50 protein-coding genes and 3 tRNA genes (2 of these 53 running past the window's edge) are annotated in these 57,671 nt (G+C 38.9%); 34 read left to right on the forward strand and 19 right to left on the reverse strand.

The genetic code is table 11. The features are described 5' to 3' along the window. Together recB and recD are read left to right on the forward strand one after the other, a co-directional pair. Positions 1–1,691, forward strand: the final stretch of a protein-coding gene (gene recB / locus ABN099_RS15835; RefSeq protein WP_349465089.1) for an exodeoxyribonuclease V subunit beta. It extends 1,933 nt beyond the left edge of the window; only the last 1,691 of its 3,624 coding nucleotides appear in the window; its start codon lies off the left edge, out of view; the stop codon is at positions 1,689–1,691. Beyond that, positions 1,688–3,601 carry an exodeoxyribonuclease V subunit alpha gene (gene recD, locus ABN099_RS15840; RefSeq protein WP_349465090.1) on the forward strand — a complete coding sequence of 638 codons (1,914 nt, stop codon included), beginning with the start codon at positions 1,688–1,690 and terminating at the stop codon, positions 3,599–3,601. Before recB ends, recD begins: the two co-directional genes overlap by 4 nt. Before the next feature lie 85 nt (positions 3,602–3,686). Here recD and argA read toward each other — a convergent pair whose 3' ends face one another. Further along, entirely contained in the window at positions 3,687–5,021 is a 1,335-nt protein-coding gene (gene argA, locus ABN099_RS15845; RefSeq protein WP_349465092.1) for an amino-acid N-acetyltransferase, read from the reverse strand. Positions 5,022–5,264: 243 nt separating this feature from the next. Here argA and amiC point away from each other — a divergent pair, with 243 nt between their 5' ends. Then, the gene (gene amiC / locus ABN099_RS15850) at positions 5,265–6,527 is read left to right on the forward strand and encodes an N-acetylmuramoyl-L-alanine amidase AmiC (RefSeq protein WP_349465094.1); all 1,263 of its coding nucleotides are present in this window, start codon (positions 5,265–5,267) and stop codon (positions 6,525–6,527) included. 224 nt (positions 6,528–6,751) lie between these two features. Here the strand turns inward: amiC and ABN099_RS15855 are convergent. From ABN099_RS15855 to ABN099_RS15865, 3 genes are all read right to left on the reverse strand, one after another. Next, positions 6,752–6,828 (reverse strand) — tRNA-Met (locus ABN099_RS15855). Between the two features lie 22 nt (positions 6,829–6,850). Beyond that, positions 6,851–6,927 (reverse strand) — tRNA-Met (locus ABN099_RS15860). A gap of 43 nt (positions 6,928–6,970) precedes the next feature. After that, positions 6,971–7,047, reverse strand: a tRNA-Met gene (locus ABN099_RS15865). Positions 7,048–7,305: 258 nt separating this feature from the next. Here ABN099_RS15865 and mltA point away from each other — a divergent pair. Then, positions 7,306–8,400 (forward strand): murein transglycosylase A, encoded by a 1,095-nt coding sequence (gene mltA / locus ABN099_RS15870; RefSeq protein ID WP_349465096.1) that lies wholly within the window; start codon positions 7,306–7,308, stop codon positions 8,398–8,400. A gap of 109 nt (positions 8,401–8,509) precedes the next feature. Beyond that, positions 8,510–9,358 carry a tRNA cyclic N6-threonylcarbamoyladenosine(37) synthase TcdA gene (gene tcdA, locus ABN099_RS15875; RefSeq protein ID WP_349465193.1) on the forward strand — a complete coding sequence of 283 codons (849 nt, stop codon included), beginning with the start codon at positions 8,510–8,512 and terminating at the stop codon, positions 9,356–9,358. Positions 9,359–9,651: 293 nt separating this feature from the next. Here the strand turns inward: tcdA and csdE are convergent, their stop codons facing one another. Then, a complete protein-coding gene (csdE, locus tag ABN099_RS15880) occupies positions 9,652–10,104 on the reverse strand; it encodes a cysteine desulfurase sulfur acceptor subunit CsdE (RefSeq protein WP_349465098.1) in 453 nt (150 codons plus the stop codon). A 7-nt stretch (positions 10,105–10,111) separates the two neighbouring features. After that, positions 10,112–11,320: a cysteine desulfurase CsdA gene (gene csdA / locus ABN099_RS15885; protein WP_349465100.1), complete on the reverse strand. Its 1,209-nt coding sequence runs from the start codon at positions 11,318–11,320 to the stop codon at positions 10,112–10,114. A 659-nt stretch (positions 11,321–11,979) separates the two neighbouring features. Here csdA and ABN099_RS15890 point away from each other — a divergent pair. The 4 genes from ABN099_RS15890 to ABN099_RS15905 all read left to right on the forward strand — a co-directional run bounded on the left by ABN099_RS15890 (position 11,980) and on the right by ABN099_RS15905 (position 15,527). Further along, entirely contained in the window at positions 11,980–12,900 is a 921-nt protein-coding gene (locus tag ABN099_RS15890; protein WP_349465102.1) for a transcriptional regulator GcvA, read from the forward strand. 44 nt (positions 12,901–12,944) lie between these two features. After that, positions 12,945–13,340, forward strand: coding sequence for a DUF423 domain-containing protein (locus tag ABN099_RS15895; protein ID WP_349465104.1), 396 nt, complete (start codon positions 12,945–12,947; stop codon positions 13,338–13,340). Beyond that, positions 13,333–14,430, forward strand: a complete 1,098-nt coding sequence (gene rlmM / locus ABN099_RS15900; RefSeq protein WP_349465106.1) for a 23S rRNA (cytidine(2498)-2'-O)-methyltransferase RlmM — start codon at positions 13,333–13,335, stop codon at positions 14,428–14,430. Before ABN099_RS15895 ends, rlmM begins: the two co-directional genes overlap by 8 nt. Positions 14,431–14,639: 209 nt before the next feature. After that, positions 14,640–15,527 carry a PhzF family phenazine biosynthesis protein gene (locus ABN099_RS15905; protein WP_349465108.1) on the forward strand — a complete coding sequence of 296 codons (888 nt, stop codon included), beginning with the start codon at positions 14,640–14,642 and terminating at the stop codon, positions 15,525–15,527. Positions 15,528–15,658: 131 nt separating this feature from the next. Here the strand turns inward: ABN099_RS15905 and xni are convergent, their stop codons facing one another. The 3 genes from xni to queF form a co-directional block, all read right to left on the reverse strand. Then, the gene (gene xni, locus ABN099_RS15910; RefSeq protein ID WP_349465110.1) at positions 15,659–16,408 is read right to left on the reverse strand and encodes a flap endonuclease Xni; all 750 of its coding nucleotides are present in this window, start codon (positions 16,406–16,408) and stop codon (positions 15,659–15,661) included. Positions 16,409–16,414: 6 nt separating this feature from the next. After that, positions 16,415–17,782, reverse strand: coding sequence for a nucleotide 5'-monophosphate nucleosidase PpnN (gene ppnN, locus ABN099_RS15915; RefSeq protein ID WP_349465112.1), 1,368 nt, complete (start codon positions 17,780–17,782; stop codon positions 16,415–16,417). Positions 17,783–17,874: 92 nt separating this feature from the next. Continuing rightward, positions 17,875–18,720, reverse strand: a complete 846-nt coding sequence (gene queF / locus ABN099_RS15920; protein ID WP_349465114.1) for an NADPH-dependent 7-cyano-7-deazaguanine reductase QueF — start codon at positions 18,718–18,720, stop codon at positions 17,875–17,877. 157 nt (positions 18,721–18,877) lie between these two features. Between queF and syd the strand changes: the two genes are divergently transcribed. The 6 genes from syd (at position 18,878) to ABN099_RS15950 (ending at position 24,907) form a co-directional block, all read left to right on the forward strand. Continuing rightward, positions 18,878–19,429 carry a SecY-interacting protein gene (gene syd, locus ABN099_RS15925; RefSeq protein WP_349465116.1) on the forward strand — a complete coding sequence of 184 codons (552 nt, stop codon included), beginning with the start codon at positions 18,878–18,880 and terminating at the stop codon, positions 19,427–19,429. A 465-nt stretch (positions 19,430–19,894) separates the two neighbouring features. After that, positions 19,895–20,215: a YqcC family protein gene (locus tag ABN099_RS15930; RefSeq protein ID WP_349465118.1), complete on the forward strand. Its 321-nt coding sequence runs from the start codon at positions 19,895–19,897 to the stop codon at positions 20,213–20,215. Positions 20,216–20,226: 11 nt separating this feature from the next. Next, entirely contained in the window at positions 20,227–20,991 is a 765-nt protein-coding gene (gene truC / locus ABN099_RS15935; protein WP_349465195.1) for a tRNA pseudouridine(65) synthase TruC, read from the forward strand. A gap of 300 nt (positions 20,992–21,291) precedes the next feature. Continuing rightward, on the forward strand, positions 21,292–22,737 hold the full coding sequence (ptsG, locus tag ABN099_RS15940) for a PTS glucose transporter subunit IIBC (RefSeq protein WP_349465120.1): 1,446 nt from the start codon (positions 21,292–21,294) through the stop codon (positions 22,735–22,737). Between the two features lie 156 nt (positions 22,738–22,893). Continuing rightward, complete coding sequence (locus ABN099_RS15945) at positions 22,894–24,375, forward strand: hypothetical protein (protein ID WP_349465122.1); 1,482 nt, start codon at positions 22,894–22,896, stop codon at positions 24,373–24,375. Positions 24,376–24,463: 88 nt separating this feature from the next. Further along, entirely contained in the window at positions 24,464–24,907 is a 444-nt protein-coding gene (locus tag ABN099_RS15950; RefSeq protein WP_100158758.1) for a flavodoxin, read from the forward strand. 142 nt (positions 24,908–25,049) lie between these two features. Here the strand turns inward: ABN099_RS15950 and ABN099_RS15955 are convergent, their stop codons facing one another. From ABN099_RS15955 to map, 4 genes are all read right to left on the reverse strand, one after another. Beyond that, positions 25,050–25,436 carry a DUF3461 family protein gene (locus ABN099_RS15955; RefSeq protein ID WP_349465124.1) on the reverse strand — a complete coding sequence of 129 codons (387 nt, stop codon included), beginning with the start codon at positions 25,434–25,436 and terminating at the stop codon, positions 25,050–25,052. Positions 25,437–25,506: 70 nt separating this feature from the next. Then, positions 25,507–26,331, reverse strand: coding sequence for a 2,3,4,5-tetrahydropyridine-2,6-dicarboxylate N-succinyltransferase (gene dapD, locus ABN099_RS15960; protein WP_349465126.1), 825 nt, complete (start codon positions 26,329–26,331; stop codon positions 25,507–25,509). Between the two features lie 34 nt (positions 26,332–26,365). After that, positions 26,366–29,011 (reverse strand): bifunctional uridylyltransferase/uridylyl-removing protein GlnD, encoded by a 2,646-nt coding sequence (gene glnD, locus ABN099_RS15965; protein ID WP_349465197.1) that lies wholly within the window; start codon positions 29,009–29,011, stop codon positions 26,366–26,368. 154 nt (positions 29,012–29,165) lie between these two features. Further along, on the reverse strand, positions 29,166–29,963 hold the full coding sequence (map, locus tag ABN099_RS15970) for a type I methionyl aminopeptidase (RefSeq protein WP_349465128.1): 798 nt from the start codon (positions 29,961–29,963) through the stop codon (positions 29,166–29,168). Between the two features lie 684 nt (positions 29,964–30,647). Between map and rpsB the strand changes: the two genes are divergently transcribed. From rpsB to tilS, 18 genes are all read left to right on the forward strand, one after another. Then, positions 30,648–31,373: a 30S ribosomal protein S2 gene (gene rpsB, locus ABN099_RS15975; RefSeq protein ID WP_349465130.1), complete on the forward strand. Its 726-nt coding sequence runs from the start codon at positions 30,648–30,650 to the stop codon at positions 31,371–31,373. A gap of 135 nt (positions 31,374–31,508) precedes the next feature. Further along, a complete protein-coding gene (gene tsf, locus ABN099_RS15980) occupies positions 31,509–32,360 on the forward strand; it encodes a translation elongation factor Ts (protein WP_349465132.1) in 852 nt (283 codons plus the stop codon). A gap of 136 nt (positions 32,361–32,496) precedes the next feature. Next, on the forward strand, positions 32,497–33,225 hold the full coding sequence (pyrH, locus tag ABN099_RS15985; protein ID WP_349465134.1) for a UMP kinase: 729 nt from the start codon (positions 32,497–32,499) through the stop codon (positions 33,223–33,225). 111 nt (positions 33,226–33,336) lie between these two features. Continuing rightward, positions 33,337–33,894 carry a ribosome recycling factor gene (gene frr, locus ABN099_RS15990; protein WP_349465136.1) on the forward strand — a complete coding sequence of 186 codons (558 nt, stop codon included), beginning with the start codon at positions 33,337–33,339 and terminating at the stop codon, positions 33,892–33,894. A 193-nt stretch (positions 33,895–34,087) separates the two neighbouring features. Continuing rightward, a complete protein-coding gene (gene ispC / locus ABN099_RS15995; RefSeq protein WP_349465138.1) occupies positions 34,088–35,281 on the forward strand; it encodes a 1-deoxy-D-xylulose-5-phosphate reductoisomerase in 1,194 nt (397 codons plus the stop codon). Between the two features lie 282 nt (positions 35,282–35,563). Further along, positions 35,564–36,265 (forward strand): polyprenyl diphosphate synthase, encoded by a 702-nt coding sequence (uppS, locus tag ABN099_RS16000; protein WP_432807518.1) that lies wholly within the window; start codon positions 35,564–35,566, stop codon positions 36,263–36,265. A gap of 1 nt (position 36,266) precedes the next feature. After that, complete coding sequence (gene cdsA / locus ABN099_RS16005) at positions 36,267–37,130, forward strand: phosphatidate cytidylyltransferase (RefSeq protein WP_349465142.1); 864 nt, start codon at positions 36,267–36,269, stop codon at positions 37,128–37,130. A 10-nt stretch (positions 37,131–37,140) separates the two neighbouring features. Further along, the gene (gene rseP, locus ABN099_RS16010) at positions 37,141–38,493 is read left to right on the forward strand and encodes a sigma E protease regulator RseP (protein ID WP_349465144.1); all 1,353 of its coding nucleotides are present in this window, start codon (positions 37,141–37,143) and stop codon (positions 38,491–38,493) included. A gap of 39 nt (positions 38,494–38,532) precedes the next feature. Continuing rightward, positions 38,533–40,938, forward strand: a complete 2,406-nt coding sequence (bamA, locus tag ABN099_RS16015) for an outer membrane protein assembly factor BamA (RefSeq protein ID WP_349465146.1) — start codon at positions 38,533–38,535, stop codon at positions 40,936–40,938. Between the two features lie 86 nt (positions 40,939–41,024). Then, positions 41,025–41,522 carry an OmpH family outer membrane protein gene (locus ABN099_RS16020; protein ID WP_349465148.1) on the forward strand — a complete coding sequence of 166 codons (498 nt, stop codon included), beginning with the start codon at positions 41,025–41,027 and terminating at the stop codon, positions 41,520–41,522. 3 nt (positions 41,523–41,525) lie between these two features. Continuing rightward, entirely contained in the window at positions 41,526–42,554 is a 1,029-nt protein-coding gene (lpxD, locus tag ABN099_RS16025; protein ID WP_349465150.1) for a UDP-3-O-(3-hydroxymyristoyl)glucosamine N-acyltransferase, read from the forward strand. A gap of 124 nt (positions 42,555–42,678) precedes the next feature. Then, positions 42,679–43,131: a 3-hydroxyacyl-ACP dehydratase FabZ gene (gene fabZ / locus ABN099_RS16030; RefSeq protein WP_349465152.1), complete on the forward strand. Its 453-nt coding sequence runs from the start codon at positions 42,679–42,681 to the stop codon at positions 43,129–43,131. 3 nt (positions 43,132–43,134) lie between these two features. After that, positions 43,135–43,938, forward strand: coding sequence for an acyl-ACP--UDP-N-acetylglucosamine O-acyltransferase (gene lpxA / locus ABN099_RS16035; RefSeq protein WP_349465154.1), 804 nt, complete (start codon positions 43,135–43,137; stop codon positions 43,936–43,938). A gap of 7 nt (positions 43,939–43,945) precedes the next feature. Next, the gene (gene lpxB, locus ABN099_RS16040) at positions 43,946–45,118 is read left to right on the forward strand and encodes a lipid-A-disaccharide synthase (RefSeq protein WP_349465156.1); all 1,173 of its coding nucleotides are present in this window, start codon (positions 43,946–43,948) and stop codon (positions 45,116–45,118) included. After that, positions 45,118–45,708 carry a ribonuclease HII gene (gene rnhB / locus ABN099_RS16045; protein WP_349465158.1) on the forward strand — a complete coding sequence of 197 codons (591 nt, stop codon included), beginning with the start codon at positions 45,118–45,120 and terminating at the stop codon, positions 45,706–45,708. The genes lpxB and rnhB overlap by 1 nt, the downstream gene beginning before the upstream one ends. Before the next feature lie 22 nt (positions 45,709–45,730). After that, on the forward strand, positions 45,731–49,213 hold the full coding sequence (gene dnaE / locus ABN099_RS16050; RefSeq protein WP_349465160.1) for a DNA polymerase III subunit alpha: 3,483 nt from the start codon (positions 45,731–45,733) through the stop codon (positions 49,211–49,213). A gap of 12 nt (positions 49,214–49,225) precedes the next feature. After that, on the forward strand, positions 49,226–50,185 hold the full coding sequence (gene accA / locus ABN099_RS16055; RefSeq protein WP_349465162.1) for an acetyl-CoA carboxylase carboxyl transferase subunit alpha: 960 nt from the start codon (positions 49,226–49,228) through the stop codon (positions 50,183–50,185). A 168-nt stretch (positions 50,186–50,353) separates the two neighbouring features. Next, positions 50,354–51,694 (forward strand): tRNA lysidine(34) synthetase TilS, encoded by a 1,341-nt coding sequence (gene tilS, locus ABN099_RS16060; RefSeq protein ID WP_349465163.1) that lies wholly within the window; start codon positions 50,354–50,356, stop codon positions 51,692–51,694. Positions 51,695–51,726: 32 nt separating this feature from the next. Here tilS and rof read toward each other — a convergent pair whose 3' ends face one another. Beyond that, positions 51,727–51,987: a Rho-binding antiterminator gene (gene rof / locus ABN099_RS16065; protein WP_349465165.1), complete on the reverse strand. Its 261-nt coding sequence runs from the start codon at positions 51,985–51,987 to the stop codon at positions 51,727–51,729. Between the two features lie 261 nt (positions 51,988–52,248). Here rof and nlpE point away from each other — a divergent pair, with 261 nt between their 5' ends. After that, positions 52,249–52,923 (forward strand): envelope stress response activation lipoprotein NlpE, encoded by a 675-nt coding sequence (gene nlpE, locus ABN099_RS16070; protein WP_349465167.1) that lies wholly within the window; start codon positions 52,249–52,251, stop codon positions 52,921–52,923. A gap of 85 nt (positions 52,924–53,008) precedes the next feature. Here the strand turns inward: nlpE and proS are convergent, their stop codons facing one another. The 5 genes from proS to ABN099_RS16095 all read right to left on the reverse strand — a co-directional run. Further along, complete coding sequence (gene proS / locus ABN099_RS16075) at positions 53,009–54,724, reverse strand: proline--tRNA ligase (RefSeq protein ID WP_349465169.1); 1,716 nt, start codon at positions 54,722–54,724, stop codon at positions 53,009–53,011. A gap of 224 nt (positions 54,725–54,948) precedes the next feature. Then, positions 54,949–55,656 (reverse strand): tRNA (N6-threonylcarbamoyladenosine(37)-N6)-methyltransferase TrmO, encoded by a 708-nt coding sequence (tsaA, locus tag ABN099_RS16080; RefSeq protein WP_349465171.1) that lies wholly within the window; start codon positions 55,654–55,656, stop codon positions 54,949–54,951. After that, a complete protein-coding gene (rcsF, locus tag ABN099_RS16085) occupies positions 55,653–56,063 on the reverse strand; it encodes an Rcs stress response system protein RcsF (protein ID WP_349465173.1) in 411 nt (136 codons plus the stop codon). The genes tsaA and rcsF overlap by 4 nt, the downstream gene beginning before the upstream one ends. A gap of 130 nt (positions 56,064–56,193) precedes the next feature. Further along, positions 56,194–57,009: a MetQ/NlpA family lipoprotein gene (locus ABN099_RS16090; protein ID WP_349465175.1), complete on the reverse strand. Its 816-nt coding sequence runs from the start codon at positions 57,007–57,009 to the stop codon at positions 56,194–56,196. 66 nt (positions 57,010–57,075) lie between these two features. Beyond that, positions 57,076–57,671, reverse strand: the 3' portion of a protein-coding gene (locus ABN099_RS16095; protein WP_349465177.1) for a methionine ABC transporter permease MetI. 58 nt of this gene lie beyond the right edge of the window; the window shows 596 of its 654 coding nt (coding positions 59–654); its start codon lies beyond the right edge, outside the window — the gene reads right to left on this strand; it ends in the stop codon at positions 57,076–57,078.

Raw genomic sequence — 57,671 nt, forward strand, 5'->3', positions numbered from 1 at the left:
ACCGTTATGTAGAGCAATTTGCAGACTATTTTTTATTATGGCAAAAACGGGGCGTTCTTCCTATGTTGCGTAAAGTCATGATAGATAATCATATTGCAGAGAACTTACTGGCAAGTGTTGATGGTGAGCGGCGTTTAACTGATATCATGCATATTGGTGAGTTATTACAAGAAACGGCATTGTTGCTTGATAGCGAACATGGGCTTATTCGCTGGTTGGCACAACAAATATCTCATCCCGATGCTCAATCAGAAAGCCAACAGATGAGATTGGAAAGCGACCGCAATCTTGTTCGAATTTGTACTATTCATAAATCTAAAGGGCTTGAATATCCTATTGTTTGCCTTCCTTTCGCTTGTAATTATCAGGAACAAAAGGGTGCGCTTTACCACGATAGAGAAAAGTTTCACGCTAAATTAGATATTTTTAATCGACCAGAAAGCTTACGTTTGGCAGATGAAGAGCGGCTTGCTGAAGATTTACGACTACTCTATGTTGCATTAACTCGTTCTGAATTCTGCTGTTATGTTGGTATTGCACCTTTAGTAAAAGGTAATCGGCGTAAATCAGGGCTGACAGATCTGCATAAAAATGCGCTGGGCTATCTGCTACAACATGGCAAAGAGGGCGATAGCGAATTATTGCATCAATCTATTAATGAACTACTCGATGACAATATTAGTGTGATAACACTTGAAGATGTTCCTATGCATCGCTACCAGCCACTACTCACACCTGAAATAAAATTAGAAGCCGCTCTATTTAACCGAAAAATACAAGATAACTGGCGTATAACCAGTTATTCAGGTTTAACCTATCAACACTCAAGCCGTGGTTTTCAGTATGAAAATGGTGATATTGAGGCGCTAGTTCAATCTATAGCACCAGGATTAGATACCGATGCTAAAGGCGAAAAAGCGGTGGTGGAGACACAAACCACATCCATTCACCATTTTCCAAGAGGTGCGGTTGCAGGTACGTTTTTGCATGAGTTACTTGAAGTGCTCGATTTCTCTCAGCCTATCGATGAAATATGGATGCAAGCGCAATTAACCACTCAAGGGTTTGATGAAAAATGGGCTGTGCTCTTAGTCGAGTGGATGGAAACGCTATTCCATACACCATTAAATTCACAAGGGCTATGTCTTGCTAATATCCCTCAAAATCAGCAGCTTGATGAGTTACAATTTTATATTCCGATAGAAAAAGAGATGTCATCGGCAACATTAACGACCTTAATTAACCAATACGATCCGTTATCAGTTCAGTGTTCAGCACTTCAGTTTCAACAAGTGCAAGGCATGTTAAAAGGATTTATCGATTTGGTCTTTTTATGGGAAGGTAAATATTATGTGGTTGACTATAAATCGAATTGGTTAGGTGAATCGAGTGAAGATTACACTCAAGAAGCAATGGCAAATGCGATGATGGACCACCGCTATGACTTACAATATCAGCTTTACACCTTAGCGTTGCACCGTTTCTTGCAGCAACGTATTCCTGACTACGACTATAAGCAACATTTTGGTGGTATTTACTATCTCTTTTTACGTGGTATTGATGCACAACATCCCGGAAATGGGGTCTATGCTTTCTTACCAGAAGAAGACTTTGTATTGGCGCTTGATGCTTTATTTAAAGGTGAAGATATTACAAGTAGTAGTGAAATAACGAGTGAGAAAGACGCATGATTAAATTATTAGAACAAGCCATCACTCAAAATCTATTACGTCCGTTAGATGTGCGTTTTGCTCAAATGTTGGTGGACGATAACAACCCTATTTTACTGTTTGTTTTTGCCTACTTAAGTGGACAAACTGGTGCTGGACATGTCTGTTTACCTTTAAATATTTTACAGCAAGAAAAATTATTCGATGGTAGACAACCCGAATTATCACAGGCTATTTGGCACAAGATGGCGTTATCTTCGCCACAACAGTTAGTTGATGAGTTAACAAATAGTAGCTGTGTTAGTGATGGCAAAAATAGCTCAGCGCCTATTATTCTAGATAATGGGCTGCTTTATCTACAAAGAATGTGGAGTTATGAAGAACGCGTTGCTAATTTTTTTAGCGCTGATAACCCCAAAGTTGATATTGATAACCAAGCGTTAATTGATGTTTTAAATAAATTATTTCCAGCATCTGATACAACTACAGAGACGGATTGGCAAAAAATAGCCGCAGCGGTTGCCATTACTAGCCCAATCTCGGTGATATCAGGTGGTCCAGGAACAGGTAAAACAACGACGGTTGCAAAAATTCTAGCCGCTTTTGTCATGTTAACAGCGCAAGAAAAACCGATTATTCAACTGGCAGCACCAACAGGGAAAGCCGCAGCTCGACTGACGGAGTCATTAGGTAAAGCACTGGCACAAATCTCTTTAAGCGATGAAGAGAAAAAATGGATGCCAGAGCAAGCTCAGACTATTCATCGTTTACTTGGTGCACAGCCTGAAAGTCAGCAAGTGCGTTATCATCATGATAATCCCTTACAGTTAGATATTTTAGTGGTCGATGAAGCCTCTATGGTGGATTTGCCGATGATGGCAAAGTTAATTGATGCACTGCCAGCTCGGTGCCATGTGATTTTTTTAGGTGATAAAGATCAGCTCGCATCTGTAGAAGCTGGAGCAGTGCTTGGTGATATCTGCCGTTTTGCAGATGACGGTTTTAGTCAGCATCGATTTAATCAAATAAATGCGTTAACGCAAGGTGAGCTAAATAAATCAATACCTTCCATTCCCGTTTCACAAACACCCGTTGCAGTAGTGAGTGATTCTCTTTGTTTATTACGTAAAAGTTATCGCTTCGGCGCTAATTCGGGTATTGGTCAGTTAGCTTTTGCCGTAAACAAAGGGCAAACCAAGGTTGCTATAAATCTACTTAATGATGCAAAAGTAGCAGCAGTACAAAATGAATCACATATAGCCATTGAGCCTAAAGATGTTGATTTTATCCCCTTAGATTCTGACGATAATTATGGAAAAATGCTGCAAGATGCCGCCACTGCTTATCATCACTATTTATCATTAGTATCAAAAGGTGCATCACCAGATATTATCCTTAATGCCTTTAACCAATTTCGCCTATTGTGTGCATTAAGAGAAGGGCCTTTTGGTGTGACTGGATTAAATGAACGTATTGAAATGTTATTGCATCGTCAGCGTTTTATCCGTCGCCCTGCAAGTAGTTATCAACGAGAATATATTGGTCGACCTGTTATGATCCAGCGAAATGACAGTACGTTAGGACTATTTAATGGTGATATTGGAATTATGCTTAATAACGATGAAGGCGAGATGAAAGCATTTTTTCAGTTACCTGATGGAAAACTAAAAGCCATTCAACCAAGTCGATTACCGCAACATGAAACGGCTTATGTAATGACCGTGCATAAATCACAGGGGTCTGAATTTACGCATACAGCATTAGTATTACCCAATCAGTTCTCACCGGTTGTGAGTCGTGAACTACTCTATACCGCATTGACTCGTGCAAAACAAAAACTCTCTCTTTATGCCTCTGAATATATGGTAAAAATGGCAATTCAAACGCGGATCCAACGTCGAAGTGGTTTAGTAGAAAAATTACGATATTAGGCACAATAAAATAATGGATACAAAAAAGACAGGTACTGAGAGGAATACCTGTCTTTTTTTGTTTTATTCTAGCTAAAAAGCATCGTTACTCTTTATGCAGATCTAAGATCAAAATTTTAGAGCGTCGTTGATAGTTGTATAACGCCTGTTTTTCTATAGGTAGCTTATCTATTTCAGCGGGTTCAAATCCTTTTTCTTGAAACCAATGAATGCTACGTGTGGTTAAAACAAAGAGTTTCTCTAAACCTATCTGTTTAGCGTGTGCTGAAATACGTTGTAGCAATACCTCGCCACGACAAGAGCTACGATAGTCAGGATGAACCGCAACACATGCCATTTCACCAATTTTTTCGGATTGATAAGGATAGAGTGCAGCGCAAGCTATCGTAAGGTTATCGCGCTCAATAATGGTAAATTGGTCAATCTCCATTTCAAGTTGTTCTCTTGAACGACGAACCAGAATGCCTTGTTGCTCTAAAGGTCGAATAAGTTCGAGAATACCGCCAATGTCATTAATATTGGCTCTACGCACTTTCTCAGCGCTTTCCATTACAATTTGGGTACCAATACCATCACGAGAGAATAGCTCTTGAATTAATGCACCGTTAGATTGATAACTTAAAAGGTGACTACGTTCTACACCTCGACGACAGGCTTTTACTGCACCGCGTAAAAACCTAACTGTACCAGAGTGATAATCGCCTTCTGTTTGTAACTCTCGAATTTTATCTTCGGCTTGATTAGGTAAAAGCTCAGAAAGAATATAACCATTTTCATCAACAACACCTTGAAAAGAACAAAAACCAATAAGCTTTTGTGCTTTCAGTTTTATGGCTAATTGAGTGGCAACCTCTTCTGAGGTTAAATTAAAGCTTTCACCTGTGACAGAAACGGCGACAGGACCAATTAACACGATGGCATTACTATCTAATTGACGATGAATGGCCTCTTCATCGATACGACGGATCTTACCGCTATGACAATAATCAACGCCATCATCAACCCCTAAAGGTTGCGCGATGACAAAATTACCACTAACAACATTAATATGCGCACCTTGTAATGGTGTATTGCTTAAACTCATTGATAAGCGTGCCGTGATATCAAGTTGTAATGTTCCTGCTGCTTGTTTTACGATTTCGAGTGTTTTGCTATCCGTTATTCGAGTGTATTTATGGTAAAGCGGCGTATATTTGTGCACTTCAAGTGCTGAGTCAATTTGTGGTCTTGCACCGTAAACAACCACAAGGCGGATACCTAAACTATGTAATAACCCAATATCATTGATGATAGATGGAAAATTTTCGTGAGCGATTGCTTCGCCACCCAACATAATGACAAAGGTTTTGCCTCTATGTGCATTAATATACGGAACCGAGTGGCGGAATCCATCGACCAATTCGGTGCTGCGCTCTTTCATAAAACCCTCTCAACTGAATTTTTATTCGCATTTATTGTATTTTTATTCTTTTTGGAGAGGAATGGCAAGTAAAATCCTATCTTATTGTTTTAGCTAAAGGCAGAATATTTGTGTAAATGTGTGTATTTGTGCTGTTTTTAAGTGACAGTGATGAGTGGATTGGGTAAAGTTTTTCGTTCGCAGTCTGTTTTATATCTCTTTTATAGTATTTATTGGCGTTAATTGTTTTCTTGGAATATTTTCATGAGTCATTCAGAGCATAATCAAACACGTCGTCGCCTTGTTAAAGGGATTGGCGCGTTACTGTTATTAAGTGTCAGTCCTGTTGGTTTAGCCGCATCTGCATCTGTTGTTGCAGTAAGGGTTTGGCCTGCCTCGACTTATACTCGTGTGACAATAGAATCGGGTACTCCATTAAAATATCGCCAGTTTGCACTGTCAAATCCTGAGCGAGTTGTCGTGGATTTAGAAGGCATTCAGCTTAATAGTGTTTTAAAAGGAGTGGCTAACCAAGTTCAAACTAGCGACCCTTATTTAAAACTTATTCGTGTTGGTCAAAATACGCCAAAAACGGTTCGGCTTGTATTTGAAGTAAAAACACCAGTTCAACCTCAAATGTTTACGCTAAAGCCCGTCGCTGAATTTAAAAACCGCTTGGTATTAGATTTCTACCCAAGCAATGGGGCTTCAGATATAGAAGACGATCCGTTATTAGCACTGTTACGTGAATATAACGATGGCGATTTGCAACAAGCAGTTCCTGCACAAACGGATACTCGTAAACCCGGTAGAGCAGGGCGAGATAGACCTATTATTATCATGATCGATCCAGGGCATGGTGGTGAAGATCCAGGTGCTATCGGTAAATATAAAACTCGCGAAAAAGATGTTGTTTTACAAATTGCTCGCCGGTTAAGAACACTTATCGATAAAGATGCGAAAATGAAAGCGTATATGACTCGTAATGAAGATGTGTTTATTCCATTAACAGTTCGAGTTGCTAAAGCGAGAAAAATGCAGGCCGATCTTTTTGTTTCTATTCATGCGGATGCTTTCACTGATCGTTCAGCAAGAGGCTCATCCGTTTTTGCATTATCAAAAAATGGTGCAACAAGTAATACGGCGCGTTATCTTGCACAAACACAGAATGAGTCTGACTTAATCGGTGGGGTTAGTAAAAGTGGCGACCGTTATGTTGATCATGCGATGCTTGATTTGGTACAAACAGCGACTATTAATGACAGTTTGAAATTTGGCAGCGAAGTACTCAAATTATTAGGTGGAATTAATAAACTCCATAAAAATAAAGTAGATCAAGCCGGATTTGCTGTACTAAAAGCGCCAGAGATCCCCTCTATTCTCGTTGAAACCGCATTTATTAGTAATATTGAAGAAGAGAAAAAGCTAAAAACAGCTAAATTCCAACAGCAAATGGCTGAATCTATCTTTAAAGGGATCAAAGCTTATTTTGCTAATGGTGGTGAGTTAACTTTAGCTGAGCGTTAATTCATATTTCTATTACCAATACAAATCTAACAGTAGGGAGTATAACCAATGCTTTCTACTGGCTATTATATTGATAATCTTAAATATTATTTATTCTGGCTTTAAATGGAATTGGCAGATTAGAAAACTTGAAGGTTAAAATCTTTCTTTAATTTAATGAAGATATTTGATGGTAATAAAAGAGATTGGCTATTGAGAAATGAGTGAGGATTTATAAAAAAAATTGGTTGCGGGAGCTGGATTTGAACCAACGACCTTCGGGTTATGAGCCCGACGAGCTACCATACTGCTCCATCCCGCGACTGAATTGTTATCTATAGAATTGGTTGCGGGAGCTGGATTTGAACCAACGACCTTCGGGTTATGAGCCCGACGAGCTACCATGCTGCTCCATCCCGCGACTGATTACTATAAACTTTTACTGCCTTTACTGCTTTGTGAATTGGTTGCGGGGGCCAGATTTGAACTGACGACCTTCGGGTTATGAGCCCGACGAGCTACCATGCTGCTCCACCCCGCGTCTCCACAGAGGGGCACTATACTCAGGATCTGCTGAGTTGCAAGTTTTTTATGAAATTTTTATGTTTTTCTTTTAAAAACGGTCAGAAATAATACATCAAGATGTAATTTTAGTCAGTTGTACTTGTAGGTTGAATTTTAATTTCATTAATAATAAGAAAAATATCTCAAGTGTTTGTCTATCCATATCTTTATTGATTTGGCTTTGGTATCTTTCTAGCTTCAAATACAATATTTAGTAATAAGCAGGCAATATAAAATGTTTACTTGGCGAAAATCATTAATCTTAGGCATGTTGATGTTTGCCCTGACAGGATGTCATCGTCCAACAGATTTAGGGCAACAATATAAAGATGGAAAACTTAAACAAGATCTTATTGAAGTAAATACGCCAAATACGCAAGGTACGCCTATCAATGGACCTGATTATCTTCAGCAAGTGAATCAGATAAATCAAACCTCATCTCGTTTATACAACAGTAATAAAGAAACTTTCCAAGCAATAGAAAATTGGTTACGTGCTGGGGCAGATACTCGTCAATTACGTCAATTTAATTTGTCTGCTTTTCAAATGGAAGGGGTTGATAACTACGGTAACGTCCAATTCACTGGCTATTACACTCCTGTACTTGAAGCTCGTTTAACTCAGCAAGGTGATTTCCAATATCCACTTTATCGAATGCCTACAAATAGCCGCTCAAAATTACCGTCTCGTGCTGCTATCTATAATGGCGCACTAAACCAATCACTTATCGCGGCTTATAGTAATTCCATTATGGATAACTTTATGATGGAAGTTCAAGGAAGCGGTTATGTTGATTTTGGTGATGGTAAACCATTAACGTTCTTTGGTTATGCAGGCAAAAATGGGCATCCTTATCGCAGTATTGGTAAAGTATTAATCGATAACGGTGAAGTCGATAGAAAAGATATGTCGATGTTAGCTATTCGCGAATGGGCAGATAAACACAATGATGTTGAAGTAAGAAAACTGCTAGAAGAAAACCCCTCTTTTGTTTTTTTCAAACCAGAACCTTTTACGCCAGTACGTGGTGCAAGTGCAATTCCTTTAATTGCAAAAGCCTCTGTGGCATCAGATAGAAGCATTATTCCACCAGGAACAGTATTACTTGCAGAAATTCCGGTGTTAGATAATACAGGGAAATTTACAGGCGAATACCAAATGCGTTTAATGGTGGCATTAGATGTGGGTGGTGCGATAAAAGGGCATCACTTTGATATTTACCACGGAATTGGTAAAGAAGCCGGACAAATGGCTGGTTTCTATAATCATTATGGTCGTGTATGGGTGTTAAAAAAGTCACAACTTAACTTACTGAATCCTGCGCAATAAAACGATTTACTATCCAACTCACCACGATTAACGGTAAAATTACTGAAACGACATGGCTATTGATAACAATAGCCATGATTACTTCTGTTATTTAGGTTGTTATACCATTATGCAAAATTTATTATCAGACTCTTATTTACAACGTTTTTCTGGCATAGGGCGCCTTTATGGACAACAAGCGCTCTCTTACTTTGCTCAAGCGCATATCTGTGTTGTCGGTATTGGCGGGGTAGGTAGTTGGGCAGCAGAAGCGTTAGCGCGTAGTGGTATTGGCGCAATTACATTGATTGATATGGATGATGTATGTGTGACGAACACCAATAGGCAGATCCACGCTTTAAAAGAGAGTGTAGGGCAGCCTAAATGTGAAGTAATGAAACAGCGTATTCTTGAGATCAATCCAGAATGTAAAGTCACAAGTGTCGATGATTTTGTTTCAGTTGATAATGTATCTGAAATGATGAGTAAAGAGTTTGATTATGTGATTGATGCTATTGACAGTGTTCGTCCTAAAGCAGCGCTATTAGCCTATTGCCGCCGTTATAAAATCCCAGTAATTACGACAGGTGGTGCCGGTGGACAAATCGATCCTACACAAATTCAAGTGGTTGATTTAGCAAAAACAATCCAAGATCCATTAGCCGCAAAATTACGTGAACGCCTGAAATCAGATTTTAATGTAGTTAAAAATAGCAAAGGTAAGCTGGGAATAGATTGTGTATTTTCAACGGAACAACTTGTTTATCCACAAGCAGATGGCACAGTGTGTGCGGCTAAAAGTACTGCAGATGGTGTAAAACGAATGGATTGTTCGGCAGGATTTGGTGCGGTAACAATGGTAACCGCATCGTTTGGTTTTATTGCGGTGTCTCATGCATTGAAGAAGATGTTAGCAAAGGCTCAACGTACTCGCCATACTTCAAGTTGTAGCGTTGTTGACGGCGTTCATTCACACTAGTCACATACTATTGTATGCTCCTAGCGACTCATTCACTTGTCGCCTAGCTACATCTTGAATTATTTAGAGTATTTACTCGTCATACTTCAAGTTGTAGCGTTGTTGACGGCGCTCATTCGCACAAGTCACATACTATTGTATGCTCCTAGTGACTCATTCACTTGTCGCCTAGCTACACCTTGAATTATTTAGAGTATTTACTCGTCATCCTTCAAATTGTAGCGTTATTGGCTGCGCTCATTCTAGCTACATCTTGAATTATTTAGAGTATATATTTGGAGTGTGAATTAAGGTTAGGATTGAGAGGTGAGTAATTTCAATCGTGTGATAATCGCATTCACTCCGTCAGTACGAGATTGGCTAATTTGATTTGCTAATCCAAGTTGCTCAAAAATAGCTAACATATCAATGTCAGCTATTTCTTGTGCGGTTTTATTTTCTACAGCGGTCAGAATAACGGCAAGTAAGCCTTTCACAATGCGTCCATCACTATCACCATAAATGTGATAATTACCTTCTTGGTTTAATTCAACACCTAACCAAACACGGTTTTCACAACCTTTAATTTCTCTTTCTGCTGTTTTTAATGAATCAGGTAGCGCGGGTAGTTTACGAGCAAGTTGAATTAACTGGCGATATTTATCTTCCCATGCGCGAGATTTTTGAAACTCAATCAGAAGTGAATCTAAGGTAATTTCATCGCCAAAAGGGTGAGTTGTTATTGGGTTTTGTGTGTTGTCACTCATTTTATCATTATTCATCTTTTAATAGTGTTAGTGCAAAATCGACAGCATTAATAAATGCATCAATATCTGCTGGCTGATTATAAGGCATAAAAGAGATGCGTAAACAGCCCGTGATATTTAAGGCATCGATAAGCGGTTGTGCGCAGTGTTGACCTGTTCGTAGGGCAATACCTTTTTCAGCAATTAACATAGCTAAATCGCTATGGTGAACATCTTTAAAATTAAAAGACACAACGGGTGAATCAGGCGCTCGATAACTCATAAATCCATTAAATTCGTTAAGCCGTTTTTCAGCTTTAATAGCAAGCTCAAGAGCATATTGGTTGGCTTGATACATATTTTGTGTTTTTAGCCATGCTAAGGTTGCTGAAAAAGCGAGTACACCGGCAACATTCGGTGTTCCTGCTTCAAAACGATGCGGAATAGGTGCTGGTGTAAAGCCATCGAACGTTGCATTAGTCAGCATTTTACCGCCACCGTGCCAAGGCGACATGGCTTCTAAGTATTCACGCTTTCCATAGCAAACACCTAAACCATTAGGACCATAAAGTTTATGTGCGGAGAAAGCATAAAAATCAATATCCAATGCAGTGACATCTGTAGCATGGTGTGCAATACCTTGTGCACCATCAACAACCAATAAACAGTTGTATTGATGCACACATTGAGAAACTTTATCTAATGCAATTTGAGCCCCTGTTACGTTCGACATTTGGCTGATAGCAACAACGCGAGTGCGCTCATTAAGTAAGTTTGACAATGTTTCAATCGAAGGTAAGAAATTATCTTCAATCTGCCAGCGAATAATATTAGCTCCCGTTTGTTGGGCTAATATTAACCAAGGAATAAGGTTAGCGTGATGCTCTTGCTCACTCACGATGATTTCATCACCAGCTTTTAAACGAGGGCGAAAATAACCCTGAGCAATCAGATTCAAGGATTCGGTTGTTCCTTTTGTCCAGATTATTGTGTCGCTATCAGGGGCATTGATTAATTCACTAACCCGTTGACGTGCAGACTCAAATCGTTGAGTTGTCTCTTGGGCTTGTTGATATTGGCTGCGATGAACAGTTGCGGGGCTATGGCGATAAAAAATATCTGAAGCTTCGGTCATAGCTAAAGGTTTTAAAGCGGTGGCTGCGCTATCAAGATAAATTGTATTTTTCTCAATCGCCGGAAATTGTTGTCGAAATAAATCAGCAGAAAATGTGTTCATAATTATGTTGTGTTAGTTATCAGATAATTTTTATTGATCTGTAGTAAAAGTCTAGTGTGATAGTTCTATAGTTAATTATATTTTTTTATAACGGAAAGCGGTATTTTTTTGCGTGTGGTGCCTGATTGCACAAATGGTAACATGATATAGAAGATGAAAGATCAGGCAATTTGAAATTATGGTGAGCAGTTTTATATCACGTTTTGGTGATTTTTTTATTTATTCAAATTGTTTCAATACTTTTTTTAGCACAATGATAAGAGAATCAGGCTAGATTTTGGATGAAAACGTTGAAATGAAGAGAGTCAAAGGAAAGAAACAGGTAAGAAATAGTGAATAAAAAAAGCACCGCCTTGGCGGTGCACTATAAAATCACTATGGACAGACAGGGTAAATGTACAGGAAGTGAAAAAAAACAGTAGCATCAGCTACCAAGTCTGGAATTTCCAGACAACTTGCAAACACAACATCACAACCACAAAGCCAAAAGTTTTGAAGTATTACTACTCATAACTTTTCGTTCCGGCTTAGGAAGTGCGCTTACTATAGGTATTTACTGGCTAATCATCAAGGGACAATTTATAATGCTTCGCATAAAAAAAACTAATGATGAATGTTAGGATCTACCAACAACCAAAATAAGGGTTTAAGAGCCGAATATGTCTAAACGTTTACCTCCGCTAAATGCGCTTAGGGTTTTTGATTCAGCGGCGCGTCATTTAAGTTTTACTAAAGCAGCAGAAGAATTATTTGTTACTCAGGCTGCGGTTAGCCATCAAATTAAAACGCTAGAAGAATTTCTTGGATTGAAATTATTTAGAAGACGTAATCGCTCCTTATTATTAACAGAAGAAGGGCAGAGTTATTACCTCGATATAAAAGAAATTTTTTCATCAATTAACGAAGCAACTCGCAAATTACTTGCCCGAAGTGCGAAAGGTGCATTAACGGTTAGCCTTTCACCCAGTTTTGCTATTCAATGGTTAGTACCAAGATTATCTGGATTTAATCAGGCATATCCCGGCATTGATGTGCGTATACAAGCAGTTGATAGAGAAGAAGACAAACTTGCTGATGATGTTGATGTTGCCATTTTTTATGGTCGAGGAAATTGGACAGGCTTGCGTACAGACCGACTTTATGCCGAATATTTGATCCCAGTTTGTGCGCCTACTTTGCTAACAGGTGAAAAACCACTAAAAACCCCATCCGATCTGATTTATCATACACTCTTGCATGATACATCTCGCCGAGATTGGCAAGCCTATGTTCGTCAATTAGAGATACAAAATCAGATAAACGTGCAGCAAGGACCTATTTTTAGCCATAGTTCAATGGTTATTCAGGCAGCTGTACATGGACAAGGCGTTGCATTAGTTAATAATGTAATGGCGCGTAGTGAAATTGAATCAGGTCGTTTAGTAAGACCTTTTCAGGATGTGTTAGTCAGCAAAAATGCATTTTATTTAGTTTGCCAAGATAGCCAAGCTGAACTAGGTAAAATTGCTGCTTTTCGCCAATGGATTTTATCACAAGCTGCTAATGAGCAAGAAAAGCTGGGCTTATTGACAACATCTTAATATTTGCTTTGGCAAACACGCTTCTATATAGGAAGGAATGAACTGTGAATAGTCGTACATTGCTTATGTTCTCTGCTATTAGTGGCTTCTTCTATGTCGCCTTTGGTGCATTTGCGACACATAAATTAGCACCACATTTATCACCCCAGCACTGGGATTATATTCAGCTGGCAATGCGTTACCAAATTGTTCACACGCTATTGCTTGTGGGTATTGCTGCCATGTTGATGCGTAAAACCATTTTATGGTTCTATTGGGCTGGTATTTTCTTTAGTGTGGGTATTTTACTTTTCAGCGGTAGCCTTTATTGTATGGCGCTGACACAAGTTAGATTATTATCTTATTTTACGCCAATTGGTGGATTTAGTTTTCTTATCGGTTGGGCATTAATTTTTATTGGCGCTTTGCGTCTAAGGGCACCGGCGTCTCGCCATGAATAAAGTTGCATTATATTGTCGCCAAGGTTTTGAAAAAGAGTGCGCGGCTGAGATAACCGACAAAGCAGGTCAAATTGGCGTTTATGGCTTTCCTCGTGTCAAAGAGGGAAGTGGTTATGTTATTTTTGAATGTTACCAAGAAGGTGATGCAGATAAAATTGCACGCCAAGTCAGTTTTCGCGAACTTATTTTTGCTCGCCAAATGTTTGTAACAGGTGAATTATTAAAAAATTTACCACCAGAAGATAGAATTACACCTATTGTTAGCATGTTACATGGTGGTGCTGAAAAAGCGGGTGAATTACGAGTTGAAGTTGCGGACACCAATGAAAGCAAAGAGCTATTAAAATTCTGCCGTAAATTTACGGTTCCATTACGTAATCGACTACGTAATGAGAAGCTTTTATTAAAAGTAGAGAATTTCAGTAGACCTGTTATTCATGTGTTTTTTATTGCATCAGGTTGTTGCTACGTAGGTTACTCCTATAGTTTTAATAACTCTCCGTTTTATATGGGGATCCCTCGCTTAAAATTCCCATCTGATGCGCCTAGTCGTTCTACGTTAAAACTTGAAGAAGCTTTTCATATCTTTATTCCTTATGAAGAGTGGGAAGAGCGTTTAGCGAGTGGAATGAGAGCGGTTGATTTAGGTGCTTGCCCTGGTGGTTGGACTTATCAGTTAGTAAAAAGAAGCATGATGGTTCACGCTGTTGATAATGGTCCTATGGCTCAGTCTTTAATGGATACAGGGCAAGTTCGTCATCATCAAACTGATGGTTTTAAATTTGAGCCAACTTCAAAGAATAACACATGGCTTGTTTGTGATATGGTTGAAAAACCAGCCAAAGTAGCGGCACTGATGACAACATGGGTAGCAAATGAATGGTGTCGTGAAGCTATTTTTAACTTAAAACTGCCAATGAAAAAACGTTATGAAGAGGTTTCTCATATTCTTGAGAAAATCAAAACAGAGCTGGCTGAAAAAGGCATTAATGCTAAAGTTCAGGCAAAGCACCTTTATCATGATCGCGAAGAGATAACTGTCCATATTCAAAATATTTGGGCTGCATATCGTCCTGAACGTGAGTTTTAGTAGGCAATTACTAATTCTATCTCAATAAGTGAATTAAGTGCTGCCTTTCTATGTAATGTATTTATATAGCACAAGGCAGCATAAAAGAGCGACCTAAGCCTATTGGTCGCTCTTTTATATAAGAAAAATACCCATACCAATCAACTATTAATGTGCGTTAAGCCTAATGCGCAGGATTTAGATCTCATTTGATCATTCAGAGAGAACAGATGCAAAACGAGGAAGCACACTTGATTGAACAAGACATCAAAGTATGCCTTGTCAATTCATTCACCCAGAATAATTCTGGTGGTAACCCTGCTGGCGTGGTTCTTAATCCACCCAATCTGAGTGTGGTACAAAAAATAGCTATTGCGAAGCAAGTGGGATTTTCGGAGACCGCATTTGTCTATGCAGGTGAAGAGACTGATTTTAAGGTGGAATTTTTTACACCTGAAGGCGAAGTCGATTTTTGCGGTCATGCCACATTAGCGGTGTTTTTTACGCTATCTTCACTCGATCTGCTTGCTGATGGTCATTACACACAAAAAACGAAAGCAGGCATCCTAAATGTCGCAATCACGCCCGATGGCGTTGTTATGGATCAAGCCTTACCTATTATGCGTCAAGGACCCGATATCGCAGATGTTGCGCTTGCGCTTGGGATAGGTAGCGAGGTTATTACAGAAACAGATTTGCCAATAGCGATAGTTTCAACAGGATTATCGGATATTCTTGTCCCAGTGCAATCGGGTTATTTAGATGCTCTTCAACCCGATTATAAGGCGATAACAGAACTGAGCCGTAAATTCGACACTATTGGCTTCCACGTTTTTGAACTAAGTAATAGTGGATCTATTACCGCTCACTGTAGAAACTTCGCACCGCTTTATGGCATAGAGGAAGAGTCTGCAACGGGTAGTTCTAGCGGTGCTTTGGGATGTTATTTGGTGGATCATCTTTTATCTAAAAAAAATGACTTTCTGTTAGAACAAGGGCGGGCTATGGGGTGCTCTTCTCTGATTAAAGTGACAATAGATACACAGGCACAGAAGATTAGTCGGGTTAGAGTCGGTGGACAAGCAACCATGATTGGTACAAAAATAATTAGACTTTAAAAAGATAAATTAAATATTCTGCATTCTACCTAACTAAGTCTGTAAGTCAGGAAAAAGGCTTTAAGAAGTAAGCTGGGTGTTTAACTATTTACATACCCAGCTTTTTTTATCTTTACGATTTCAATTTTTTACTATTTTAAGCGCAATTGCTGAAGATTACCGTTTAGATGAATATCTGTGCGTAATGTGGTTATTTCTCGGCTGATAAAAGCGGCTTCTTTATGAGTAATTAACTTGTTTTGCCATTTTTTAGGCACGCTATCAATATGTTGATAAAGCGACTCTAAATCAGGATAAGTTTGTAAAAGCTCTGTCGCACTTTTAGGACCAATACCTGCAACACCCGAAACTTTACTGCTACTAACTCCGGTTAGTCCCCAATAATTTGTTAGTTGAGATGGTTCAACACCAAATTCGGCACGAATAAAATCAAGATCTAGCCAGCGGCGTTGAAAATAGTCACGAATACGAATAGAAGGGGAGAGTAACTGGCAATAGCCTTTGTCAGTAGAAATAATAGTGACGCGATAGCCTGCTTTAGCCACCTTACTTGCAAGGGTCGCGGCAACATCATCGGCTTCATCTCCACCAGAATGCCAACTCTGTATACCAATATTTAGCAACATCGTCTTGATATCAGGTAACAGCTGACGTAAATCATCAGGCATTGGCGTGCGACCAGCTTTATATTCAGGAAGTAACTGATGCCGCCAACTACCATCTCTATCATCTTCATCAAATACAGCAACGGCATGAGTGGGTTGTGTGTGACCAATAAGTTGATTAACACTTTGCTCACACACCGTAAGGCAGGAAGGACCTGATGCCGCATGAATGCGGCGGATCAGGTTTAAAGCATCAATAATCAGCAAATGTATCATAATAAATTAGCTAATTATCTCATAACAAGGTTGGTAAGCTGTGCCACCCGGTAATTTCATACGGTGTTGCTCAACAAAGCCTGCTAATAAAATATCCATACGGCGCATAATATCGCTATCACCATGGATTTTATAAGGACCATGCGCTTCTATCGCTTTCATGCCAACTTCTTTAACGTTACCAGCAACAATACCTGAGAAAGCACGACGTAAATCAGCGGCCAATTTTTCAGGTGATTGATCAGTGCTTAAATTCAGTGATGCCATATTTTCATGCGTTGGTTCAAAAGGATGCTGTAAATCAGCATTAATCTTCATTGACCAGTTAAAACTATAAGCATCACCTGTACTACGGCGATTATCTTTTACCAATGGCATATATTTTTTCATGATGCGAGCAACTTCAGGAGCATCATCAATAATAATTTGATAATGACGTCTTGCTTCATCACCTAATGTATTGGCAATAAAATCATCGAGTACATGGAAGTAATCAGCACTCTCTTTAGGTCCTGTTAAAATCAGAGGTAATACTTGATCCTGATTTTCTGGAGACATCAAAATACCAAGAAGATATAACAACTCTTCAGCGGTACCAACACCACCAGGGAAAATAATAATACCATGTCCAATACGAACGAATGATTCCAGACGTTTTTCAATATCTGGCATAATAATCAGTTCGTTAACTAATGGATTTGGTGGCTCCGCTGCAATAATGGAAGGTTCTGTCATACCAATAAAACGACTATTTCTGTAACGTTGCTGTGCATGACCTACCGCGGCACCCTTCATTGGTGCTTCCATAGCACCTGGTCCGCAGCCAGTACAAATATTTAGCTCACGTAAACCTAATTCATTACCTACTTTTCTGCCATAAAGGTACTCTGTTTCATTAATAGAGTGACCACCCCAGCAAACAATCATATTGGGATCTTCATCAATATGGAGTGCTCTTGCGTTACGCAAAATAGAGAAAATGGTATTAGTGATATGGGTGCTATTTTCTAAGTTCAAGTGAAGATCACGTTTTGCGGTGGTGATTTGCCCGTGAACAAATAAAATATCGCGTAGCACTGCAAATAGGTTTGCTTGCAGTGAACGAATAATTTTTCCGTCAACAAAAGCGTCTTCAGGAGGGTTGACTAACTCTAGTTTAACGCCACGCTCGCGGCGCAATACGTTAATATCAAAATCTTGGTATTTAGATAACAGTTCTTTACTACTATCAGTAAGGCTACCAGAGTTGAGTACGGCAAGAGAACAGTTACGAAATAGCTGATAAAGATCGCTACTCGCTGTTCTTTTTAGCATATCAACTTCTAGCTGTGAAAGCAGATCCATGGAACCTAATGGGCTGACATGAGTTATCACGTAGGACTCCTTTTTCTCCCAAAATAACAAACTGAAGTGCAAACTGATCTTTGTATAACACAGATCATATCAACATACAGGCATTATTCCTGTTATTGTCTGGCTAATCGATGATTTTCTGGAACAAACTCACAATTACTACGCCAAGGATTGATATCTAATCCACCGCGGCGTGTATATCTTGCATATACAGTTAATGTTTTTGGTGAACATAACTGCATAATATCATTAAAAATTCTTTCAACACACTGTTCATGAAATTCGTTATGTTGTCTAAAAGAAACTAAGTAACGAAGTAGTTTTTCACGGTCAATTTTTTTGCCTTTATATTGGATCATAACGGATCCCCAATCAGGTTGATTGGTAATAAGACAATTTGATTTTAGCAGATGGCTGACTAACGTTTCTTCAACAAGAATATCTGTTGTTGATTGATTTAACCATTGGCTATCGAATTGATAATTATCGACTTCGATATTTTGGTTATCAATACACTCTCCCGCAAAATCAGCAATAGGTTGTGATGTAAAATGCGAAAGAGGATAAAGCGTCAGATTAACCTTACCTTTAGCACAGGTTGTTAAATCTTGAAGTAATGTTTTTTCAACCGTTTCCCAGCTATCAAATCGAGTTTGGTTAAAACTGTTGAGATAAAGTTTAAAACTTTTTGACTCAATAAGATTCTCGCTTGTTGCGGCTAACTCAACATACCCGATAGCAACTTGAGGCAACCCTTTGTTATTTAGCCAAGAGAGTTCGTAAAGCGTCCAAATATCACCACCATGAAAAGGTAAATTTTCTGCATTAAGCGATAAAGCATCACGATTAAGGCGACGAGGAACGCCCTGTAATAACTCTGCATTATACTGTTCGTGATATTGTGTCTCTTTGCCTAATGATAATGATGCGAGAGTTTTATCTCCCTGATATAAAGACATAATTGGCTTCCTAACTGGTCAAAATATGAAAGAGGGCTAATTATACTATTGAAAGCTCAATAGTATACGAATGCTTTTTTTTGATACTCTGAATTACCATCATTATCAGGTAACATAAGATCATTAATTTTATTTTATCAATATAAAGCAGATAACAATGACAGAAAATATCGCTTCTAAACTAAAAATACTGACTCAAGAATACGTCAATTTATGGCAACAAAAATCGGGTTTACCACCGGCAAGTCAGGATCTTTATGGTGTTCCATCCACTTGTATTACAAGAACAGGGGATGAAGTTATTTATTGGTTACCTCAGCCTTTTGTGGGGACTCATAAGTTAGAAAAAGTTGAAAAGGCAATGGGGATAACTATTCGCCCAGAGCTACATGACTATTTTAGTACTCAATATGCTGGTGATATGCAGGTTTGTTTTAGAAATATCAATTTTAGTTTGATTCAAATTTGGAGCGAAGAAGACTTTATTCGTTTGCAAGAGAACATGATAGGTCACCTTGTTACACAAAAGCGATTAAAGCTAACACCAACACTATTTATTGGCACAACAGATTCTGAGAAAGATATTATTTCTGTATGTAATGTTTCTGGTGAAGTTATTCTTGAAACCTTTGGTCAAAAGAAAAAAGAGACACTGGCAGAGGATCTCTTAGCGTTTCTATCAGAATTGACGCCAATTTTTGATGAATAATGTAATCTTTAACCTGTTTTTTATGTGAGATATATCTTACAAAATGAGTGTTATTTTTTGATTTAAGTATAACAATTTAAAAATAACATCTTATTTTTTCAGTAACAGCAATAAGTTAGTAATTAATTGCCGTTATTTATGAATTACAAAATTATATTGCTTTTGTGCTGTGGGTTGTTTGACTAACCAATTATTGGCATTCTACGTCTACCAACACAGGAACTGTTTGGTGACCGATATAACGTAAAGTAATCAAGGATGCAGGAAATAAGGATATTTCCATTAATGCAAGATAAGGACGAAGTATTAAGGATAGAATAAAACGGTCTTGCTAGGATGCATGTGTTGTACAGACAATCATATCTTCTTGTCTAAAAGGGGTTTCGACCCCTTTTATTTTTTTTGTTTTCTGCCAATCACTCACAATGTTATCCTTATTAATGTATTTTATATAAGGAATAACTGATGACACCTGAAGAACGCATTTTAGCCAAACTTTTACTCATCGAAGAAGAGATGAAAAAGATAACATTATGGCAATCAGAACCACCTTGTGATGGCGCTTTTGAAAGCAAAGAGCCTTTCTGTATTGATACCATGGCTGCTCATGAATGGTTGCAATGGATGTTAATCCCTCGTTTAGTCACCATGATTGAAAGTGAAATGCCATTACCTAATGCCTTCTCAATTTCACCTTATTATGAAGAAGCTTTTAAAGACGACAACACTCGTGATTACACTAATTTGTTAGTTCATTTACGTGAACTTGATACTCTTTTTGAATAATAAGGTAGATGATGCTGGATATTATTTATCAGGATGAATACCTTGTTGCGGTGAATAAACCCGCAGGATGGCTTGTTCACCGTAGTTGGCTTGATAGACATGAAACCGTATTTGTAATGCAAACATTGAGAGATCAAATAGGACAACATGTCTTCCCTGTACACCGGCTTGATAGACCAACTTCGGGCGTTTTACTTATGGCTCTCTCTTCTGATGTTGCAAGACAGCTTTCTCAATATTTTGAACAGCATAAAACAGAGAAGATTTATCATGCTGTAGTGAGAGGATATGTCGAAGAGCCATTATTGATAGATAGCCCATTGGTTGAAGAACTTGATAAAATTGCTGATAAATTTGCCACCCAGCCACCTCAAATTCAAGAGTGTGTAACACATTGCCAGCCTTTGGCCATCGTTGAAAAAGATGTCGCTATTGGTCGTTATCCGACATCACGTTTTAGTTTGCTTGAACTTCGCCCAGAAACAGGGCGTAAGCATCAGCTACGTCGACATATGACCCATATTCGTCACCCTATTATTGGTGATACTGCACATGGTGACTTACGACAAAATCGTGGTGTAGTAAATAATTTTCAATCTCATCGCTTGATGTTACACGCAAGCCATCTAAACTTAATTCATCCAATTACTGAGCAACCACTTAATTTAACAGCCAAATGGGATCTGCCATGGCAGCATCTGATCAACCAATTTGGCTGGCGTGGATTGAAACCAGAACTGGAACAATATGGCGATGATTTAGCCTGCCATTTTTAATTTGTTACGAACTGTAATTACTCCTTTCATACTGTGAGCATCAAGGTTTATTTATATAAACCTTGATATCTTGCGCAATTTATTTTCCTTCTTAATTATTTGTTAAATATATAGTTATTCGAATTGATAGAACTGCATGTTTTGAAACGTGACAGCTATCAACTATTCATACAATGATTTATTTTATCATGTGAAATAAATAGCGCTTATCATAAGATAAGTTAATGATATTTACCCACACTAGTACATCTAATTAAAAAATCAATAACACATACAAGCCACATTCCGGGAGTCTGCTCGATGTTCAAAAACCTATTTGTTGTTTTACAAAAAATCGGAAAATCCTTGATGTTACCGGTATCTGTACTGCCTATTGCCGGTATTTTATTAGGGGTTGGTTCTGCGGATCTTTCGTGGATCCCTACATCTGTTTCTCAAGTAATGGCTGAAGCTGGTGGCTCAGTGTTCTCTAATATGCCACTTATTTTTGCTATTGGTGTTGCGTTAGGTTTTACCAATAATGATGGTGTATCAGCACTTGCCTCGGTTGTTGCCTACGGGATTATGTCCAAAACCATGATTGTAGTTGCTCCATGGGTTCTTGGGCTTTCTGCTGCGGATATTGAAGCTCAACATTTAACTGATACTGGTGTTTTAGGTGGCATTATTGCGGGTGTTATTGCCGCGTCAATGTTTAACCGTTTTTACCGTATTAAATTACCTGAATATTTAGGATTCTTTGCAGGTAAGCGGTTTGTACCTATTATTTCAGGTTTAATTGCAATTTTTGTTGGTATTATTCTGGCTTTTATTTGGCCACCTATCGGCACCGCTATCCAACGTTTTTCTGAGTGGGCGGCGTATCAAAATCCTGCGGTAGCATTTGGTATCTATGGTGTTGTAGAACGTGCGTTAGTTCCATTTGGCTTACACCATATCTGGAATGTGCCGTTCCAAATGCAAGTGGGTGAATATGTGAATAGTGCAGGACAAGTCTTCCATGGTGATATTCCTCGCTATATGGCGGGTGACCCAACAGCAGGCATGTTATCAGGCGGTTTCTTATTTAAGATGTTTGGTTTACCTGCTGCAGCAATTGCTATTTGGCACTCAGCACGTCCTGAAAATCGTGTGAAAGTGGGGGGTATCATGATTTCGGCGGCATTAACTGCCTTTTTAACCGGTATCACTGAACCTATCGAATTCTCATTTATGTTTGTTGCACCAATTCTTTATGTGATCCACGCGATCCTTGCCGGACTTGCTTTTGTTATTTGTATCTTGCTTGGTATGCGTGATGGTACTAGCTTCTCTCATGGTTTAATTGATTTTATCGTTTTAAGTGGTAACAGTAGCAAACTTTATCTTTTCCCTATTATTGGTCTGCTTTATGCCGCAACTTATTACACTATTTTCCGTTTTCTTATTGTGAAGTTGAATCTGAAAACACCAGGACGTGAAGTTGAAGATAAAAATGAGAAACAAGCTGATAAAAGTGCAATGGGACAATCTTTAGTCGCTGCATTTGGTGGTAAAGATAATATCACTAACTTAGATGCTTGTATTACACGTTTACGTATCGGTGTAAAAGAGATTGATAAAGTTGATCGTGATGAACTGAAAAAACTCGGTGCCGCAGGGGTTGTGGTAGTGGGTTCTGGTATTCAAGCAATTTTTGGTCCTAAATCTGATAATTTAAAAACAGATATGGATGAATATATAAGGTCTTTGGATACTACTGAATAATAAATAGCACTCTTTTACTAAAAAAAACACGCTTAAATTTACTATTGAGCGTGTTTTTTTATATCATAATGCATGTGAATTAAACTCTTTTTTGAAATTATTAATCATTATTTTTATATATTCTTATCACAAATTATAATGATGAGGGTAAAAAAGATGAGAGTATTATTTGATGAATTAAAAAAAGTATCATCAATGAATGATAAAAAAGAAAATGTAAAATTTTTATTGTCGGATAGAATAATAAGTTCTTCTAATAAATTAGTTGAACATGATTTTTACATTCTAAAAGATAAGTATAACCGTATCTATATTGATAAAAATATTATTACTAATATAAAAAATGAACTAAAAATTGTTGTTGATTCTTACACTAAAAATAACCCTGAACATTTGAAAAAAATAGATAAAGCTAAAAGTAAGGAAAAAAAATCAAATAGTGATGGCTCGCCATTGGATAAAATAAAAGACACTATCAATTGTATGATTGATAAAACAAATTCTACGCCATTTAAAAATAAAATTTTTAATGCGGAAAATAGAAGTATTAATATTTTACTTGAGAAAAATAGATTTTCAGGAGTTAAGGTTAAATCTGCTAATAAACTGGTTGAAAAATTAAAAGATAAAACAATAGAATTAAATAAAGAATGTAATTTTCCTTTTGAATTAAATGATAATAATATGGTGTTAGTTAAGCTTGGTAATATGAAAATTGCTAGTAATAACGTTGAAGTTAAAAAGGAAATTGGAGATGAAAACATAATAAATAATAATTTTGGTATTAATAAAGAAAATAAATCAAATTGTTGTAAAGTGAATCTTCTGGAATTTGAAATGTTATTTAACTTCCTTGATGATAATATTAAGAAATTATATAAAACAGCAGTTAAATATAATAAATTTCTAGACCTTGAAAAAAATAATCATTTTTTAAATTTTGAAAGTGATAATAAAGAGTTATCCAAAAATATTAGAGAATTACTTCAAATAAAAAATGGTATTCTTTTTTCTGCTGAAAAGTCATGTGAAAAATATTCTTATTTTCATAATAATTACTCAAATTTGAATTTGTTTCATCAAAATTATGTTGATACTTCTAAGTCTGGTATTCTTGAGGGCGAAAATCAGCATGAATTGCTAGAAAATATAAAGAAAATAGAATCAAATAAAGAGTCTTTAGATTGGGAATTAAAACAAGTAAAACCTTTTTCTGATCTTTATGATGAATATGAAATTAAAATAAAAAAGGGACTTTCTAATTTAGTACCAAGCGACAAAAAAGTTAGTTGTGATTCAATCGGTGATGTTAGAGCTAAATTAAAAGAATGTGAAAATTTAATTGATACTTGTCTGAAAATAAAGAAAAAAAGTTTTTTATTTAAGGCGTATAGCTTCCTTTTTTTTTGGAAAAAGGATAACTCAACTAATCTTAAAGAAGGAATTATTAAATTATCATCTTATCTTGATTCATATGAGAAAATAAAACATAAATATTTTTCTATTAATGAAGTTTGTCTTATTGCAACTTCAAGGCTATCAAAAATGAATAATCCTAAAGGTTTTATTAGTTATTTATATGGTGAACGTAATATGTGGAAAAATTTCAAAGAGTCTCTTTTTAAAAAGGATGAGTAAATTTATTTTCTTGAGAATAAATTAAAAATCTTATATGTTTAAAGTTTAGTTTATTGGTTATCAAACAATATTAAGTGGACTAAATATTATGGCTAAAATCGGCATTTTTGTAGGTACTGTTTATGGCAATGCATTGGCGGTAGCTGAAGAAGCGCAGCGTATTTTGCTTGAGCATAAACATCAAGCCAATATTTATGAAGAAGGCACACTTGCTGATTGGCAAAAATATACCACCGTATTAATTATTACATCAACGACAGGGCAAGGGGATTTACCTGACACTATTGCGCCGTTATATCATGAGTTACGCGATAATGTTGGATATCAGCCCGCTTTAAATTATGGCTTAATTGCGTTGGGCGATAGTAGTTACGATAATTTTTGTGGTGGTGGTATGCAATTTGAAGCACTACTGCAAGAACATCAAGCTAAACGTATCGGTGAGATATTGAAAATTGATGGTATGGAAATCGCAGAACCTGAGATGTTTGCCATAGAGTGGTTAGAACACTGGGCTAAGCTATTAAATTAATATTTATTTTTTATCACTATGTTCAAAATAATATCTTATTAAAAATAACGCCGGATAATGATGCTCATTAGCGGCGTTATTTTTTGTATTAATCTAAAAAACTATTTTAGCTAAATTTTCAAAATGGCTTTTATCTCATCTATTAACGGCGAGTTAATTTTTCTAAATCTGATTCGATTTCAGCAATTTTATTGGCAACAACATGTTCTAGATGGCGAAGATCATCAAGAATTTTATGTTTCAAATCGACTTCAACTTGGTCGCGCTGGCAAATTTTATCTAATTCTTCAATTACATAACGTAAGTTAGTATTGATTTCATTAACTTCTTTAAAACCTTGACCTGATTGTCCATCAGAAATCGTTTTACGCTGACGTGGATATTTAAATTTTACGCTTTTAGCAAAAAACTCGCCTTTATCTTTGCGAAAATAGATTTTCAGAATATCGTTATTAGCTTCTTGGCGCAGAGAGTAGCGGTCAATATCTTCAGGATACGGGATCCCTAAATTTTTTAAATTATCGTACATATATTGGCACCTGACAGAGAGATGAATGAAAGAATAGCGAACAGAAATGATTCTATCCGCTGTTCTTATATTAGTCGATAGTTCTTAACAATTCATTAATGCCTACTTTTCCACGGGTTTTTGCATCTACTTTTTTTACAATAACCGCGCAGTAAAGGCTGTAGCTACCATCTTTAGACGGTAAATTGCCAGAAACAACAACAGAGCCAGCAGGAACACGACCATAATGCACTTCACCTGTCTCTCTGTCATAGATTTTGGTACTTTGACCGATATAAACACCCATCGAAATAACGGCACCTTCTTCGACTATCACCCCTTCAACAATTTCTGAACGAGCACCAATAAAGCAGTTATCTTCGATAATAGTTGGGTTTGCTTGTAGTGGCTCTAATACGCCACCAATACCTACACCACCGGATAAATGAACATTTTTACCTATTTGAGCACAAGAACCTACCGTTGCCCAAGTATCAACCATGCTTCCTTCATCAACATAAGCACCGATATTGACATAAGAAGGCATTAATACAGTATTTCGTGCGATATAAGCACCTTGTCTGACAGCCGCAGGAGGAACGACACGAAAACCCTCTTTTTCAAAGCGAGCTTGGTCATAATCTGCAAATTTCATTGGTACTTTATCGAAATAACGGCTTTCACTGCCATCAATCACTTGATTATGATTAATACGAAAAGAGAGCAGAACGGCTTTTTTTAACCATTGATGAGTCACCCACTGACCATTAATTTTTTCTGCAACGCGTAGTTTTCCGCTGTCTAAATGTGAAATAACAGTATTGATAGCTTCACGGATATGAGGCTCTACGTTATTTGGGGTGATATCAGCTCTGTGTTCAAATGCGTTATCGATAATAGATTGTAATGCTTGCATCAATAGTGTTTCCTATATGTATTGTCGTGGGTTCCTATATTTTATCCTTTGAAACTAGGGCTTTTGTCAACCTTTCTGCGACTTCATTCTTCATTTTTTGGTTTAATGCTTTATTTTCGCTATCAGTGAGAACAAATAAATCTTCAACGCGCTCACCAATGGTTGTTATTCTAGCGCCATGTAATGAAAGAGAAAGATCAGCAAAAACTTTACCTATAATGGCTAAAAGACCAGGGCGATCACGGGCAAAAAGTTCCATATAGGTGCGTTTATTATGATGTGAGGCAACAAAGTTAATTTTTGTTGGTACATCAAAATGACGTAATTTAGCGGGTAAAGTACGTGTTTTTGCATTGGAATTATAAGGTGCAGAGACAACTTGAATAAGGGCATTACGGATGGTGTTATATCGGTCAACAGCAAGTGGCTTGCCATTAGGTTCTAGCACCACAAAAGTATCCATTGCCATATTATCTCGGTTGGTAAATATTTGTGCATTATGAATATTTAGGTTTCGACGATCTAATTCACCTGCAACAGAGGCGAAAAGAGAAGGTCTATCAGCACACCAGATAAAGATCTCTGTACCACCATGAATCGTTTTTTGGCTAATAAGCACCATAGGGTCAGCACTATTATGTTCAACTAATGCCTGAGCATGCCAAGCTAGTTGTTCTGGTGTGTGACGTAAAAAATAGTCAGCGTGGCAACGACTCCATACTGTTTGAAGTTTTTCTTCATCAATCTGGTTTTCTTGCAAGATAGTTAGTGCTTGCAAACGGTGATGACGGATGCGTTCACGTAAATCAGGAATAGATTTCATCCCTTGGCGTAATTGATTTTCAGTGGAGAGAAAAAGCTCGCGTAATAAACTCTGTTTCCAACTATTCCATAAGCTGCTGTTAGTGGCACAGATATCTGCAACAGTTAAGCAAAGTAGATAGCGTAATCTACTCTCATTTTTAACTTCAGAGGCAAATTGAAAAATAACATCAGGATCTTGAATATCGCGTCGTTGAGCAGTTACAGACATAAGTAAGTGATGACTAACAAGCCATTCTACCAATGCAATTTCACGTTGATTAAAACCATGCTGTTGCGCAAAATCACCAATATCCTTCGCACCTAAAAGTGAGTGATCGCCTTGGCGACCTTTTGCTATATCATGAAACAGTGCTGCTAAGCGTAAAAGCTCAAGCTGCGGTAATTTAGGATAAATATCGACACAAAGTGGGTGTTTTGCACGATTTTCTGGGTTAGCAAAACTTTCTAGTTTTTGTAAAACTCGAATCGTATGTTCATCAACGGTATAAGCGTGAAAAAGGTCAAATTGCATCTGCCCAACGATATTATTCCATTGTGGAAAATAAGCACCTAATACACTATGTTTATGCATGGGAACAAAAGCGCCGGATACAGCACGAGGATGGCGTAGTATCTGCATAAACACTTGTCTTGCTAGTGGGTACTCACATAAGGGTTGTACAAGGTGTCTACGGGCATAACGTAAGTGACGTAACGTTGTAGAATAAATCCCCGTTATCTCTTCATGTTCAGCCATGCGTAAGAATAGCCGCATAATAACAATAGGGTCGTCAAGAAAGCAGCTTTCATCAATAACATCAATTAAAGAGCCTCTGAGTTGAAATTCACAATCTAGCGGGCGTGGTTTTACATTAGGTTGTAATGCTAAAATTGCTTCATCAAATAGCTGAAGTAGCATATCGTTTAATTCGCTGACTCGGCGAGTAACGCGATAATAATCCTTCATCATTTTTTCAACAGGTTGGTTGCCATCTCCAGTATAATCTAACAGTTGAGCAACACTTAATTGGCGGTCAAATAATAGGCGATTATCATAACGAGAAAGGACTAGATGAAGCGCAAACCGGATTCGCCATAGCGTATATTGGCACTCTAAAAGCTCTTGCCCTTCTGCTGGAGTTAAAAAACCAAAATTAACCATTTCAGCGACAGAAGTGGCACCAAAATGGCGGTGTGCAACCCAAATTAGTGTGTGTATATCTCGAAGCCCACCAGGGCTACTTTTTATATCTGGTTCGAGGTTATAGCTGGTGCTATGAAAACGTTGATGTCTCTGCTGTTGTTCTTCGACTTTTGCTGCAAAAAAGAGGGGGGATGACCAAAACCCTTGGCTAAAAATATGCTCAACCAATTGTTGATAGAGTGAGTGATTACCACAAATAAGGCGCGCTTCAAGGAGGTTTGTTGCAACAGTTAAGTCAGAAAGCCCTTCAAGTAGACACTCTTCCATCGTTCTGACACTCGCACCGACCTCAAGACGCACATCCCACAACAGCGTAATTAGCTTTCCAACAATATCTGCGGCTTCTGGTGATAATGGTTCATCACTTAAAAAAAGTAGGTCGATATCAGAAAGAGGATGTAATTCTTGTCTGCCGTAGCCACCAACAGCAACTATCGTGAGATCAGGATAATTTTCTAATTTACTATATCGCCAAAGTTGTGTCAGAAGTTCATCGATAAAATGACTACGAGCTTGAAGTAATAAAGCAACATCAGCATCATGATGAAAAGCATCAGCAAGCCATGACTGAAATTGTTCAATAGAGTGCTTAAGTTCAGTGCAATTTATTTCATTTTCAGTTAGCAAAAATGGGGAAGGTGGCGGTGTCTGAAATGCATTTTTGGTTATCATCATTAGTCTTCTTACTCAATGTTTGCATATGACATTAAGACTAATGTTAAAACGATAACCTGACTAGCAATTCTGTTATTCCATGGCGAAGAAAATAAAAAAAGCGACATATCTCGAAAAAATATGTCGCTATTACATTTTGAGTGAGCGTGTTTTATTCGTTAACTAAAACGGCAGAAATAAATGGCTCTTCTTCTTTGCGCAGTGTCATGATTTCACAGCCATTGTCTGTAACTACAAGGGTGTGCTCATATTGTGCAGACCAACCTCTATCTTTGGTTTTTACAGTCCAGCCATCTTTCATAGTACGAATACGGTAATCACCCGTATTTACCATTGGTTCAATGGTAAATGCCATACCTTTTTGTAGCACAACACCACTGTCATCAGCGTCGTAATGAAGAACTTGTGGCTCTTCGTGGAAACCTTCGCCAATGCCATGACCACAATATTCACGAACAACAGAAAAATCATGGCTTTCAACAAATTTTTGAATAGCTCGACCTAATTCACGTAAGCGAATTCCCGGTTTTACCATTTTAATTGCCAGATAAAGGCTTTCTTGTGTGATACGACATAAGCGTTCACCTTGAATTGTTGGTTTACCTACAATAAACATCTTGGAGGTGTCGCCATGAAAACCATCTTTAATCACAGTGACATCGATATTAACAATATCACCATCTTTAAGGACTTTATCTTCGCTAGGAATACCGTGGCAAATAACATCATTTACAGAAATACAAACCGATTTAGGAAAGCCATGATAGTTTAAGCAAGCTGGAATAGCTTGTTGTGCATTCACAATGTGTTCATGACAAATACGGTCTAATTCCCCGGTATTAACGCCAGGTTTTACATACGGTGCGATAATTTCAAGAACTTCTGCCGCAAGACGACCCGCGACGCGCATTTTTTGAATATCTTCTTCAGTCTTGATTACAATAGCCATTTGAGTTCTTCGTCTATATTAAAAGCCACAATACAGTGTATTGATAGATACGTTGTATTATAGGTAAATAAATTAAGGATGTGAGAAATAATTCTGATTACCATTTATGATATCAGCAGAAACTTTATGTGCCAATAAAGGGAATGAGTACAATCTGTATGATATCAGTCCAAATGACGAACATACGCCTTCTTGAGAGTGATGTCTTTTCATATTGCGCTTTTCTTGTTTAGTCTTATAGCTCTCTCTTTAACATTTTAATAGGGCTGTTTTCACTCTTTTTATTCATTTATGTAAATAGGCTTATTTTCATAAAGTAAGGAGTCTTATCTAACACGCTACCTAATTGATATCAGAATAATATTCCCCTCAATGCTGAGTCTAATGCGCTTTTTTATCGATATCTAAACCCCCCGTTTTACTTGAAATGTCCACTTATTAAAAGCAACTAATAGTGGTTTCCTAAGGTAATTTATGGTATAAAGCGCGCCGGAGTTCTGTTATTGCGTCACCATATTGGTGAGTGACAGAAAATCTGAAAAATTCAATTGTGTAAATTACACACACAAATCGACACATACGCCGGGGTGCTCTTATGTAAAGGTTAACCTTTACAGCCGATGAGTCGGTCGTATGGGGTTTGTGGACGAAATAACCCCAAACTTAATTTTATAGAGGTCTAAAATGGCAACTGTTTCAATGCGCGATATGCTGCAAGCCGGTGTTCACTTCGGTCACCAAACTCGTTACTGGAATCCAAAAATGAAACCTTTCATCTTTGGTTCGCGTAACAAAGTTCATATCATTAACTTGGAAAAAACTGTTCCAATGTTCAATGAAGCTCTGGTTGAACTGAACAAAATTGCTTCTCGTAAAGGCAAAATCCTGTTTGTTGGTACTAAGCGCTCTGCCGTTGAAGCTGTTAAAGAAGCAGCAGAAAGCTGTGACCAGTTTTTTGTAAACCACCGCTGGTTAGGCGGTATGCTGACTAACTGGAAAACTGTTCGTCAGTCAATCAAACGCCTGAAAGATTTAGAATCACAATCTCAGGACGGTACTTTCGACAAACTGACCAAGAAAGAAGCGTTAATGCGTTCTCGTGAACTTGGTAAGTTAGAAAACAGCCTGGGTGGTATCAAAGACATGGGCGGTTTACCTGACGCTCTGTTTGTTATCGATGCTGAACACGAACACATTGCTATCAAAGAAGCAAACAACCTGGGTATCCCAGTATTTGCTATCGTTGATACTAACTCTGATCCAGACGGTATCGACTTCATTATCCCTGGTAATGATGATGCAATCCGTGCGGTTAAATTATATCTGACCGCTGCAGCAACAGCTGTTCGTGAAGGTCGTTCTCAAGATCTGGCTGTTCAGGCTGAAGAAGGCTTAGTCGAAGCTGAATAATAAGGCACGCTCGTAAGAGCCCTTATTTAACCAGGTATTGCTATATATTGGTTAGGGGGCCTTCATAGGCCCCCTTTACACATCTGCTATGAGAACATCTATGGTTCACCATAGAAACGTCGAGGAATAAAACAAATGTCTGGAATTACCGCTGCTTTGGTAAAAGAACTGCGTGAACGTACTGGCGCAGGTATGATGGAATGTAAAAAAGCGCTGGTTGAAGCGAATGGTGATATCGAGTTAGCTATCGATAACATGCGTAAATCAGGTCAAGCAAAAGCGGCTAAAAAAGCAGGTCGCGTTGCAGCTGAAGGTATCATTCTTGCAGAAGTTGCTGCTGATGGTAAATTCGGTGCGCTGGTTGAACTGAACTGCGAAACAGACTTCGTAGCAAAAGATGCTGGCTTCATTGCTTTCGGTAAAGAAGTAATGGCTGCGGTATTAGCAGACAAAACTGACGATATCGAAGCACTGAAAGCAAAATTTGAAGAAGCACGTACTACTCTGGTTGCTAAAATCGGTGAAAACATCAACATTCGTCGTGTTGCTGTATTAGAAGCTGAAGAAATGGGTACTTACCTGCACGGTGCTCGTATTGGTGTTTTAGTTTCTGCTAAAGGCGCTAACGAAGAACTGATCAAACATATCGCTATGCACGTAGCTGCAAGCAAACCAGAATATGTTCGTCCTGAAGATGTTCCTGCTGATGTTGTTGAGCACGAACACCAAATTCAGATGGACATTGCAATGCAATCAGGTAAACCACGCGAAATCGCAGAAAAAATGGTTATCGGTCGCATGAACAAATTTACCGGTGAGATCTCTCTGACTGGTCAGCATTTCGTTATGGATCCAAGCAAAACTGTTGGCGAACTGCTGAAAGAAAACAATGCTGATGTTATCAACTTCGTTCGTTTTGAAGTGGGTGAAGGTATTGAGAAAGTTGAAGCTGACTTCGCAGCAGAAGTTGCTGCAATGAGCAAATAATAACGCTTTGCGTTTACAGAGCCGCCTGATGGCGGTTCTGTTTTGTTTAAATCTTCACTGGCTGTTTACTTCTTTTTGTTAAAAAGAAGGCTATCTAAAAACCTCCAATTAACTAATCTGCTTAGGACAGAACACCATGGCAACCAATGCAAAACCCGTATATCAGCGAATTTTATTAAAGCTGAGTGGCGAAGCCCTGCAAGGTGCAGAAGGCTTTGGTATTGATGCGAGCGTACTTGATCGCATGGCTCAGGAGATCAAAGAACTGGTTGAATTGGGTATACAAGTCGGTGTCGTAATTGGCGGTGGTAACTTGTTCCGTGGCGCAGGTCTTGCGGCGGCAGGTATGAACCGTGTTGTGGGTGACCACATGGGAATGCTCGCGACAGTAATGAATGGTTTAGCAATGCGTGACGCATTGCATCGTGCATATGTAAACGCACGCCTTATGTCAGCATTTCCACTAAATGGTGTCTGTGATAACTACAGTTGGGCAGAAGCAATTAGCTTATTACGCCATGGTCGAGTTGTAATTTTCTCGGCAGGTACTGGTAACCCGTTCTTTACCACCGATTCTGCTGCGTGTTTACGCGGTATCGAAATTGAAGCTGATGTCGTATTAAAAGCGACGAAAGTTGACGGTGTTTACTCAGCCGATCCAGCAAAAGAACCTGATGCAGTGCTTTATGAAAGCCTGACTTATCAGGAAGTGTTAGAACGTGAATTGAAAGTCATGGATCTTGCTGCATTCACATTAGCCCGAGACCATAATTTACCTATCCGTGTATTCAATATGAATAAAGCGGGTGCATTACGTCGGGTTGTAATGGGTGAAAGTGAAGGAACTTTGATTTCTCACGCTTAATACACAGAGACAACGGTATAATTTGGCGTTACCATCAAGAGTACGCCAATTCATTTATGTCGATATTTAAGATATCGACTGGAAGATAACCAGTTCCCAAGGGTTTATAACGTGATTAATGAAATCAAAAAAGATGCTCAAGAACGCATGGATAAAAGCGTTGAAGCACTAAAAAGTCAAATTAATAAAGTTCGTACTGGTCGCGCATCACCAAGCCTTTTAGATGGCATTGTTGTGGAATATTATGGCGCACCAACTCCATTAAACCAAGTTGCTAACGTTGTTGCAGAAGATGGCCGTACCCTGGCAATTACTGTATTCGACCGTAGCTTAGCACCGGCTGTAGAAAAAGCGATCATGGCATCAGATTTAGGTTTAAATCCTTCATCTGCTGGTACTATCATTCGTGTTCCACTGCCACCATTAACAGAAGAACGTCGTAAAGACTTAATTAAAGTTGTTCGTGGTGATGCTGAACAAGGTCGTGTTTCTGTTCGTAATATTCGTCGTGATGCGAATGATAAAATCAAAGCATTACTGAAAGATAAAGAAATCAGTGAAGATGACGAACGCCGTTCACAAGATGAAATTCAGAAATTAACTGATATGTTCATTAAAAAAATCGATGAATCATTAGCATTGAAAGAAGCTGAGTTAATGGAATTCTGATTTTTATTATCCTTTTTTGATAATGCCGCTTTTAAGCGGCATTATTTTTGGGATTTATCTGTGAGTTTGAGATTAATACCCTCGTTTTGTCACATTATTTATTAAAGTTATCATCTTTCATCCTCTTTTCTCTCACCATACTGATATAATTCTTTTTAATTAAAACGTTGTAGACATATAGACAGATTAATAAATGAAACAAATAACTATATTAGGCTCAACGGGGTCTATAGGTACAAGTACACTCTCCGTTATTGAAAATAATCCTGATGAATATCAGGTTCTTGCTTTAGCTGCAGGAAAAAACGCAAATATAATGGCGCAACAGTGTCTCTCCTTCAATCCTAAATTCGCAGTAATGGCAGATGAAAGCAGTGCTAAACAACTTAAGCAATTATTAGCCAATACACCATGCAAAACAGAAGTTTTATCCGGTAATAATGCAATTAATGAAATTGCTGCATTGGATGAAGCGGATCAAGTTATGTCAGCAATTACGGGCGTTGCAGGTTTAAAACCAACGCTTGCTGCAATAGAAAAAGGCAAGCGTATCTTATTAGCGAATAAAGAGTCGTTAATTACAAGTGGACGTCTTTTCTTTGATGCAGTTGCTAAATATGGTGCAAAAGTATTACCCATTGATAGTGAGCATAATGCTATCTATCAAAGCCTACCAAAAGCAATTCAAGAAAATCTAGGTCATGCCTCTTTAGATATTGAAGGTGTTACTAGTATTTTATTAACCGGTTCTGGCGGTCCTTTTCGTTATACGCCATTAGAAGCACTTGATGCGATGACGCCTGATCAAGCATGTGCGCATCCAAATTGGTCAATGGGGCGTAAGATTTCTGTCGATTCTGCAACCATGATGAATAAAGGGCTAGAATATATAGAGGCTCGTTATTTCTTTAATGCTTCAGAAAAAGAGATGGAAGTGATTATTCATCCTCAATCTGTAATTCATTCAATGGTTCGTTATCGTGATGGCAGTATTATCGCTCAAATTGGTGAGCCCGATATGAGAACGCCAATTGCTTATTCGATGGCTTATCCTCACCGCACGCAATCAGGTGCAAAAGCATTAGACTTTTTTGAGATTCAGTCTTTGGAGTTTATACGCCCAGACTATCAGCGTTACCCTTGTTTAGCTCTGGCAATAGAGGCATCGAAAAGAGGTCAAGCATCAACAACAGTATTAAATGCTGCTAATGAAGTTGTCGTTGATGCATTTTTACACGAAAAAGTGAAATTTACTGATATTGCTAAAATTAATCGCAAAGTCGTTGAACATTTTGACCTATTAGAGCCTCAAAGTATCGATGATGTTTTAGAAATTGATAGATTGGCAAGGTTAGAAACTAATCAGATCATCGCCCAATTTGTATAATGGTCATTATATTTAATATAGGGTGTTTGTTCGTCTTTCTGGCTAATGGTATAGTTGCCGAATCACTAAAGACAATAATGAAAATTAACAGTTCATTACTAAAGCAACCGCTTTAGCAACTTTGAGGCTTTGCCAAAAGCCGTGGATTACACGGTTTTTTTTGTGCATAGGGTATCCGAAGAGGACTGTCTGTATCAGTATCAGATTAGCAAAGGGTTAAATTGAGTGAACTTATCCAGTGACGATTCATCCGCATCAAAACCAAAGCACATAGCTATCATTATGGATGGCAATGGACGCTGGGCTAAAAAGCAAGGGAAACTCCGAGTAACGGGGCATCGCGCGGGAATTAAAGCAGTTAGAGATGCAGTCAGCTTTTCCGTAAAACATAAAATTGAATCACTCACGTTATATGCGTTTAGTAGTGAAAACTGGAACAGACCAGAACAGGAAGTTAGTTCTCTAATGGAATTATTTGTGTTTGCTTTAGACAATGAAGTAAAAAGCTTACATAAACACAATGTTAAACTCACGGTAATCGGCGATATCAGCCGTTTTAGCCGTCGCTTACAAGATAGAATTAAAAGCTCTGTTGCGTTGACGGCAAGCAATACAGGATTAAATTTAAATATTGCGGCTAATTATGGTGGGCGATGGGATATTACCCAAAGTGTACAGCATTTAGCGGCATCCCTCGCAAAAGGGGAAATTAGTCTTGAAGAAATTAACGAAAAAACGATATCTTCACACCTCTGTTTGCATAATCAGCCTGATGTTGACTTGGTTATTCGCACTGGTGGCGAACATCGTATAAGCAATTTTCTTATTTGGCAGATTGCTTATGCTGAGCTCTATTTTACGCAGGTTCTATGGCCTGATTTTGATGAACAAGTTTTTCAGAATGCACTTGATGCTTTTGCTAAACGGGAAAGACGTTTCGGTGGTACTACATCAGAAACAGATACTGTAAATCTGGGAGGATAACTTGCTTAAGTATCGTGTCATTACCGCATTAATTTTAATCCCTATTGTTATTGCAGCACTATTTCTTCTTCCTCCTGCAGGTTTTGGATTAGTGATTATTGCCATATCGGGCTTAGCTGGATGGGAATGGGCTCAATTTATAGGCTGGCATTCACAAGGTAAACGTGTAGCGACTGGGATTGGTTTTGCTGCATTATTGCTTGTTATGCAATTTACCTTACCTGATTTTAATCACCTACTTGACACTCCTATGATAAAAAATGGTTTGTGGGCAGGATTAATCTGGTGGGTTGCCGCAATATTATTAGTTGTAAGTTATCCGAATTCAGCCAATATGTGGAAAAATTCAGTTTTTATTAAGCTATTGTTCGGTATATTGACGATTGTTCCTTTTTATTGTGGCATGATGGCTTTGCGCATGTTTGGTTACAGTGCTAACTCTTATACAGGCGCTTGGTGGTTACTCTATGTCATGTTGTTAGTTTGGGCAGCAGATTCAGGCGCTTATGCCTTTGGTCGCTTAATGGGTAAACATAAAATGGCACCTAAAGTATCACCAGGTAAAACCTTAGAGGGATTAATTGGTGGTTTAATTACAGCGGGTGTTGCTTCTTGGTTATTTACTTATTTTGCACCAGTAACAGATGTACCTAACCATCTACTGTTAATCTCAGGTGTTGTTGTCATTGTTTCTGTATTTGGTGATCTTGCTGAAAGTATGTTTAAACGTGTATCAGGTATTAAAGACAGCAGCCAATTAATTCCAGGTCATGGTGGTGTTCTTGATCGAATTGATAGTTTAACGGCAGCTATTCCAGTATTTGCAGGATTAGTATTTCTGATTTCTTCTGGCTTTAAACTATAAAAGGTAAGTAATGGGTATCCTGTGGAATCTGGCCGCATTTATTATCGTTCTTGGCATTTTGATTACGGTACATGAGTTTGGGCATTTTTGGGTGGCAAGACGCTGTGGTATCTATGTAGAGCGTTTCTCTATTGGTTTTGGCAAAGCAATTTGGCGAAAAACAGATAAACACGGTACTGAATTTGTTGTCGCATGGATACCTTTAGGTGGCTATGTAAAAATGTTAGATGAGCGAGTGGGTGAAGTTACGCCAGAACGCCGCCATCTTGCATTTAATAATAAGACAGTAGGTCAAAGAGCTGCTGTTATTGCAGCAGGTCCAATTGCTAATTTCTTATTAGCGATTGTCGCTTATTGGATTGTATTTATGATAGGCGTTCCTGCTTTAAAACCGATTATTTCAGATATTCGTCCTGACTCTATCGCAGAACAAGCAAAATTAATGCCGGGAATGGAACTAAAGTCTGTTGCAGGTATCGAAACGCCTGATCAGAATGCAGTTCGTTTAGCGTTGGTAAGTAAAATCGGTGCAAAAGAGGTTTCTTTTGTTGTATTCGACCCTAACTCTCAAATGGAGAGTGAGAATATACTGAATTTACAGCGATGGAGCTTTGATCCTGAAAAACAAGATCCGATTGCAACGCTAGGCATAATGCCTGTTGGCGCGCGGTTAGACTCAAAGATTATTGAAGTAACGGTAGGCTCTGCTGCTGAAAAAGCAGGTTTACAAGCAGGGGATCGTATCGTTAAAGTCGATGGTCAGCTAATTGATAACTGGCATCCATTTACTTATTTTGTGCGTCAAAGCCCAAATAAAACGCTGGAACTTACAGTAGATCGTAATGGTTCTATGTTGGCATTAGCGATAACGCCTACAGCTATAGCGCTTAAAGATGGGACTCAAGTGGGGCAAGTTGGTGCTCAACTACAAATACTGCCACCCGATGAGCAGTATTTGATAATGCAGCAATACAATCCCTTCTCGGCGCTATACGAAGCATCTGATAAAACGTGGCAGTTAATGGGGTTAACTGTCAAAATGATTGGCAAGTTAGTGGTTGGTGATGTCAAATTGACTAACCTTAGTGGACCCGTTTCCATTGCGAAAGGTGCAGGAATGTCCGCTGACTCTGGTTTTGTTTACTATTTGATGTTTATAGCGCTTATCAGTGTCAATCTGGGGATCATTAACTTGTTTCCCCTGCCTGTCTTAGATGGCGGGCACCTGCTTTTCCTGGTTATCGAAAAGATAAAGGGAGGGCCGGTATCTGAGCGTGTACAAGATTTCTGTTATCGCATTGGTATTATGGCACTGATGCTGTTAATGGGACTTGCACTTTTCAATGATTTCTCTCGCTTATAATTGGTAAGCAGGGACCGGTTAGGAAAACACAAAACAACGATGGCGATGAAAAAGTTGCTTATAGCGTCGCTGCTGCTGGGCAGCGCCACTGCATACGGTTCAGACGGATTCGTAGTTCAGGACATTCAATTTGAAGGTCTTCAACGCGTCGCCGTTGGTGCAGCATTACTGAACATGCCTGTTCGAGTCGGAGATTCGGTCGGTGATGATGATATCAGTCGAACTATCCGCTCATTATTCGCAACGGGTAACTTTGATGATGTTCGGGTTCTGCGTGACGGAAATACCCTGATTGTTCAAGTTAAAGAGCGCCCAACTATTGCCAGTATTACCTTTTCTGGTAATAAAGCAGTTAAAGAAGAGATGCTCACACAAAACCTTGAAGCTTCCAATATTCGTATTGGTGAAACGCTTGACCGTACAATGTTGGCGAATATTGAAAAAGGGCTTGAAGATTTCTATTACAGTGTTGGTAAATATAATGCGACCGTAAAAGTTGTTGTTACGCCACTTCCGCGTAACCGTGTTGACTTAAAACTGGTGTTTGCTGAGGGTGTATCAGCAACAATTCAGCAAATCAACATTGTTGGTAATAAAGCGTTTACAACAGCAGAGCTCGTTAATCGTTTCCAATTACGTGATGATGTGCCTTGGTGGAACTTAGCGGCTGATGAAAAATATCAGAAGCAAAAATTAGCGGGTGACTTAGAAACCTTAAGAAGTTTTTATCTAGATCGCGGTTATGCACGTTTTGATATTGAATCAACTAATGTCAGCTTAACGCCAGATAAAAAAGGTATCTACATTACGATTAACCTGAAAGAAGGTGATAAATATACCGTCGAAAATACCGAAGTAAATGGTAGTACCGCGGGTTACACCAAACAAATTCAGGAACTTATCGAAATAGCACCGGGTTCACTTTATAACGGTGCACAAGTCACTAAAACAGAAAATGATATTAAAAATCTGTTAGGTCGCTATGGATACGCTTATCCACGAGTAATGACCAATCCTGAAATAAATGATGAAAATAAAACGGTTAAATTGCATGTTAATGTTGATGCTGGTAACCGTTTTTATGTACGTCAAATTCGCTTTGCAGGTAACGATGTCACTAAAGATGCAGTGTTACGTCGCGAAATGCGTCAAATGGAAGGTGCATGGTTAGGAAGCGATTTAGTTGAACAAGGTAAAGAGCGTTTAAACCGTTTGGGTTACTTTGAAAACGTTGAAACAGAAACTCAGCGTATTCCAGGTTCACCTGATCAGGTTGACCTTGTTTATCGCGTAAAAGAGCGTAATACAGGTTCATTAAACTTCGGTGTCGGTTTCGGTACTGAAAGTGGTATAAGTTTCCAAGTTGGTGTTACTCAAGATAACTGGTTAGGTACGGGTAATGCGGTTGCAATTAATGCTAGCCGTAATGATTACTCAACTTATGCGGAGTTATCAGTAACAGACCCTTACTTCACCGTAAATGGCGTGAGTTTAGGCGGACGTATTTTCTATAATGACTTCCGAGCTAACGATGCGGATTTATCAGGCTATACTAATAAATCTTATGGTGTTGATGGTACTTTAGGTTTCCCTATAAATGAGTATAACTCTGCACGTCTTGGTTTAGGGTATACACATAACGGCTTGTCACGAATGGAGCCTCAGGTTGCAATGTGGCGTTATCTTGAAAGCATGGGCGAAAACCCAGGCTTCGACGAGCGTGAATCATTTAATGCTGATGACTATACAGTCAGTGTGGGCTGGACATTTAACAATTTAAACCGTGGTTTCTTCCCAACTTCAGGTGCGAAGAGTAATCTAAGCGGTCGTATTACTGTTCCGGGCTCAGATAACAAATATTACAAAGTAACGTGGGATGGCTCAGCTTACTATCCAATCAACGAAAAAGAGACTTGGGTGACCTTAGTTCGTGGTCGCTTAGGTTACGGTGATGGATTAGGTGGTAAAGAATTACCATTCTATGAGAACTTCTATGCGGGTGGTTCAGGTACTGTTCGTGGTTTCCGCTCAAATAATATCGGTCCTAAAGCGATTTATTTGCAAAAAGATAAAGATGGTAATGTAGTACATAAGCCTGGACAACCATCTAGCGATGCTATCGGTGGTAACGCAATGGCAGTTGCAAGCTTCGAGCTAATTACGCCAACACCATTTATTGATGATAAATACTCTTCATCAGTGAGAACTTCACTGTTTGTTGATGCGGGTACCGTATGGGATACCAAGTGGAATAGCACCAACTCTAGTTGGACCGCAGGTATGCCAGACTACAGTAGAGCAAGTGATGTACGTGTATCAACCGGTGTTGCGTTACAATGGTTGTCGCCATTAGGTCCATTAGTTTTCTCTTATGCTAAGCCAATAAAAGATTACGAAGGCGATAAATCAGAGCAGTTCCAGTTTAATATTGGTAGAACGTGGTAGCGATGTAAGTAAAGTTGATGCCTTATTCATTTAAATGAAAAGGCATCCGAATTCTGACAAAATATTTGGTTTTTAAGGAGTATATCGTGAAAAAATTGTTATGTGCCGCAGCTCTAGGAATGGCATTGACGATGTCAGCAGGCGCTCAGGCTGCAGATAAAGTAGGTGTTGTAAACATCGGTCAAGTTCTCCAACAAATTCCTAACCGTGATGCGGTAGAGAAACAATTGGAAAATGAATTTAAATCACGTGACACTGAATTACAAAATTTAGGTAAAGCGCTGCAAACAGCCGTTGAAAAATATCAAAAAGATGCACCAACAATGAATGCGACACAACGTGCAAATACAGAGAAAGATCTGGTTGCTAAACGTGAAGCTTATGCACAAAAAGCGCAAGCTTTTGAGCAAGATTTTGGTCGTCGCCAAGCTGAAGAGCGTAACAAAATCATGAAACGCGTATTAGACGCCGTTGATGTTGTTGCGAAGAAAGAAGGCTATGATGTTATTTTAGATGCTAACACTGTTCCTTATTTTGCAGACGGTAAAGATATTACTGCTTTGGTTCAAAAACAGGTTAAATAATAGATGTCTTCAATTCGATTAGCTTCGCTTGCGCAGCAGTTGAATGCACAGTTACACGGCGATGGTGATATCACCATCGCCGGTCTTGCTTCAATGAGCCTAGCAAATAGTGAACAAATTACCTTTCTTTCCGATAGCCGTTATCGGGATAAATTAGCCGAATGTCACGCCGCTGCGGTTGTTTTAACTGAGGCTGATCTTCCTTTTTGCCCAGTAGCAGCACTTGTGGTAAAAAATCCTTATCTTGCCTATGCTCAAATGGCTCAGATTATGGATACGACACCAAGCCCAGCACAAGATATTCACTCAACCGCTGTTATTTCTCCTGATGCTAAATTAGGTCAGAATGTTTCAGTTGGTGCAAACGCAGTGATTGAATCGGGTGTTGAACTGGGCGATAACGTTGTTATTGGTGCAGGTTGTTTTGTTGGTAAAAAAGCGCGTATCGGTGATAATAGCCGGTTATGGGCAAATGTATCGATTTATCATGAAGTTATTATTGGTAAAGATTGCTTGGTTCAATCAGGTACAGTAATTGGTTCTGATGGTTTTGGTTATGCTAATGAACGCGGTAACTGGATTAAAATCCCACAGCTTGGTTCTGTTGTGATTGGTGATCGTGTTGAAATTGGTGCATGTACAACTATCGACCGTGGCGCATTAGATAACACAGTTATTGGTAATGGTGTTATCATTGATAACCAGTGCCAAATCGCACATAACGTCATTATTGGTGATAATACCGCAGTTGCGGGTGGTGTCATCATGGCGGGTAGCCTGAAAATAGGGCGTTATTGTATGATTGGTGGAGCAAGTGTTATCAATGGTCATATGGAAATCTGTGATAAAGTAACGGTAACAGGAATGGGTATGGTAATGCGTCCCATCACTGAACCGGGTGTTTATTCATCGGGGATCCCGTTACAACCTAACAAAGCATGGCGTAAAACCGCAGCACTTGTGTTGCGAATTGATGAAATGCAAAAAAGGATAAAGTCGCTAGAACGTCAAGTAGAAAGTAGCGATAAGTAACAGAACATGTCGTCAGACTATTGTTACCCATTTTGCGACCTGCGAGTTAACTCACTTTTTGAGTAACAGCAGGTCGTGTCATTATTAATTAGACTCAGTTTTATTAGACAGGAAGAGTATTGCAATGAGTGATAATCATACTCTGCAAATCGAAGAAATTTTAGATTTACTTCCACACCGTTACCCATTCTTACTGGTTGACCGTGTCCTTGATTTTGAAGAAGGGAAATTTCTAAGAGCAGTAAAAAATGTATCTTTTAATGAGCCTTTCTTTCAAGGTCACTTCCCGGGCAAGCCAATTTTCCCAGGTGTGTTGATTTTAGAAGCAATGGCACAGGCAACTGGTATTTTAGCATTTAAAAGCGTAGGTAAACTGGAACCTGGTGAACTCTACTATTTTGCTGCTATTGATGGTGCTCGCTTTAAACGTCCTGTCTTACCTGGTGATCAAATGATCCTAGAAGTTGAATTCATTAAAGAACGCCGTGGTGTTGCACGCTTTAAAGGCGTCGCTAAAGTTGATGGGGAAATTGCTTGCGAAGCTGAGATGATGTGTGCTCGCCGCCGTGAGGTTTAGCCTATGATAGATAAATCCGCAGTAATTCACCCTTCTTCAATTGTTGAAGAGGGTGCGGTAATTGGTGCTAATGTTCGCATTGGCCCTTTTTGCGTTATTGGTGGCAATGTTGAGATTGGTGAAGGTACTGATATTAAATCTCATGTTGTTATTAATGGGCATACCCGTATTGGTCGTGATAACCAAATTTATCAGTTTGCCTCGATAGGTGAAGCCAATCAGGATCTGAAATATCGCGGTGAGCCGACCGAAGTGATTATTGGTGATCGCAACCTGATTCGTGAAAGTGTGACAATTCATCGTGGCACGACTCAAGGTGGCAATTTAACTAAGATTGGCAATGACAATCTACTAATGATCAATACACACGTTGCTCATGACTGTATCATTGGTGATCGCTGTATCATTGCTAATAATGGCACCCTTGGTGGACACGTCACTTTAGGGGATTTCGTTATTATTGGTGGCATGAGTGCTGTTCATCAATTTTGCCAGATCGGTTCCCATGTTATGGTCGGTGGATGTTCTGGTGTTGCACAAGATGTTCCTCCTTTTGTGATTGCACAAGGAAATCATGCAACGCCTTATGGGCTAAATATCGAAGGATTAAAACGTCGAGGTTTTGCTAAAGAAGATCTTCACGCTATTCGTAATGCTTACAAAGTGCTTTATCGTAATGGTAAAACATTGGAAGAAGCTCGCGAAGAGATTGGACAGTTAGCTACGGATAATAATAATTCGTATGTCAAAATGTTCAGCGATTTTCTGGAACACTCTGCACAATCCAATCGTGGCATTATTCGCTAATTAGGATATGACCTTGTCAGGCCAATCATCTATTGATCAGCGTCCGTTAGTTATCGGCTTAGTTGCCGGTGAAACGTCCGGTGATATCTTGGGCGCGGGTTTAATCCGCGCTCTTAAACTCAGACATCCCAATATCCGCTTTGTTGGTGTCGCTGGACCGCTTATGCAAGCTGAAGGTTGTGAAGCTTGGTATGAGATGGAAGAGCTTGCAGTGATGGGGATCGTTGAAGTTTTAGAACGATTACCGAGATTACTCAAGATAAGAAAAGATCTTACTCAGCGATTCTCACAACTGAAACCTGATGTTTTTGTTGGTATTGATGCCCCAGACTTTAATATCACCCTTGAAGGGCGTTTAAAGCAAAAAGGGATTAAAACCATTCATTATGTCAGTCCTTCTGTCTGGGCTTGGCGCCAAAAACGGGTTTTCAAAATTGGTAAAGCAACGGATTTAGTGTTGGCTTTTCTTCCTTTTGAAAAAGCGTTTTATGATAAATATCAGGTTCCTTGTCGATTTATTGGTCATACAATGGCCGATGCTATTGCGCTTAATCCAGATAAAAAAGCGGCTAGAGAACATCTTGGTATTGCACAAAATGCTACATGTTTAGCACTATTACCGGGAAGTCGCCATGCAGAAGTTGAAATGTTGAGTGCCGATTTTATAAAAACGGCACAATTGCTAAAACAACATATTCCTACACTGCATATTTTAGTACCGTTGGTAAACGCAAAACGACGTGCTCAATTTGAACAGATACATCAAACCGTTGCTCCTGAGCTGGATATTCAGCTATTAGATGGTCAAGCGAGAGAAGTGATGACGGCCAGTGATGCGACTTTACTCGCATCAGGAACAGCGGCTTTAGAGTGTATGCTAACTAAATGCCCAATGGTTGTGGGTTATCGAATGAAGCCCTTCACTTTTTGGTTAGCAAAAAAATTAGTTAAAACGCCTTATGTCTCGTTGCCTAATTTATTAGCAGGGCGAGAAATTATAAAAGAGCTATTGCAAGAAGATTGCAAACCAGAGGCGTTAGCAGAACAACTGTTGCCTCTTTTAACTGACAACGAAAAAGTGCAGCAATTAAAAGAGATATTTTTACAGCTACATTCCGCCATTCGTTGTAATGCCGATGAGCAAGCAGCGAGCGCAGTATTAGAATTGGCAGGTCAATAATGGAATTTGTATATCCTAAAGCGAATTTTATCGCTGGTGTTGATGAAGTTGGTCGTGGACCTTTAGTTGGTGCCGTTGTCACCGCCGCAGTGATTTTAGATCCCGCTAATCCTATCGAGGGATTAAACGACTCTAAAAAGCTGACAGAAAAGAAACGTAATGCACTTTACGATGAAATAAAAGAGAAAGCATTGTGTTGGGCAATCGGACGAGCTGAACCTGAAGAGATTGATGAACTCAATATTCTTTGGGCGACAATGAAAGCGATGGAACGCGCGGTTGCAGGATTATCATTAGCACCTGATATGGTTTTAGTTGATGGTAACCGTTGTCCTACATTGCCAATGGCATCTCAAGCTGTGATAAAAGGTGACAGCCTCGTTCAAGAAATAAGTGCGGCTTCAATTCTAGCTAAAGTCACTCGTGATAGAGAGATGGAAGAGTTAGATAAGCTTTATCCTGAATATGGCTTTGCTAAACATAAAGGCTATCCAACGGCTTTTCATATGGAGAAATTAGCTTTATTAGGGGCAACGCCTTACCACCGAAAAAGCTTTGCTCCTGTAAAGCGCGCCTTAAACTTAGAGTAATCCACAGAGTAATTAAAGAAATATGGCAGATCCTCGTTTTATCCATCTTAGGGTTCACAGCGATTATTCAATGATCGATGGATTGGCAAAAACAGGGCCTCTTGTGAAGAAAGTGGCTTCGCTGGGTATGCCTGCTTTTGCGATTACTGATTTCACTAACTTATGTGGTTTAGTGAAATTCTATGGCGCAGCCCATAATGCGGGTGTTAAGCCCATCGTCGGTGCAGATGTTTATCTTGAAACTGAACTATTAGGTGATGAATACGCTCACCTAACTATCCTTGCTCGCAATAATGTCGGCTATCAAAACCTTACACTGCTTATTTCAGAAGCTTATAAACACGGTTATGGTGCTGCTGGTCCTGTTATCAAACAAGAGTGGCTAACAACTTATAAAGAAGGGTTGTTGCTAATCTCTGGCGGCAGAATGGGTGATGTTGGTAAATTTTTACTCCGCGGAAATCGCCCATTAGTTGACCAATGTCTTGAATATTATCAAACCCATTTCCCGGATAGTTATTATCTAGAACTCATTCGCACAGGTCGCCCTGATGAAGAGTCTTATCTTCATCAAGCGGTTGCTTTAGCTGCTGAAACTGGGATCCCCGTTGTTGCTACAAATGATGTCTGCTTTATTGATGCTGATGATTTTGATGCCCACGAAATTCGTGTCGCTATTCATGATGGTTTTACACTTTCAGATCCCAAACGACCTAAACATTACAGCCCACAACAGTATATGCGCACAGAAGAAGAGATGTGTGAGCTGTTTAGTGATATTCCCGAGGCATTAGAAAACAGTGTTGAAATTGCTAAGCGTTGTAATGTTACGATTCGTTTAGGTGAATACTTCCTTCCTCAATTTCCAACGGGAGATATGAGTACCGAAGATTTCTTAGTTAAGAAATCAAAGGAAGGACTAGAAGAGCGTTTGTCTTTTCTATTTCCCGATCCAGAAGAGCGTAAAAAGAAACGAGTAGAATATGATGAACGCCTCGATATTGAATTAAAAGTCATTAACCAGATGGGATTTCCCGGTTACTTCCTTATCGTGATGGAGTTTATCCAATGGTCTAAAGATAATGGCGTTCCTGTAGGTCCAGGGCGAGGTTCTGGTGCGGGTTCATTAGTTGCCTATTCGTTAAAAATTACCGATCTTGATCCATTAGAATTTGATTTACTCTTTGAGCGTTTTCTTAACCCAGAACGTGTTTCCATGCCCGACTTTGATGTCGATTTTTGCATGGAGAAACGCGACAGAGTTATTGATCATGTTGCTGAAATGTATGGTCGTGATGCGGTATCACAGATTATTACTTTCGGTACAATGGCAGCAAAAGCGGTTATTCGTGATGTAGGGCGAGTGTTAGGGCACCCTTACGGCTTTGTCGATAGGATCTCAAAGCTTGTTCCTCCTGATCCTGGTATGACGTTAGAAAAAGCGTTTGAAGCAGAGCCACAGTTACCTGAAATTTATGATGCTGATGAAGAGGTAAGAGCCCTTATCGACATGGCGCGTAAGTTAGAAGGGGTAACGCGCAATGCAGGAAAACACGCGGGTGGTGTCGTTATTGCACCAACGAAAATTACCGATTTTGCACCACTTTATTGTGATGCTGAAGGAAACAACCCTGTTACTCAATTTGATAAGAATGATGTCGAATATGCAGGGTTAGTGAAATTTGACTTTTTAGGCTTACGAACGCTAACCATTATTAACTGGGCATTAGAAATGATTAATGCTCGGCGAGCGAAAAAAGCGCTTGAGCCTATAGATATTGCGGCGATCTCCCTGACAGATCAGCGTAGTTTTGATATGTTACAGCGTTCTGAAACTACGGCGGTATTCCAGTTGGAATCCCGTGGTATGAAAGACTTAATTAAACGTCTACGTCCTGACTGTTTTGAAGATATGATAGCCCTCGTCGCATTGTTTAGACCGGGACCTTTACAATCAGGAATGGTTGATAACTTTATCGACCGTAAACATGGTGTTGAAGAGATCTCTTATCCTGATGTTAAGTGGCAGCATGAGAGTTTGCAACCTGTTCTAGAGCCTACTTATGGTGTTATTTTGTATCAAGAACAGGTTATGCAAATAGCCCAAGTATTGGCAGGATATACACTGGGTGGCGCAGATATGTTACGACGCGCCATGGGTAAGAAAAAACCAGAAGAGATGGCAAAACAGCGCTCTATTTTTGAAGAGGGTGCGATTAAAAATGGCGTTGATGGTGAGCTAGCAATGAGGATCTTTGACCTTGTGGAGAAATTCGCAGGTTATGGATTTAATAAATCTCACTCAGCCGCTTATGCATTGGTCTCTTATCAAACCTTATGGTTAAAAGCACACTATCCAGCAGAGTTTATGGCGGCAGTAATGACTGCTGATATGGATAACACTGAAAAAGTGGTTGGATTAGTGGATGAATGCTGGCGTATGGGATTAAAAGTTCTACCGCCAGATATCAATAGTGGTCTTTATCATTTTCACGTTAATGATGAAGGCGAAATCGTTTATGGTATTGGTGCAATAAAAGGTGTTGGTGAAGGACCCATTGAAGCGGTTGTTGAAGCTCGTCAACAAGGTGGTCATTTTAAAGATATCTTTGATTTAAGCGCTAGAACTGAAACGAAAAAATTGAATCGCCGAGTGATGGAAAAACTGATCATGGCAGGCGCATTCGATAAATTAGGTCCTCATCGCGCAGCATTAATGTCTGCATTAGAAGATGCGCTTAAAGCTGCGGACCAACATGCTAAAGCAGAAGCTATCGGGCAATCGGATATGTTTGGTGTGTTAGCTGAAGCACCAGAGCAAGTAGAACGCTCTTATGCTAATGTACCAAAATGGTCAGATCAGGTTGTTTTAGAAGGTGAAAGGGAAACACTTGGTTTATATTTAACCGGTCACCCGATAACACGTTATCTAAAAGAAATTGAACGATATGCGGCAGGGACACGTCTAAAGGATCTGACACCGACACCTCGTGGTCAAATGGTTAAAGTTGCAGGCTTAGTGCTGGCATCTAAAGTATTTACCACTAAACGAGGTAATAGAATTGGGGTATGTACCCTTGATGATCGTTCTGGTCGGCTTGAAATTATGTTATTTTCCGATGCGTTGGATAAATACCAACATTTATTGGAAAAAGATCGGATTTTAATTGCTACAGGGCAGGTCAGCTTTGATGATTTCAACGGTGGGCTTAAAATGACTGTCCGCGAGCTTATGGATATTAGCGAAGCCCGTGAAAAATATGCAAGAGGGCTTGCTATATCGTTGTCAGACAGGCAAATTAATGAGCAATTATTAAATCGTCTTCGCGGCGTTTTAGAGCCACATCGTTCAGGCACGATACCGGTTCATCTTTATTTTCAAAAACACGATGCCTGCGCCCGCCTACGATTCGGTGCGACATGGCGTATTACGCCAACTGATATGCTTTTGACCGATCTGCGAACTCTGCTGGGTAATGAGCAGGTGGAATTAGAATTTGACTAGAATAGGAATGTTATGAGTCTTAATTTTCTGGATTTTGAACAGCCAATTGCCGAGTTAGAAGCGAAAATTGATTCGCTGACCGCAGTTAGCCAACATGATGAAAAAATTGATATTAATATCGATGAAGAAGTCTCACGTCTAAGAGAAAAAAGCCTAGAGCTAACACGTAAGATTTTCTCTGATCTTGGATCATGGCAAGTTGCACAACTTGCTCGTCATCCATTAAGACCTTATACACTTGATTATATTCATCGTATCTTTACTGATTTTCAGGAATTAGCAGGCGATCGCGCTTATGCTGATGATAAAGCGATTGTTGGTGGTATTGCTCGTTTAGATGGTCGTCCTATTATGATTATTGGACATCAAAAAGGGCGTGAAACCAAAGAAAAAATACGTCGCAACTTTGGTATGCCAGCACCTGAAGGTTATCGTAAAGCGCTTCGTTTAATGGAAATGGCACAGCGTTTTAATCTGCCAATTATTACTTTTATTGATACACCGGGTGCTTATCCTGGGGTAGGCGCAGAAGAGCGCGGACAATCTGAAGCTATCGCTCGTAACTTAAGAGAGATGTCTCGCCTTGGTGTGCCAATTATCTGTACTGTTATTGGTGAAGGTGGTTCTGGTGGTGCATTAGCGATTGGTGTTGGTGATAAAGTTAATATGCTGCAATACAGTACTTATTCAGTGATTTCACCAGAAGGTTGTGCTTCTATTCTTTGGAAAAGTGCTGATAAAGCACCTTTAGCTGCAGAAGCAATGGGAATTACTGCTAATCGTTTAAAAGAGCTAAAGCTTATTGATAACGTTATTCCAGAACCTTTAGGTGGCGCACATCGTAATTACGATGAAATTGCAGTCTCTCTAAAAACGCAAATTAAAGCTGATTTAGAAGAATTAGATGCATTTGAATCAGAAGAACTAAAAAATCGTCGTTATCAGCGTTTAATGGAATACGGTTACTGCTAAGACTTATGCTAGCAAACCAAAATTAATAATATGAAAGCAGAATAATGATTATTCTGCTTTTTTTTGTGTTATCTCTTTGGTTTTAATTACAGCTGTTTTTGTATTGGTGCAAAATCGCGGCAAAAGACTTAACATAATCATCTGAATTCACTGATAAATGATAATGCTATGGAACTGAAATATTGCTCGCTCCTTAAAGAAATCAAGCAACAAGTTGATCCTCACACAAAAATTTTGGTGGGCTTTAGTGGAGGAGTAGATTCAACTGTTTTATTACATGGGCTTGTTCGTTTACGAGATGAATACCAATTACCTTTAGAGTTAACGGCAATCTATGTACATCATGGATTAAACACCAAAGCAGATGATTGGTTAGTCCATTGTGAGCAATTTTGCCAGCAGTGGAATGTCACGTTTATCAGTGAAAAAGTCAATGTGGATGTAAAAGACGGAGGTATTGAAAACGGTGCTAGAGCAGCACGCTATCAAGCTTATCGACAATATTTGCAGCCACAGCAAATTTTAGCCACAGCACAACATCAAGACGATCAAGCAGAAACATTTTTATTGGCATTAAAGCGAGGAAGTGGACCCGCCGGGCTTTCATCTATGCCTGCGAAGATGCCCTTTGAACACAGCTATCTACTTCGCCCACTCCTTAATATTACCCGCAAGCAAATTGAGACTTATGCAAATCAGCAAGGCTTATATTGGATAGAAGACGACAGCAATCAAGATGACCGCTATGACCGTAATTTTTTACGGTTACATGTAATGCCATTATTCACGCAACGTTGGGCTCACTTTTCTCAAGCGGTAACGCGTAGTGCTGCACTTTGTGGTGAGCAAGAGGCATTGTTAGATGAATTGCTTGATTCAGAACTTAATTTACTGGTAGATAAGAACAATAGCCTTGATATTGATGCGCTTTCAACGAGTAGCGTAATAAAACGTAATGCTTTATTAAGACGTTGGTTCTCCTGTCAAAATAGAGTTATGCCTTCAAGGGAACAAATTCTACGTTTATGGGAAGAGGTTGCTTTGGCTAAAGATGGTGCTGAACCTAAGTTACGTCTTTTTCAAGATGAAGTACGACGTTATAAGCAACGGCTTTATCTTGTTCCTGTTATTAATGAGCCAACAGATAAAATACTTACATGGTCATTATCTCAGCCACTGGTTTTACCTGAAGCGCTAGGGGTATTAATTGCGCATTCAACAAGAGAGCAAAACCAGAAAATGGCAATTCGAGAGCCTTATAGTAGTGAGACCGTGACGGTTCGTTTTGGTCTTACTCAGCCATCTTTGCGCATTGTTGGTAGAGAATTACCAAGACATAGCAAGAAAATTTGGCAAGAGCTGGGTATTGCACCTTGGCGCAGAACGCGTATTCCACTGATTTATTATAATGATACCTTAATTGCTGCGGTTAATACTTTTGTTACTCTTGAGGGAAAAGCAACATTAGAACAGAACTTAACTATCGAGTGGCAAGAGACTTATCAATAAACAACCGCCTTTTGGCGGTTGTTTACTATCGATTATTCCGATTTTATAACAACAGTCCCAATTTCGGGATTGGAAAAACTGGCGATAATATCCAGTCGTAAGTCTTTAGAACCGTCAGGGGTCTTTATTTTCAGATACTCGACCTTTTTACTTAAAAAAAGATCATCTGCAATACCATCAATAAGTTCACCACTATGTAATTCAATTTGGAGATGCATCCCATGCTGGCAAGCTAACTCTAAATTTTCATAGTCATCACAGTTAATTGGTTGATATTCTGTATTTGTTGACATATTCCCTCACCACTCGTTCGTGGCGGTATTGCCGCCAGTGAATAATTCAGAATAAAATCATTATGCTGTTATTCGATGTGAGCACAATAGTTATTGTAATAATTTTCTGAAATAGCTCTTAATGAGAGATGATTTGGGAAATAACTATCAAATAAGGGTGCATTTATCTTAAAGCGAGTTTTATTAGCCCTTTTCGTTATAAAAAATGCTAGAATCATAAAGAGAATGAGTAATTAGAAAGTACCCAGAATGAGGGAGTAGATGATGGGGAAAAAACTTTTATTTGCAGCCATTGCTGCTGGGTTGTTTGTGTTATCAGGTTGCCAAAATAATATTGGCTTATCACTTGATGGCAAAATTGTTGATCAAACATATAACAGTATTTTACCTTGTGCCGATTGTTCTGGTATCGACACAACAATTCTTGTTAATCAAGATGGCTCTTATGTTATGGAGCAGCGTTACCAAGGTTCGGCTGATGATAGAGGTAGTTTTTTTGAGTCAGGAACTTGGGCGTTAAGTAAAGATAAATTGGCTTTAACTAACAGCTATGGCGAAAAAAGCTATTATCTTCCTAAAGAAGATAAACTGGTGATGTTGGATATCGATGGTAATGTTATTAATTCAGAATTAAATTATTCACTTGTTAAAGTTCAGCCAAGAAAATTAGCCGGTGAGTTTACGTATTTAGCGGATGCTGGAACATTTAAAGATTGCCAATCTGGGCGTGTTTATGCAGCACAAGGGTTAACTTTAGAAACTGGTTATTTCTCGACGGGTGTTGAAGGTGGAACGCCAGTTTATCTTGAAGTTGAAGGTTATTATAGTATTCGCCCTTCAATGGAAGATGGCCGTTTTGATCCTGCATTAGTTGTTACTGGTGATACTCGCTTTAATCGTCACGGTTCTTGTGGTGGTCATCGAGGTAGAAGCTAATCTAACTATTCTGAACGAATAAAAAACCCGCTATTGCGGGTTTTTTATTATCTATTTTACTGCCTCAATTGAGGCAGTGTGCTGATTAAGCTAATTGCTCTTTGATAAAAGCAACAACGTCATCCACATTGATTAATGATTTATCATCGCTGCGACGTGCTTTATATTCGATTTGGTTGTTATCGAGGTTGCGATCACCAATCACGATGGTGTGAGGAATACCAATCAGTTCCATATCGGCAAACATGACACCAGGGCGCTCTTTACGATCATCGAACAGAACATCAACGCCTTGTGCGCGTAAGTCGTTGTAAAGTTTATCAGCAACTTCTTTTACACGATAAGAACGATGCATATTCATTGGTAAAATAGCAACTTGGAACGGTGCAATTGCATCTGGCCAAATAATACCGCGTTCATCATGGTTTTGTTCAATGGCTGCGGCAACAATACGAGTAACACCAATACCATAACAACCCATAGTGACAACTTGGTTGTGACCTTCTTCGTTTTGTACCGTTGCTTTTAATGCTTCTGAGTATTTTTTACCAAGTTGGAAAATATGACCAACTTCAATACCACGTTTGATAAGTAAAGTACCTTTGCCATCTGGGCTTGGATCACCCTCAACGACATTGCGGATATCTGCAATTTCAGCAACAGGTAAGTCACGTTCCCAGTTAATACCAAAGTAGTGTTTACCGTCAGTATTTGCACCAGCACCAAAGTCACTCATCACAGAAACCGCACGATCCATAATAACTGGCAGTGGCAAATTAACTGGACCTAATGAACCCGGACCTGCATTTACTGCTTGGCGAATTTCGGCTTCTGTTGCAAAAGTTAAAGGTGATGCAACGATGTCACATTTTTCAGCTTTAATTTCGTTAAGTTCATGATCACCGCGAACCAGCAATGCAACTAAGCTATGACCACTCTCTTTAGTTCCATGAACAATCAGTGTTTTCACTGTTTTTTCAATTGGTAGATTGAACTGCTCAACTAATTCAGCAATTGTTTTTGCATTTGGCGTATCAACGAGGCGCATTTCTTCAGTCGCTGCTGCACGAGGCGTTGCTGGCATTACCGCTTCTGCAAGTTCGATATTTGCCGCGTAGTCAGAACCAGTAGAGAATACGATATCATCTTCACCGCTATCAGCTAATACTTGGAATTCATGTGATGCATTACCACCAATAGAGCCTGTATCTGCAAGTACAGGGCGGAAATCAAGCCCAATACGTGTAAAGATTTTGCTATAGGCTTCATACATTCTGTCGTAGGTCTCTTGTAAAGACTCTTGAGAGATATGGAAAGAGTATGCATCTTTCATAATAAATTCACGAGAACGCATAACACCAAAGCGAGGGCGTACTTCATCGCGGAATTTAGTTTGAATTTGGTACAGATTTAGTGGAAGTTGTTTGTAAGAGGTGATTTCGTTACGAACGATATCTGTTACAACTTCTTCATGTGTTGGACCCAAAACAAAAGGGCGCTCGCCTCTATCAGCAAAACGCAGTAATTCCGGACCATATTGTTCCCAACGACCACTTTCTAGCCATAAATCTGCGGGTTGAACAACAGGCATTGAAATTTCAAGTGATCCCGCGTTATCCATCTCTTCACGAACAATTTTTTCAATTTTTCGTAGAACACGAACACCGGTCGGCATCCAATCATAAAGACCAGAAGCAAGTTTACGGATCATGCCTGCGCGAAGCATAAGTTGATGGCTGACAATTTCTGCATCAGCAGGCGTCTCTTTTAAAGTAGAGAGCAAATAGTGGCTAGTACGCATTATTAGGTTCCATTAGAACAAAAATACTTAGGCTGACTGTCACGCCAGTCTACATCAATATAAATAGGGAAAGACTTTAGTCTACCAGTGACTTTGGTCTGCCAAAAGGGGCAAAGCATTTTTTTAAATCTGATTTGTTCAAAGACAAGAAGAACCGTAGTCAGATTTTATAAAAATAAGCATTGATAATTCATCATAGCATTGTCTGCGGCTGTTAGAGCAAATTATCGCGGTTCAATGCTAAGTACAAGTGTCTGTTGCTCTTTAACTTGCCAGCGAATATTAAACTCAAGTAAATGCACGGCATAAACTCTATCACTTTGTTCTCCCTTTTTATAAGCAGGACGAGGATCTTGCTGTAATACTTGGGTAATAAAGCGAGAAAGATTAGGGTATTCACTAGCATAATGTTGCAGTTGTTCTGATGCTTGTTGTGAAAAGAAAACCGACATTTCATCATTTGGCGCATATTGAGCAAAACCCGCGGTTGCATCAGGACGAGATTCAGCAAAAGGGAGATAAGGTTTTATGTCAATAATAGGTGTACCGTCGATAAGGTCAAGGCTACCCAATTCTAAAATAACGGACTGATTATCTGTTTTCACTTGCTTAAGCTCAACCAGTGACATCCCTATGGGATTAGGTCTAAAGGTTGAGCGAGTAGCAAATACACCCATTTTAGCATTTCCACCTAATCTTGGTGGACGAACTAAAGGATGCCATCCTTGCTGTGCGGTTTGGTGAAAGATAAAAAGCAACCAAAGGTGACTAAATTGCTCTAATCCTCTTACTGCATCAGGGTGGTTATAAGGTGAATGAAAAATAAGCTGACCACCGCCATCCTGAATTAATCCAGGCTGGCGTGGTACGGCAAATTTCTCTTTATAAGGGCTAACAATATGCCCTATAGGTGTAATTTGAAGGGGATTCATTGGGTAATTAATAGTGCTGTGCCTTCGCAAATAGCCGATTGATAACAACCTAAACCAGTAACAATCTGGCATTCATGTAATAAAACGGCATTAGCATTTTTATAAGCGGCTTTGGTCGCCATTCTTTTTTTAGCAACAGGTAAACTTGCTGGTGGATCTTGTAATGTTTGTCGGCAAGATTCACCAGAAACAATACCAAGATCTTTAAAAGGTGCACCTAAAAGATCTTCTGTTTTTTCAACAACACGAACCGGAGATAATATTTTATCTTTTGGCTTTTGTGGTTGACCTGGTTTATTTAAACGCATATCCGTAAATTTAGACTGATCAACATCCGATGAATTTTTGACTGAACAGCCTGTCATAAACAGCGCTATGATGCCAATAAGTAGCAAGCGCATGTGCATGGGTTACATCCTCTTTATTATTGTCTATACAAAAATTAAACGACTCTAATTTAATGCAAATTATCCAAGTAAAAAAGAGAAAGGCGAACAAATGTCCGCCTTTTTTATGATTAAGTTAGATAATTAATAGTTACCAGCCTTTTACTGCACCACCGTTAAAGATTTTATTTGCTGCACTATCAACTTCATCTGATTGATATGCTTGAATAAATTTCTTCACGTTCTCTGAATCTTTATTATCTTCACGTGCAACAATGATATTTACGTAAGGAGAGTCTTTATCTTCAACAAAAATACCGTCTTTTGCTGGTGTTAAGTTCACTTGACTCGCGTAGGTTGTATTTATCACGGCTAAGTAGATTTTTTGGTCATCTAAAGAGCGTGGTAATTGTGGTGCTTCTAATTCAACTAATTTTAGATTTTTTGGGTTTTCAGTAATATCAAGTACTGATGGTAATAAGCCAACCCCATCTTTTAATTTAATTAAACCCACTTTTTCTAATAGCAGTAATGAACGGCCTAAGTTTGTTGGATCGTTAGGGATAGCCACTTGTGCGCCATCAGGTAAATCAGCTAAATCGGTAATTTTTTTAGAGTAACCTGCGATAGGGTAAATAAATGTATTTCCTACGGCAGTAATCTTATAATTACGATCTTTAATTTGTTGATCCAAATAAGGCTTATGTTGGAATGCGTTAATATCGATATCACCACGGCTTAGTGACTCATTTGGCATCACGAAGTCATTAAAAGTGACCAGCTCAACATTAAGACCATATTTATCTTTAGCGACTTGTTTAGCAACTTCGGCAACTTGTTGTTCTGAACCTGAAATAACGCCGACACGAATATGGTTCGGATCTTTGTCTTTTTCACCACAACCAGCTAATGCCAGTGCGCCAATTAATGCACTTACCACTGCAAGCGATTTGAATTTTAATGACATACATTCACCCTTATTTGATCCGTTTATATAAAAGGCTCTATAGATGATATAGAACCTTCAATGCTTTTATTTATGAGTTGTCAGTTTAACTAAATGATTACCAATAAACTGAATGATAAAAACTAGAATAACAAGCAGAACAATTACGGTATTCATTACTGTTGCATTATAACCAACATAACCATACTGATAACCAATCTGACCTAAACCGCCAGCACCAACAGCACCACCCATTGCAGAGTAACCCACTAATGTAATTAGTGTGATGGTTGCTGCGTTAATTAAGCCAGGCAGAGATTCTGGTAATAAAACCTTTTTAATAATCTGCATTGGTGTTGCACCCATAGAGCGTGATGCTTCAATCAGCCCATTTGGAATTTCGAGTAAAGTATTTTCTACCATACGAGCAATAAAAGGTGCAGCGCCTACCGTTAAAGGAACAATAGCGGCTTGTAAGCCAATTGATGTACCTACTACCATACGAGTAAATGGGATCATCCATACTAGTAAAATAATAAAAGGGATTGCCCTAAACACATTGACCAGTGCTGAAATTGTTCGGTATGTTGTGGTACTTACCATGATTTGATCAGGACGAGTGACATACAGCAATACGCCTAATGGTAATCCAATAACAAAACCGAAAAAGCCAGAGACGAAGG

Origin of the sequence: Proteus hauseri, assembly GCF_040139125.1 — a bacterium.
GTDB classification, from domain to species: domain Bacteria; phylum Pseudomonadota; class Gammaproteobacteria; order Enterobacterales; family Enterobacteriaceae; genus Proteus; species Proteus hauseri_B.

What these genes read in the sequence shown, in the direction of transcription:
- recD (WP_349465090.1), top strand. Translation starts at nt 1,688, where the DNA reads ATGATTAAATTATTAGAACAAGCCATCACTCAAAATCTATTACGTCCG.
- argA (WP_349465092.1), bottom strand. Translation starts at nt 5,021, where the DNA reads ATGAAAGAGCGCAGCACCGAATTGGTCGATGGATTCCGCCACTCGGTT.
- amiC (WP_349465094.1), top strand. Translation starts at nt 5,265, where the DNA reads ATGAGTCATTCAGAGCATAATCAAACACGTCGTCGCCTTGTTAAAGGG.
- mltA (WP_349465096.1), top strand. Translation starts at nt 7,306, where the DNA reads ATGTTTACTTGGCGAAAATCATTAATCTTAGGCATGTTGATGTTTGCC.
- tcdA (WP_349465193.1), top strand. Translation starts at nt 8,510, where the DNA reads ATGCAAAATTTATTATCAGACTCTTATTTACAACGTTTTTCTGGCATA.
- csdE (WP_349465098.1), bottom strand. Translation starts at nt 10,104, where the DNA reads ATGAGTGACAACACACAAAACCCAATAACAACTCACCCTTTTGGCGAT.
- csdA (WP_349465100.1), bottom strand. Translation starts at nt 11,320, where the DNA reads ATGAACACATTTTCTGCTGATTTATTTCGACAACAATTTCCGGCGATT.
- ABN099_RS15890 (WP_349465102.1), top strand. Translation starts at nt 11,980, where the DNA reads ATGTCTAAACGTTTACCTCCGCTAAATGCGCTTAGGGTTTTTGATTCA.
- rlmM (WP_349465106.1), top strand. Translation starts at nt 13,333, where the DNA reads ATGAATAAAGTTGCATTATATTGTCGCCAAGGTTTTGAAAAAGAGTGC.
- ABN099_RS15905 (WP_349465108.1), top strand. Translation starts at nt 14,640, where the DNA reads ATGCAAAACGAGGAAGCACACTTGATTGAACAAGACATCAAAGTATGC.
- xni (WP_349465110.1), bottom strand. Translation starts at nt 16,408, where the DNA reads ATGATACATTTGCTGATTATTGATGCTTTAAACCTGATCCGCCGCATT.
- queF (WP_349465114.1), bottom strand. Translation starts at nt 18,720, where the DNA reads ATGTCTTTATATCAGGGAGATAAAACTCTCGCATCATTATCATTAGGC.
- syd (WP_349465116.1), top strand. Translation starts at nt 18,878, where the DNA reads ATGACAGAAAATATCGCTTCTAAACTAAAAATACTGACTCAAGAATAC.
- ABN099_RS15930 (WP_349465118.1), top strand. Translation starts at nt 19,895, where the DNA reads ATGACACCTGAAGAACGCATTTTAGCCAAACTTTTACTCATCGAAGAA.
- truC (WP_349465195.1), top strand. Translation starts at nt 20,227, where the DNA reads ATGCTGGATATTATTTATCAGGATGAATACCTTGTTGCGGTGAATAAA.
- ptsG (WP_349465120.1), top strand. Translation starts at nt 21,292, where the DNA reads ATGTTCAAAAACCTATTTGTTGTTTTACAAAAAATCGGAAAATCCTTG.
- ABN099_RS15945 (WP_349465122.1), top strand. Translation starts at nt 22,894, where the DNA reads ATGAGAGTATTATTTGATGAATTAAAAAAAGTATCATCAATGAATGAT.
- ABN099_RS15950 (WP_100158758.1), top strand. Translation starts at nt 24,464, where the DNA reads ATGGCTAAAATCGGCATTTTTGTAGGTACTGTTTATGGCAATGCATTG.
- ABN099_RS15955 (WP_349465124.1), bottom strand. Translation starts at nt 25,436, where the DNA reads ATGTACGATAATTTAAAAAATTTAGGGATCCCGTATCCTGAAGATATT.
- dapD (WP_349465126.1), bottom strand. Translation starts at nt 26,331, where the DNA reads ATGCAAGCATTACAATCTATTATCGATAACGCATTTGAACACAGAGCT.
- glnD (WP_349465197.1), bottom strand. Translation starts at nt 29,011, where the DNA reads ATGATAACCAAAAATGCATTTCAGACACCGCCACCTTCCCCATTTTTG.
- map (WP_349465128.1), bottom strand. Translation starts at nt 29,963, where the DNA reads ATGGCTATTGTAATCAAGACTGAAGAAGATATTCAAAAAATGCGCGTC.
- rpsB (WP_349465130.1), top strand. Translation starts at nt 30,648, where the DNA reads ATGGCAACTGTTTCAATGCGCGATATGCTGCAAGCCGGTGTTCACTTC.
- tsf (WP_349465132.1), top strand. Translation starts at nt 31,509, where the DNA reads ATGTCTGGAATTACCGCTGCTTTGGTAAAAGAACTGCGTGAACGTACT.
- pyrH (WP_349465134.1), top strand. Translation starts at nt 32,497, where the DNA reads ATGGCAACCAATGCAAAACCCGTATATCAGCGAATTTTATTAAAGCTG.
- ispC (WP_349465138.1), top strand. Translation starts at nt 34,088, where the DNA reads ATGAAACAAATAACTATATTAGGCTCAACGGGGTCTATAGGTACAAGT.
- uppS (WP_432807518.1), top strand. Translation starts at nt 35,564, where the DNA reads ATGGATGGCAATGGACGCTGGGCTAAAAAGCAAGGGAAACTCCGAGTA.
- rseP (WP_349465144.1), top strand. Translation starts at nt 37,141, where the DNA reads ATGGGTATCCTGTGGAATCTGGCCGCATTTATTATCGTTCTTGGCATT.
- bamA (WP_349465146.1), top strand. Translation starts at nt 38,533, where the DNA reads ATGGCGATGAAAAAGTTGCTTATAGCGTCGCTGCTGCTGGGCAGCGCC.
- lpxD (WP_349465150.1), top strand. Translation starts at nt 41,526, where the DNA reads ATGTCTTCAATTCGATTAGCTTCGCTTGCGCAGCAGTTGAATGCACAG.
- fabZ (WP_349465152.1), top strand. Translation starts at nt 42,679, where the DNA reads ATGAGTGATAATCATACTCTGCAAATCGAAGAAATTTTAGATTTACTT.
- lpxA (WP_349465154.1), top strand. Translation starts at nt 43,135, where the DNA reads ATGATAGATAAATCCGCAGTAATTCACCCTTCTTCAATTGTTGAAGAG.
- lpxB (WP_349465156.1), top strand. Translation starts at nt 43,946, where the DNA reads ATGACCTTGTCAGGCCAATCATCTATTGATCAGCGTCCGTTAGTTATC.
- rnhB (WP_349465158.1), top strand. Translation starts at nt 45,118, where the DNA reads ATGGAATTTGTATATCCTAAAGCGAATTTTATCGCTGGTGTTGATGAA.
- dnaE (WP_349465160.1), top strand. Translation starts at nt 45,731, where the DNA reads ATGGCAGATCCTCGTTTTATCCATCTTAGGGTTCACAGCGATTATTCA.
- accA (WP_349465162.1), top strand. Translation starts at nt 49,226, where the DNA reads ATGAGTCTTAATTTTCTGGATTTTGAACAGCCAATTGCCGAGTTAGAA.
- tilS (WP_349465163.1), top strand. Translation starts at nt 50,354, where the DNA reads ATGGAACTGAAATATTGCTCGCTCCTTAAAGAAATCAAGCAACAAGTT.
- rof (WP_349465165.1), bottom strand. Translation starts at nt 51,987, where the DNA reads ATGTCAACAAATACAGAATATCAACCAATTAACTGTGATGACTATGAA.
- nlpE (WP_349465167.1), top strand. Translation starts at nt 52,249, where the DNA reads ATGATGGGGAAAAAACTTTTATTTGCAGCCATTGCTGCTGGGTTGTTT.
- proS (WP_349465169.1), bottom strand. Translation starts at nt 54,724, where the DNA reads ATGCGTACTAGCCACTATTTGCTCTCTACTTTAAAAGAGACGCCTGCT.
- tsaA (WP_349465171.1), bottom strand. Translation starts at nt 55,656, where the DNA reads ATGAATCCCCTTCAAATTACACCTATAGGGCATATTGTTAGCCCTTAT.
- rcsF (WP_349465173.1), bottom strand. Translation starts at nt 56,063, where the DNA reads ATGCACATGCGCTTGCTACTTATTGGCATCATAGCGCTGTTTATGACA.
- ABN099_RS16090 (WP_349465175.1), bottom strand. Translation starts at nt 57,009, where the DNA reads ATGTCATTAAAATTCAAATCGCTTGCAGTGGTAAGTGCATTAATTGGC.